We start from the raw sequence: 55,553 nt of genomic DNA, 5'->3' as shown, positions 1-55,553 counted from the left end.
GGTGCTGCAGGTCAGGGACGTCCACGGCAACGTGGTCGTGAATCCTGGTCCCGATCACTTGGCCATCGAAGTCTCGTCTGAGCCTGCGGAGATCGAGTCGATGCCGAGTGCACAGGTCTCGGTCGGTTCGTGGCTGGGTGCAGAACGTGTGCGGCTGCTTGCATGCGCGGAGGCCTACGACTGGTCCCAGAACGAGCGGTTGCCAGGCCTGCTCGACCATCAGCACGAGGTTCGTCCAGGCTACTTTCGTGATCTCCGGACACGTGAAATCTACGAGTCCTATGTGGAGGAGTACCTCAGACAGGCGGAGGAGGTCCTCGAGCAGCGGGCTCTCCTCCTTCTGGAGGAGCACGAAGGTGCCGGCCTGCAACTGGTTGTCAGCAATGTGACGGACCTGCACTTCCGCGGCGTCTAGTTGCGCGTGTGGTTTCGGGGATACGGTCCTCGGAGTGGATGACGCGCTCCGGTACGGGCTCCCGTGGGAGTGGCTTGAGCTCCCACCGGTTCCCACCGGCATCGTCCCGTTCGCCCGACTCGTCGAACGGGTCATGATCACCGAGCCCTACGCCTCGGCCCGGCGAGTGTTCTGGGTCGTGGACCAAGGCGCCTCCCACAAGAACGGGGCCGCCGCGGACCGCATACCAAGGCCTGGCCCAACGCCCACACGGTGCACCTGCCAGTACACGCCTCCTGGCTCAACCAGGTAGAGATCTACTTCTCCGTCGTGCAACGCAAAGCACTCACCCCGGACGACTTCGGCGATCTTGAGAGCGTGACCGAACGACTTCTGTCCTTTCAGGACCGCCACAACCGCACCGCCCAGCCCTTCGACTGGACCTCACCCGCGACGACCTCAACCGGCTACTGACCGGACCCAGCCATCACGACCACCACGCACCCCCACCACTGGCGGTATAACCCCGACGAACTAAGGGGCGCGACCACTAGTCGATCTCGGTGCTGATCTCCGAGACGTGTGCACTGACGATTCGCCAGCCGGCGGCCATCCGTACCCACGTTTGGCTCTGCCGGCCCACGACTGGCCGGCCAGGGTAGCGAAACAGGGTGGTCACCACGGCGGTGTTGGTGCCGAAGGTGGTGATCCGGGTGTTCTGGGTGTCCCGGCCGTCGAGTGGTCCCTGGGTGGCGCGCCACGCGCGCAGTTCGTCGATACCCTGCTGGTGGTCGGCGATGCCGAACCGGACGGTGGTCGGGCTGGCCCAGAACGACTCGTTCAGCACGGCGTGGTCGCCGGCCAACAGTGCGGCTTCGTAGCGTGCGAAAGCCGCTGACACCTCGGCGAGCACGGCTGGGTCGTCGACAACGGGGCCGGTGGTCCCGTTGCCGACGACCCGGTTGGTGGTGTTCATGAGGCGGATGCCGCGGGCTTCGCGTCGATCATGTCCGTGGCGGCTGGGTGCGGCTCGGCGTCGGACGTCGAATCGCGGTGGAACAATGCGAACGCCGCACAGACGACGGCGAAGAACAGGTAGCCCAGCGCGACCTGACCGCCACCCGCGTTCCAGCCGATCTGCTGGGCGTGGATCAACCCGACGAACGACAGCACCGCGCCGGCCGCCGCGTATCCGGCGGCCCACCAGAACTGCTTGTCGATGAGGAACGCGGTGATCGCGCCGAGTACCAGTCCGGCCAGGATTGCGCCGTCGCCGAGCAGGTGCAGGCCCTGGTAGACCACGCCCGCGCTCTCCAGGGCGGGTTCACCGACCTCGGCCGCGCTGGTGCCTGCCGCCGACAGCACGTTGTCCATCTGGCCGGTCGCCCATGCCGCGACGTTGGGGATGATGGCCATGACCACCGCCACCGCGTGCGGCCGCGGCACGACACGGAATGCCTGCGCGCCGATCAGCAGGCCGATGTACAGCAGGATCGGCACGATCGCCGGCACCGGCAGTAGCGCACTGAGCAGACCGAACAGGCCGCCGAAGCACAAGAGCGCGATGACAACGCCGGTCAGCATCGAGTACGCCGTGCGGCCGCCGACCTCCTTCCACCCTGGATGTCCGATGTAGACAGCGGGTGGGAACGGCGAGCCGAGCGCCGAACCGACGATCGCGCCGATGCCGTCGGCCAGCAGCACGCTGCGCAGGTTGAAGTTGTCGCCTGCGGCAGCGGCACTCTCCACATTGGTCATGCCCTCGGTGAAGTTGTAGATGCCCAACGGGATCGCGGTGGCCAGCAGCGGGCCTATCTCGGACAGACCGCGCCACAACAGGTCGAACTGGAACGACGGCAGGCCGATCACGATGTCCCTGGCGGCCGCCGACACGTCCGCGGGGTGCATGTAGCCGCCGATCCAGCCGATGACGGTGCCCACCACCAGCGCGGCCAAGCCGATCGGGATGCCGAACGGCAGCTTCACACCGGCGAAGAAACCGATGAGCAGCAACGCGAACACCGGCAGCGCGATCCACGCGGCCGCCCACATCTGGCCAGCCGGACGCATCGAGATGAATGCGATGGAGATTCCGGCGAGCGTGCCCAGCATCGCCGCCTGCGGGGTGAACTTCCGGATGTAGGGGCCGACGAACGCACCGGCCAGCACGATCAGTCCGATGATGAACGACCACGCGAGGCCCGCCTGCCACGCCTTGATCGGATCGTTCGTGCGCAGGTACACCGGCAGCATGATCACGAACGTCACGATGAACATGTGTGGCACGCTGGGCCCGTAGGGCATGGCGGTGACGTCGGTGCGGTTCTCCTTGTAGGCCAGGCGTCTGCCGAGCCAGGCGTAGTAGACGTTGCCGATCAGCAGTTGGATGCCCAGGGCCGGCAGGATCACCCCGTACACGTCGCCCGACGAGATCTTCGCGACGCCCAGGCACAACCCGGTGAGCACCAGTACGTTCACCAGAACGTTGAAGCCAAGACCGAAGAACGCGTTGAGGTCACCGCTGACCCACAACGGCAGTTTGACATCAGAATCGGAGCGACTGCGGGCGCGCGCGAGGATGGACATGACCGGTTCCTTCCGCGGGTCTCAACGGGCCGGGGTGGCAAGAACGGAAATCGCGGCGATGTAGGCGGACGACGGAGCGACCCAGCCGAAGATGCCGCCCTGCGCGGAGATCATGGCCAGACCGGCGTCCTGGAACTCGGGGAAGTACGACCCGACGCAGTCCGACAGCACCAGGCATTCGTAGCCGCGGTCGTTGGCCTCGCGGACGGTGGTGTGCACGCAGACCTCGGTCGTCACGCCGGTCACCACCAGAGAGGTGATGCCTGCCGCGGACAGCATCGTGCCGAGTTCGGTGCTGTAGAACGCGCCCTTGCCCGGCTTGTCGATCACCAGTTCGCCGTCGACGGGCGCGAGTTCGTCGATGATGCCGTGGCCGTGTTCACCGCGGATGAGGATGCGGCCTCCTGGACCGAGATCGCCGATGCGCATCGACGGGCGACCGCGCTCGAGTTTGGCCGGCGGGCAGTCGGACAGGTCCGGCAGATGGCCCTCGCGGGTGTGGATCACCGTTACGCCGGCGGCACGCGTGGCGGCGAGGGTTCGCTGGAGTGGAGCGATGACCCCGCGCAACTGGCTCACGTCGTTGCCGAGCGTTTCGCCGAACCCGCCCGGTTCGACGAAGTCCCGCTGCATGTCGATCACCAGGAGCGCGGTTGTTGTTGGCTCGAACAGAAACGACGTGGGGTCGGCGTCGACCGCGAGGGGAGTGGTCATCGGCTGTCGGGCCCTTTCGTTTTCGATCAGTCGTCGGTTGTGGTCGCCCCGATCACGGCATCGGAAGTGGCCACGGCCCCGAACACGCCGCCCTGCATGGTCACCATCTTCAGCGCGGCCGCGTGGTTGCCTGGATCGGTCGCGCCGGTGCAGTCGGACAGGATCAGGCATTCCAGACCGCGGTCGTTGGCCTCGCGCATCGTGGTGTGCACACACACGTCGGTCGTGATGCCGGTCAGGATCAGGTGGCTGATCGCGTTGGCGCGCAACACCAAATCCAGGTTGGTGGCGTAGAACGCGCCCTTGCCCGGCTTGTCGATCACGACCTCGCCGGGCGCCGGCGAGACCTCGTCGACGATCTCCCAGCCCGGTTCGCCGCGTACCAGGATGCGCCCAGCCGGCCCCGCACTGCCGATCTCCGCGCCGATCCGGGCCGAACGCCAACGCTTGTTGGGCGGCAGGTCGGTCAGTTCCGGCAGGTGACCTTCCCGGGTGTGAATCACCAGCATGCCGACGTCGCGGGCGTGGGCGAGGAGCTTCTGCGTGCCGGGCAGGCCCGCTCTGGTGAGTTCGAGGTCGTAGCCCATCCGCTCGACATAGCCACCAGGTCCGCAGAAGTCGGTCTGCCAGTCGATGCACAACAGAGCAACCCTGTCGACCGGCACCACCGTGTCGTAGGGCCAGGGGTAGGGATCTGCCTGAACCGGTCCTATCCGCGCGGTCATGGTTGTCGATTGTCGACCGTGTGATTTCCAGGGGGACGGTAGTGAGTTACGTCTCAGTTACCAGTCACACGGCTCGAACAACTCGTCGACCTCGGCCTCGGACACCGTGGCCACGCGCACGCCTTACCCGCGGCGACGATGTCGACGGGCAGGCCCAGTACACCTGTTGAGCACCATGGGGTTGAAGACGTTCAGTCTTGAGAGCGGGCGCCCGCGTCATCCCCACCGCGGCGGATCTGCCTGGCTGACCACGCCTTCGCGTCCTGGCTGTAACGGATGAGGAACTCGGCGAACTGGACGCGTTCGGACGGTTCCCATGCGGCAGTGATGTTTTCAAAGGCTTCGCGCTGCTCGGAGGCGAAGCGGAGGCGCTCGGTTTCGCCGTCGTTCGTGAGTTCGAGGACAGTGCGTCGGCCATCTGCCTGGGATGCGGCTCGCCGCAACAGACCATCAGCGATGCAGGTGGCGATGGCGCGGCTGACGACGGGCTGGGTGACGCCCATCTCGTTGGCGATCTCGCCCACCGTTATCTCGCCAGGGGCGTCCGCGATCACGTTCAGGATGAGGTTGCGAGTCAGATCTCGGCGACCGCCTGAGGTGCGGCGTCGCAGCCTCGAGAACGCAGGTCCGACCTGATCGAGGAGGCCTTTGTTGGTTCCTGGGGACGTTGACGAGCCGCTCATACCGCCATCCTACGGAGTACCGATCGACCGACATATCCATAGCATGACACATACTGATAGCTTGGGCTATGCATTAGTGCAGGAGCCCTACACGAGGATCGGAATGAGCCATGCCCCTGACCGCCATCACCGGTGCCCAGGTCTTCGACGGAGAGAAGACCCTGGGAGCGACGACCGTGCTCGTCGACGGCGAACAGATCGTTCGCGTCGGCGGCGCAGTCCCAGAAACCGCCCAAATCGTCGACGGCAGTGGCGCCACGTTGCTGCCTGGCCTCATCGACGCCCACGTCCACACCGGTAAAGACGCGCTGGCGCTGGCGCTGCGGTTCGGTGTGACGACTGAGCTGGAGATGCAGGGCACCAACACGCGGAACAACCGGGCGGACATCAGCGAGGACGACACCGTTGCCGACGTGCGCTCATCCGGGTTCGCCATCACCCCGCCCGGCGGGCACCCCAGTGAGCTGTTTCCCGACGGCTTCCGTCCCGGCCCACCCGCGGGCGTGGAGCCGATCGGGCCGGCTCCGCTCATGCCGTTCTCCACGACGCCGGAAGAAGCCGTCGCGTTCATCCCGCAGCTGATCGAACGCGGCTCGGACTACATCAAGTTCATGGTCGACGACGGCAGTGTCGAAGGGCGCCCCGGGCTGCCCATGCTCGACCAGGCCACCTTGAACGCCGGGGTGGCCGAGGCCAAGAAGTACGGCATGCTGACCGTCGCCCACGCACTGACCGTGGACGCCACCCGCATGGCCATCGAGGCGGGTATCGACGGTCTGGTGCACCTGTTCATGGACCAGCCCCACACCGACGAAATCATCGACCTGATCAAATACGCGGGGGTGTTCGTCGCTCCCTGCGTCGTCCTGAACGCCTCCATGATGGGCATCACCGGCAGTGACCTCGCCGGCGACCCGCGCGTCGCCTCCCGCCTGGACGCCGAGTGCGACACGGCGCTGCGCTCCAGCTTCGGCCATTACCCCCAGGGCAACATCAAGGACGTCCTCGCCAGCGTCAAAGCCCTCAGTGATGCCGGAGTGGACCTGCTGGTCGGCACCGACGCGTCCCTTCCCCTGCCCTTCCTCGGCGGACTCGCCCACGGCGCCAGCGTTCACCACGAACTGCAGTACCTGACCCAGGCCGGCCTGACGCCTTCTCAGGCTCTGCGCGCGGCCACCGCTACCACCGCCCGCCGCTTCGGCCTCAACGACCGTGGCCGTATCGCTGAAGGTCTGCGTGCAGACCTCCTCCTCGTCGACGGCGACCCCACCATCACGATCTCCGACACCCTCAACACCCGTGCCGTGTGGCGCCGCGGCACCCGGCTGGCAGCTTGACCCGCTCGCTACCCACTTCGCTCGAGCACGAGGAGAGCGTGGGAGCGCTCTCCGACGCAGGCCCAGGTGATCCGCCATGGGAAGGCCGCTGGTGGTCTCGCCACGGCTCGAAAGGCTGATCGCACAGGGCGACCAACCAAGCGGCCGTATGTGTTCCGCAGTCGGCTGCGTCACGTCGAGTGCACACGCAAGATGGAAGGTGCACCGCGCAAAGCCATGTACTACCGGGGGATGTGGAAACCATCTGCTGTCCATTTTGGACGTACGTGGGCGAAGCCGGGACATGTGACGTCGGAACCCGATGAGAATCTATGAGCGCTGACAAGGCATGCATGCCGATGGGGCCGTCTTCGGGAGATGCCCGGAACGGCCCCGTCGCGGCTTGTCAGGCCTGGTCGGTCCACCACTTCTGGCCGGTCTCGCCAAGCGTGGAGATCGGGTGGTAGCAGGGGTGGCGGCGGTGGAGCGCCTTGGGGCCTTCGAGCTCGGTCCCGGTGCGGTGGTTCTTCGTCCAGCAGGCAGGTAGCCCATGATCGCGTGCCGCAGCTCCTGTGCCTGCGGGCATTCGTCGCCGTGGGACGCGGTCATGGACAGACGTTCAGTTGCGATGGGCCAGCCGCAGGTAGGCGGCGTCGAAGGCCTGTTGGTATGGAGCGAAGCACGCGGTGTGCGCGGCGTTCGCCGCCTTTCCCCGCTTCTCGTCGGCCTCGCCGATCAGCCGGTACACGTCGTCGATCCCGCTGACCCCGTAGCCTCTGGCGGACATGCAGCTGAGGTACGTCCGCTCGGCCGCCTGGACGGCGGGGTCGGCGCGCACCTTCGCTGCCGAGGTGTCGCCCTGCTGAGCCTGCCGGTCCAAGCTCTCGCCCCACGCCTGCGCGTAGGTGGTGTAGTAGCAGCCCTCCCAGGTGTCGTCGCCGTAGAGGGCGTCGCCCCACGCCTGCTGCTGCTCCGGCCGCAATGCGCCGACGCGGGACTGGTTGGGATCGGGTGGCGTGGACGCCTGCGCCTGGGCCACCGCGGACTTCGGATCGCGGTGCTGCCGCACGGCCGCGCGACGGGCCTCCTCGATGGCCACATCGCGCGGCACGGCGACCGAGTAGTCGAAACCGCGGCCTCGCATGCATTCCGCGATCAACGATTCGTGGTGCAGTGCGGTCCCGGCGAGCGCCGACGGCCCGTCACCGCGGCCAGGCGTTGTGACGAGGTACGAGGTCACCGCGACGGCCGCCATCGCCACCACGCCGGCGGCGAGCAGAGTGCGGGTACGGGGCAGAGCCATGTCGATGCTCCCGGAGAGATCAGCTGTGCCGCGGGCTGGTCAGGACTGGACGGTCAGGAAGCCTTTGCTTTGGCCGTACGAGGCGGCGAACATGGTGTGCAGGTGCGACCGGTCGGTCTGATTGATCTTGACGCACCCGGCGGAACCGTAGTTGGAGTCGGACCATCCACCCGTGCCCTGGGAGTGGATGAACAGCGCGGTGCGGTACTTGCTGCCGTTGTAACAGGGCTTGTCGCCGAGGTCCCACACCCACCCGGTGACCACCGAGTTGCCCCAGTCCTTGTAGTAGTGCGTGAAGTGGTCGCGGTCGCCGCTGCCGTCGTTGTTGTTGCTGTAGTTCCCGTCCGGCAGCCAGCCCTGGTTCGTCGTGCAGTCGTTCTCGTTGCCGTTGCCGCTCCCGGCGCGCATGGTGATGCGGTGCCGGGCTCCGTTGACGCTGACCCACGCGGTCAGCGTGCTGTTGAGCGGTGAGGACCAGTTCTTCTGATACACGAACCACGGGCTGTCGTCGTAGTTGCCCACGACGTCGTCGGTGTACGCCTGGGCCGGCGCGGCGAGCGCGAGTCCGGCTGCCATCACGCCGACGGCGGCTGTCGCGATCCGGCGCAGCGCATCCTTGTTGCCGATCATTCGATTTCCCCTCTGTTCCCGTTCTTTGCCTGGTTAGACTGCGTCCGGCGCCTTGCCGGGTGCCTTGCCATCCGCCTTGCCGCCGTGGGGGAGGGGGCGACCTCGATGGAGCTGGACCTCCGCGTGCTCGGACCGCTGAGCGTTCTGGTCGACGGTGACCCGGTCGAGTTCGGCCGCCGCCGGGAACGGTGTCTCCTCGGCGTACTGCTGATCCAGCCGGGCCAGCCGGTACAGGTGGAGCGGCTGCTGGACTTGTTGTGGGACGGCCGGCCGCCGGCCACCGGGCGGGCCGCCCTGCACACCCACGTCGCACGGCTGCGCGGCCACCTGTGCCGTAGCGGTGTCGGGCCGGAGGTCCTCCGGCTGTGCAACGGTCCTGACGGGTACCTCGTCGAGGTCGACCCGGCGTTGGTCGACGCGCACCGGTTCCGTGAGCTGGTCGTGCGGGCGCAGCGGCACATCGACCGGGCCGCCGCCGCTGCTCTGTTGCGCGAGGCACTGGCACTGTGGAGCGGCCCGGTGCTCGCCGGTGACGCACCCGATCGACTGCGTGACCGGGTCGGCGGTGACCTGGTCGAGCTGCGGCTGTCCGCGGCCGAGCTGCTCGTCGACGCCGAGCTGGCACAGGGCAGGCATCGCGAGCTCATCGGTGAGCTCACCGCGCTGGCCGCCGAACATCCCTACCACGAGCGGTTCGTGGGACAGCTCATGCTCGCGGTCTACCGGGCGGGCCGGCAGACCGAGGCCCTGGAGATCTACGAACGGTTCCGAGTGCGGCTCGCCACCGCGCTGGGTGTCGACCCCGGGCCGGAGCTCAACCGCCTGCACCTGGCCGTGCTACGTCACGACCAGGACGTGGTCGGTGCGCCCCGTCCGGCGGCCGCTGTTCCGCGGCCTGCCCTGCTGCCTGCTGACGTCGGTGATTTCGTCGGCCGGGAACAGCAGTTGGCCGAAGTGACCGCGGCGCTGACCGACGGCGGCCGGGCCGTCCGGCTGGCCGTGATCACCGGGCAGGGCGGCATCGGCAAGACCACCCTCGCGGTGCGGGCAGGACGCGTTCTGCGGGAGATGTTTCCTGACGGGCAGCTCTACGCCAGTCTGCGCGGTGCGCAGGCGACGCCCACCGGCCCGGCGGATGTCCTCGGCCGGTTCCTGCGCAGGCTGGGCGTCGAGGGCGGCGCGGTACCGGACAACCTGGATGAGCGGATGGACCTCTATCGCAGCCTCCTCGACGAGCGGCGAGTGCTGATCCTGCTCGACGACGCGAGGGACGCGGCGCAGGTGCGGCCACTGCTCCCGCCGTCCGCGTCCTGTGCCGTTCTGGTCACCAGCCGACAGCGACTGTCCGAAGTGGATGGTGCGGTGGTGGTGGCGCTCAACTGCTTCTCGACGGTGGAGGCGACCCGGCTGCTGCGCGCGCTGTGCGGTGCCGACCGGGTGGACGCACAGCCGGAGGACACCGCCGCGATCGTCCGGCTCTGCGGACATCTCCCGCTGGCCATCCGCATCGCCGGTGTTCGGCTGGCAGCTCGCCCGCACTGGCAGCCCGCCCTGCTCGCGGCTCGGCTCTCCGACGCGCGCCGCCGCCTGGACGAACTCGCCACCGGTGATCTGGCGGTCGCCGCCTCGTTCGCGATCAGCTACCGGTTGCTCGACGCGGACGCCCGCCGCGCGCTGCGGCTGCTGGCACTGCTGGAGACGGACGACTTCGCTGCCTGGACGGCCGCCGCGCTGCTGGACACCGGTGTTCGGCGCGCGGAAGACCTGGTGGAGATCCTCGTCGACGCGCATCTGGTGGAGACCGCCGGCGTCGACCCGACCGGCCGGCTGCGCTACCGGTTGCACGACCTGGTCCGTCTCTTCGCCAGAGTCCGCGGCGAGGACGAGGACGCCGCGGCCGACCGGAGTGCGGCCCTTGGCCGGGTGATGGGCTGCTGGCTCGATCTGACCGAGCAGGCCGCCGCCACGTTGCCGTACCGGCTGCTCGCTCCGATCCGGGGTGAGACACCCCGTCACCGACTGGCTGACGTGGACCCGGCGGAGCTGCCCGGCGAGGCGTTCGGCTGGCTCTCAGCCGAGCACAGCGCGCTCCTCGCCATGATCCGTCAAGCGTGCGCGCTCGGGCTGGACGAAGTGGCGTGGGAGCTGACCGCCGCCGTCCGGGACCTGTTCGAACAGCGTGACCACATCGTCGATCTGACGGAGACGCACACCCTCGCGCTCGCCGCCTGCGAGCGCGCCGGAAACCGGCGCGGTGAGGCGGTGATGCTCTACGGCCGCGCCTGCTGGGCCACCCGCACCCCGGAGCTGGAGCTCGGCGACGTGCTCGACCTCATCGAGGGTGCCCGTCTGCGCTTCCGCGAGCTGGGCGAGGTGCACGGCGAGGTGGACTCGCTGGTGCTTGCCGGTGCCGTGCACCGCATGCACGGCGATCACACTCGCTCCGGACAGGTGCTGACCCGCGCCGCCCGGCTGGCGCAGTCCGCGGGCAACGAGACCGCCGAGGCAGCCGCCTGGCGTTCGCTGGGCGTGCTGCACTGGGAACGCAGGCGCATCGCCGACGCGCGTCGCTGCTTCACCCACGCGCTGGTGCTGGCCGGACGCGCCGGCCTGCCCGATGTCGAGGCGTTCGCCTTGCGCGGCCTCGGTGTGCTGCACCGCGAACGGGGGGAGTGGGAACGGGCTCTGGACTTCTTCAGCCGTGCTCTGGAGTGTCAGGAGCGGCTCGGCGGGCACCGCGGTATCGCGGACGCCCTGCTCGATCTCGGTCAGCTCCACACCACGTGCCGGGACCCGCGGGCCAGAGAGACGCTGGAGCGCGCGTCGGAGCTGCACCAGCGGATCGGCGACGTGCACGGATCGGCGGTGGCGCTGCGCGCGCTGGGCGAGCTGAGCCAAGCCGAGGGGGACCTCGCGGATGCCGCCGAGTTCTTGACCCGGTCGCTGGCGCTGTGGCGGGAACTGCAGCAGCCGTACGGTACGGCGCTCGCCCTGCGGGCCCTGGGCGCGCTGCACCGTGCCGCCGGTGATCTCACCAACGCCCAGGACTGCTGGCGCGAGGCGGTGGCCATGTTCGCCGTGATAGGCAGCGACCAGGAAGCGGCGGACGTCGGCCGAGACCTGGCCGTGCTGGACGCCGACCCGCGGAACACGCCGCACCTCCTGGACCGCTGAGCGTGGTGTGGCCGGCGACGCAGGCGACACGGGACCCCTGGTTGTTGTGCCGGTGAGGCGGTGGGTTTACCGTCACCGAAACGGAACGATCGCGTCTAGTAAGTGTCGGGAGAGTGGATGAGACGTTGGTGGAGACCAATGCTCACCGCGGTGGCACTCGTTGCGGCGGGCGCACTGGTGTACCGGTCGCTGCCGAAGATGTCCGACCTGGTGCCGGTCGTCCGGACGGCCGACGTCGGCTGGCTGGTGGTGGCGCTGGTGGCCGAACTGGTCTCGATGAGGATGTTCGCCCGCCAGCAGTGGTGGCTCCTGCGGGGTTTCGGCGTGTCGCTGATGATCTGGCGGTCGATCGCTGTGACGTACGGGCGTTCGGCCATCGCCATCAGCATGCCGGCGGGGTCGGCGGTCTCGGCCGGGTTCGCCTTCAAGGCGTTCCGCAAGGCGGGGGCGAGCACCGAGGTCGCGGCGACCGTGCTCCTGCTGTCCGGGGTGTTGTCGACGGCGGGGCTGGCATTGCTGTGCCTGTTCGGATTCCTCGTCCTGCTGGCGGAGCACCCGCAGGACACCTGGCAGACGCACCCGGTCGCTTCGGTGGTCGCGGTGACGATGCTGGTCGTCCTGCTGCTGTTCGCGGTCTGGGAGGCGATCGGTCGGCGGGGGCCTGACTCACACGGCGTCCCCGGATCCGAGGACGACTGGACGTCGAGCGGCTGGCGGGCGAGCGCGCGGCACGCGGTGACGGCGATGGTGACCTTGCCGACGCGCTACCGGCGCGGCGCTCTCGTCTTCGCGATGGTCAACTGGCTGGCCGACCTGTGCTGCCTGGCCGCTGTCGCGCAGGCGTTCCACCTGCCGCTGACCTTCTTCGAGGTGGGCTCGGCATACGTGGTCGTCCAACTGGTGCGCCAGGTGCCACTGACGCCCGGTGGGATGGGCGTGATCGAGGCGAGCCTGCTCGCCGGACTGATCGCGGCGGGCGCGCATGAGGCGCCCGCCGCGGCCGTCGTCCTCGGCTACCGGCTGTTCTCCTGCTGGCTGATCATCCCGGCGGGGCTGTTCGCCCTCGCCCTGCTGCGCGTTCGGTCCGCTCGGCATGCGCCGGTCGGTTGAGGCGCACGTGTTTCCAGAGACGGAGCAACCGACGCCTCCAGCAGCGCCAGCATTTCCGGCAGGTCGAAGAACCGCGCCACGTCCAACGCCGACCGAGCCCCGAGCGCAGGATCCGCACCCGCGGCCAGCAGCATCCGCACGGACCGCTCGGAACGGCGGAACACCGCCGCCCCGAGCGCCGTCTGCCCGCGGTCGTTGACCCGCCCGGTGTCCGCGCCGCGCTCCAGCAACGCGGCGACGGTGTCCGGGTGGTCGTGGTAGGCCGCGAGGATCAGCACCGTGTCGCCCGCGCTGTTCGTGAGGTTCACCGGGACGCCCGCGTCGACCGCCTCGGCGAGCCGCTCACCATCACCGGCGCGGGCCAGGTCGAACATCCAGCGCAGGAACGTCAGTTCCTCCTCGGTGAGCGCGCTGGTCATGCGATCGTCGCCGGGAAGCGGTCCCACACCCGGTGGGCGCCGAGCAGGGTCATGAGCTCGGTGAACACCTTCGTCGCGTCGTCCCCGGTCACGATCCCCGCAGCGGCGGCGACACCGGCGGTCTCCACCGCCAGCCGGCCGTCGCCCCACGCGCCGATCGCCTTCGCGTGGCGGTAGCACTCCTCGACCATCAGCAGAACGCGCGGGTCGACCGCGTCGCCCGGCGCGCCCGCCTTCGCGTCCCTCGCCGGCGTCGCGTCCGGGCCGGGCGGTGGGGAGCCCGCCAGCAGCAGGGCGTCGAACTCGATCGAGCGCGCTGTCAGGAACGTGCGCTGGGCGACGAGACCGGAGTCGCCGATCGGGCCACCGGTCGGGGCGATCAGCAACGGCACCATGCCACCGGCGAGGATGGCCTCCCGCACGGTCCGCACACCGTCCAGCGAGGCCGGGTCCACCACGATGCCGATCAGTCGGCCGTTGGTCGGCCAGGTCTGTCCGACCTGGGACAGCGCCGGGCTGGGCATGACCTTCTTCGGGCGCACGGTCGAGGTGGGCGCGGGCAGGCCGAGGCCGCGGGCGACCTCCGCGCACAGCACCGGGTCAACGTTGGCGAGAACCCGCAGCTGTCGTTCCTTGATGGCCTGCTCGTAGCACTTGCCGAGTTCGAAGGTGAACGCGCGCACCAGGTGTTCCTTCTCGACCGGCGAGAGGCTCAGCCAGAACAGCCGCGGTTGCGTGTAGTGGTCGGCGAACGACGCGGGCGACTGCCGCACCTTCACCGACTTCGCCACCGGCTGCGCCACCTCGACGAACGGCCGGTCCTGCGCCTTCGCCTCGAACGGGTTGCCGCCGTCCAGCGTGTTCGGCCGGTACGGCGCGACGCCCGCGTGCACCGCGTGCTGGTGGTACCCGTCGCGGAACATGTCGTTGACCGGCAGGTGCGGGCGGTTGATCGGGATCTGGTTGAAGTTCGGGCCGGCGAGCCTGGTCAGCTGGGTGTCCAGGTAGGAGAACAGCCGGGCCTGGAAGAGCGGGTCGTCGGTGACGTCGATGCCGGGCACCAGGTTGCCGAGGTGGAACGCCACCTGCTCGGTCTCGGCGAAGAAGTTCGTGGTGTTGCGGTTCAGCGTCAGCATCCCGACCGGCTGCACCGGCGCGAGCTCCTCCGGCACGATCTTCGTCGGGTCGAGCAGGTCGATGCCCTCGAACGTCTGCCGCGGCACGTCGGGGAAGACCTGCAGGCCGAGCTCCCACTGCGGGTAGGCGCCGGACTCGATGGAGTCGGCGAGGTCGCGGCGGTGGAAGTCCGGGTCGATGCCGTTGATCATCTGCGCCTCCTCCCACACCAGGGAGTGCACGCCGAGCTTGGGCTTCCAGTGGAACTTCGCGAGCGCGGTCTCGCCGTCCGCGTTGACCAGCCGGAAGGTGTGGACGCCGAAGCCCTCCATCGTCCGGTAGGAGCGCGGGATGCCGCGGTCGGACATGTTCCACATGACGTGGTGGGTGGCTTCGGTGTGCGTGGAGACGAAGTCCCAGAACGTGTCATGCGCGCTCTGCGCCTGCGGGATCTCCCGGTCCGGGTGCGGCTTGCCGGCGTGGATGATGTCCGGGAACTTGATGCCGTCCTGGATGAAGAAGACGGGGATGTTGTTGCCGACGAGGTCGAAGTTGCCTTCCTGCGTGTAGAACTTCGTCGCGAACCCGCGGGTGTCGCGCACGGTGTCGGCCGAGCCGCGCGAGCCCAGCACGGTCGAGAACCGCACGAACACCGGCGTCTCGACGCCGTCGCCGAGGAAAGCGGCCTTGCAGACGTTCGCCGCCGTGCCGTAGCCGACGAACACGCCGTGAGCGCCGTAGCCGCGCGCGTGCACCACGCGCTCCGGGATGCGCTCGTGGTCGAAGTGCATGATCTTCTCGCGCAGGTGGTGGTCCTGCAGCAACGTCGGGCCGCGCTCACCGGCCTTCAGCGAGTGGTCGGTGTCGTACAGCCGGGCTCCGGCCGAGGTGGTGAGGAACTCGCCCTGCTGGGCGTTGGTGGTCTGCGGCGCACCGGTCGGCGCGCCCGTGGGCGACACCGTCTCGGGGCCGGTCTGGTCGGGCTTGGGAGGCAACGGGCCGCGCGGCTCGGTCGGCTCCTCGAGCGACGGCGACTCGCTGTTCGGGGCACCCGGCATAGGCGGGTTCACCATCTCGGTGACCTTGTCGACCGCCTTCTCGAGTGCCGCTTTCACGAGCTTGCCGGGCTTGCGGTTGGCCACTGCATCCTCCTCGGAGCGACGACGTCAGTCAGGCAATACCCGCGTTTTCGTCATCTATGCGTCCCGAACCTCGAGGACGAACCAGTGAGCCCCCTGCATGCCGATCCTCCTCCGTGAGGTCGGGACTATCCGAGGCCCTCGGGTCAGGTGCGTTGCGGCAGTTGGGGGCGTGACGGGCGGATGGTTGGTGTGCAGGCGACGGAACGGCTCGAAGAGCGCGGGGATTTCGTCCTGTGGCACAACGGGACCGGTGTTGGTCACCTCTAGTTCGACCGTGCTGCCGTCGCGGGTGCGGCTGGTGATCGTGACGTGGCCGCCGGGTCCGGTGTGGCAGCCGATGTGGATGCTGTGCCGTGATGAGGTCCGCGTCTCACCACGCAGCGATTTCCCTTGGCGTGCTGAGACAAGCCGAAAGTCCACGTGCCTTTGGGTCATGTTGGCGGGTATGACGCGCTTCCTGTGGTCCTGCCTGAGATGCGGCCGCGCCGAGTCGGATCTCACCCGCCTGCGCTGTCGTGACTGCGCGGGCGGGATCGACGCGATGTACGACCTCGACCGGGTTGTCCTGCGAGGCGGCGTGAGTTCGCTGCACCGCTATGGTGACCTGCTTCCGTTGCAGGAGCCCGGGAACGCCGCATGGCTCGGTGAGGGTGACACGCCCTGTGTGCATGCGGAGGCGCTCGGCCGCAGGCTCGGTACGGACGCGCTCTTCCTCAAGGTGGAGGGCGCGAACCCGTCCCGCAGCACCAAGGACCGGATCGCCACTGTGGGGCTGGCCAGGATGGTCGAGCTCGGCATCACCGAGACCGTGATCTCGTCGACCGGCAACAGCTCCACCGCGTACGCGCTCGCGGCCCAGATGATCGACCGCGTGACGGTCCACATCTTCGTGGGGGAGGCGTTTCTGTCCCGGCTCAGCTACCCCGACCACCCGCGGGTGCGCACGTGGGTCGTGCCCGGCGGGTTCGGCGCTGCCGAGCGGGCGGCGCTCGAATTCGCGCGGGACAACGGGGTGGCCGCCGAGGGCGGGTTCTTCAACCCGGCTCGCCGCGACGGGCTGAAGCTCGCGTACCTCGAGGCGTTCGAGCAGATGCCGGTGGCGCCGCGGTTCGTCTTCCAGGCGGTGAGCAGCGGCATGGGGCTTGTCGGTGGCCACAAGGGTGCGCACGAGTTCCGCCGGCTCGGCTTGTTGCCGCGCGTGCCGTCCTTCGTCGCGGTACAACAGAGCACGTGCGCGCCGATGGTGTCCGCTTGGGCCGGCGGTCGTACCGAGATCGTGCAGGAGGACGTCGTGTCCGAGCCGTGCGGCATCGCGGAGGCCATCCTGCGCGGCGACCCGAGCGCCAGCTACCCGTACGTGGCCCAGCTGTGTCAGGACAGCGGCGGCCGGGTCGTCGCTGTGACCGAGGACGAGATCCGGGCCGTGCGCCGAGCCTTGCTGGACGACGAGGGGCTGTCCGTGTGCGCGGCCAGTGCGGCGGCGCTCGCCGGTGCGGCCGGGATGCTGCGTGACGGCCTCATCGCGCCCGGCGACCCGCTTCTCGTGAACCTGACCGGTGCTGATCGTCCTCTGTGGACCGCACCACGCACGGTGTGCCGTTACGGGGAGCTGGTGCCGCGGTGAGGCGGGTCGTGATCATCGGCGCCGGCGTGCTCGGCGCTGCCACGGCACACCACCTGGCCGGACGGGCGGAGGTCGTGCTGATCGACGAACGGGGCGTCGGCGAGGGCACGACGGCGTGCAGCTTTTCGCGGCTCAGCGCCTGGGGAAAGCGGCCGGACTGGTACTTCCGGCTCAACCACCAGGGCATGCGCGCACACGCCGAACTGGCCGGCGCCTGGTACCACCCGTGCGGCACGCTGCTGACCGGGTCCGCGGCCGACCGGGAACAGGCCGCCCGGCTCGGGTACGCCGTGAGCTGGTCCGATCAGGACGCCCTGCTGCTGCCCGAGGAGGGCTGGGTCGACGCACCGCTGTTCGCCCGATCGATGGCTTCAGGCGTTCCCCTGCTGAATCACCGGGTCATCGGGCTGCGTCCCGGTGCCGTCGAACTGGACGACGGTACCGAGGTGGCCGCGGACGTCGTGGTCAACACGGCCGGCAACGGCGCCCCGGAGATCGCCGCGATGGCCAGGCACGAACTCGAACTGGTGGCCAGCCAGGGCATGCTGGTGGAGCTGGACTTCCCGGCACATCCCTTGCGACACATCGTGCACACCGACGACATCACGGTCCGGCCGGTCGACGCTGACCGGTTGCTGCTGCGGGGCCCTCACGGCGACGCGCACCTCGCGGACGGGGCACCGGAGTTGCTGCGGCTCGCGGAGAAGGTGGTGCCGGCCTTGGCTGCGGCGGAGATCAGCGACGTGCGGATCGGGTCGCGGGTCGTGCCGCGCGGAGGACTGCCGTCGATCGGTGCGGTGCCCGGGATCCGGGGCTACCTGCACGCGGTGGCGCACAGCGGCGTGATCCTCGCGCCGGTTATCGGTGCCCGCCTGGCGGCGCTGGCCGTGGAAATCCCGTGCGAAGTAGGCGTGCACGAGTGACGCGACGACGCGTACCGGCTGGAGAACTCCACACCGTCACGGTGTACCGCATCACCATCGGCGCCCGGACCACGGTGTACGACGTCACCGACGAGGTCACCGGGTTCTACCGAGGTCTGGGCGAGGCGGGCATGGCGGTCTCGGTCCCGATCGAGGAGAAGATCGCGGCCGCGGACTGGGGACTGGCCTTCGGGACCCGTTCGATGCAGGTGGTCCCCGGGAACACCCTGGCAGCGCAAGGGTTTCCGGTCGGAGGACTGAATACGTTCTACCGGTTTTCGTTGGTGAGCGCCGGCATCTGGGCCTACGACGAACACGCGCGGTTGATCGGCGAGCACATCTACGTCGACACCGGATCTGCGGGGGTCTATCCGAGTTTCGTTTCCTGGTTCGTGACAGGGCCGGCCAGTTCACGACGTCGTTCGATTCCGTTCTCGCGGACGCCGCCATCGACGTTGTGAAGATCCCACCGCAATGTCCGCGGGCTAACTGCTACGCGGAACGGTTTGTCGGCACCATTAGACGCGAGCTCACGGATCGGCTGCTGATCATCAGCGAGCGGCACCTGAAGTCAGTGCTGAACCGCTACGTCTCCCACTACAACCACCGGCGACCGCACCGAGCGCTGCACCACACTGCGCCACGACCTGATCACCCGACCAGAGAGCCAGGCTGTAGATCCGTACGTCGTCGGCGAGTGCTTGGCGGCTTGATCAACGAGTAGGAACCTGCAGCAGCGTGATCCGCAGGTCAGGCACGTTGAGCCATGTTTTGGCACCCCACAAGGCAACGCTGCCGAAGCCGTCCCACCAGATTCCCAAGATCGCCTTTGCGTCTGCATCCAAGATCGAGAGATCCTGGCACCGTCTCGTAACCGTGAGGTGGAATAGGTTCGGTAGGCGATCTCCGTCTTCCGTCCACTGTGGACGATTGCATCTCCAACTGGAGCAAAACGGGAGCAGGTCCGTGAACGCTGCGAAATAGGGTCACGCGTTTGCTCCAGTGGTTCAACGCTGAAAAGGGCTTCGGCTTCATCGAGCAAGACGGCGGTGGCGCCGACGTGTTCGTGCGTCACTCGAACATCGCGGCTCAGGGCTTCCGTGAGCTCCAGGAGGGGCCAGAGGGTCTCCTTCGAGATCACGCAGGGCCAGAAGGGCCCGCAGGCAGACAACGTCGTTCCCGCCTGGTCCCTGGTCAGCCGCTGATCGACCAGCGGCATGCGCGGACGAACATCAGTGCCTGCCGGTTGAGTCAACCGGCGGGCACTGCTTGTGGGTTCTTGTTCGCGTGGCCGGTGATCCACGCCGGCTCCTGATCGGCATGGCGAACTGCCTCAGCATCTGTCTCCGCTGGTCTGGTTCAGCAGTTGGGGGCAAGCCTCACTGTGCCGGGTGGCGGAGGGGTGAGCCGGCGTCGTGCAGGTGGCGCAGTACCTGGGCGTAGGAGCTGCGCAGCGTGGTTTTGCTGTAGGGGATGCCGTGCCGGATGCAGAAGTTCTCGACGACGGGTTGCGCGTGCCGCAGGTTGGGGCGGGGCATGTGCGGGTAGAGGTGGTGTTCGATCTGGTGGTTGAGGCCGCCGAGCAGGGCGTCGACCCACCGGCCGCCGGTGACGTTGCGGGAGGTGAGCACCTGCTTGTGGAGGTGATCGAGACGCTGGCCCTCGGTGATGATTGGCATTCCCTTGTGGTTGGGGGCGAAGGAGCAGCCCAGGTAGACACCCATGAGGCCTTGGTGCACCGCGACGAACACGACCGCCTTCGCCGGTGACAGCACGAGGAACACCGCCGCCAGGTAAGCGATCATCGGCAGGATCTGGAGCGCGGCTTCGCGCCACGGGTTGCGCAGTTCGTTGCGGCACAACGCGATGAGACCGGAGACGCGCAGCACGGCGGCTTCCGCGAGCAGGAGCGGGAAGAACAGGAACGCCTGGTGTTTGGTGATCCAGCTGTACAGGCCGCGTTTCTGGGTGGCCTGGGCGCGGCTGAACGCGAGGGCGTGGATCTCGATGTCCGGGTCGTGGTCCTCGTGGTTGGGGTTGGCGTGGTGGCGGTTGTGCTTGGCCACCCACCACTGGTAGCTGATGCCGGTGAGGCTGCCGTGCAGGTGCCCCACGACGTTGTTGTGCCGGTGGCTGCGGAAGATCTGCCGATGCCCGGCGTCGTGCCCGATGAACGCCAGTTGCGTTGAGGCCACGGCCAGGACGGCTGCCGTGACCAGTTGCCACCAGGAGTCGCCCAGGATCGCGAACATCACGGCGATCGCGCCGAGCAACAGCGCGTTGACCGTCATCCGCAGCAGGTAGTAGCCGCGTCGCCGATCCAGCAGGCCGGCGGCCTTGAGTTCCTTGGTGAGGCGGGCGAAGTCGCTGCCGCGAGCTCGGTCATCTGTGTTCGTGAGGGCGTCGTGCGTTGAGGTCATGTACCTGCTCCGGGTAGATGGCTGTGTGGAGCCGTGGTGGGTTTCACTTCTGGGCTTCGGTGTCCAGGCCGGGTTCGTCCGGGCCGGATTCTTCGGGTTGACTGGTGTGCACGTCGGCGGGCAGGACGTGTTCGTCTGCTTCGCTGCGCAGGGAGCGGATCGCCGAGTTGAGCGCCGCCAGCAGGGGAACGGCGAGCAGTGCGCCGGCGATGCCTGCGACGAGCAGTCCGGCCGCGATGGCCAGCACCACCGCGAGTGGGTGCAGTTTGACCGCGCGTCCGAGCAGGAACGGTTGCAGGATGTGGCTTTCCAGCTGGTTCACCGCGATCACGATGATCAGGACGATCGCCGCGGTCAGGGGACCGTTGGCGACGAGTGCGATGAGGACGGCGACGGCACCGGCTACCACCGCGCCGAAGATGGGGACGAACGCGCAGATGAACACCAGCGCGGCGAGTGGAACCGCCAGGGGTACGCGCAGCACGGCCAGTCCGATGCCGATGCCGATCGCGTCCACCACGGCGACGGCTCCGGTCGCGCGGACGTAGCTGACCAGTGCGGCGAGGCTGCGCCTGCCCGCGACGTCGACCCGCCTGCGCGGTCCGTCGGGAACGACACGGATGAGGAACTGCCAGATTCGGGGGCCGTCGTAGAGGAGGAACGCGAGCGTGAACAGCACCAGCAGCATTTCGGCGAGGGTTTCGCCGACTGTCGCGGCGGTGGTGATGGCGCCCGTGGTTATGCCGGACTGGTTGTCCTGCAAGGTTTTTACGATCCGGTCGGCGAAGTCGCGCAGCTGCGTTTCGCTCAGCTGCAGCGGTCCGTTGACGAGCCAGCCGGAGATCGTGTCGATGCTGCGGGCCAGTTGTGCCGCCAGGTCTGGCAGGCCGTTGACGAAGGTCATCACGACGAAGGTGAGCATCCCGCCGAGCAGGAGCAGTCCGCCGACCAGCACGAGAGCGGTGGCGAGACCTCTGGGGACCCGGTGCGCCATCAGGAAACCGACGGCCGGTGCGAGCAAGGCGGCCAGCAGCAGCGCGATCGCGAGCGGCACGGCGAGTGCCGCCAGCCTGCTGAAGATGACGCCGACGACGTAGAGCGCCGCGACCACGACGAGAAAGCGCCAGCTCAACGCTGCACTGACCCGCAGCACAGCGGGAATCGGGCTCCGTTGAGGCGGCACGTCACCGCGGCCGGTGCTCACCACGTCCGCACCTCCAGTGTCGATCTCCGACGCCGGGGCCTGGGATCATCGATGAGTTGGCAGGCTGTCGCCTGCCTCTGTTCGGAGTTCCCCGCCACGCCGGTCACTAACCCGGGCTGGGCCGCTGGGCGTTCGAAGGGTGAGGCCCGCCGTGCACGAGGGTGCTCATCGCGGTCAGGCCGTGCCGGCCCACGACGCTCGATCAACGCACTCGCTCGGGGATGTGGTCCGGCGCGCCCAGCACGTGCACGGCGAGAACCCGCGCGGAGGTGGCTTTGAGCCCGGAGTGCTCGGTCAGAGCGTCCTGAACCAGCTTGACCCTGCACTCGTACGGGGACACGAAGGTCGATGCTGTCATCTCTTCTCACTTTTTCGGCTGTGGTATTCGGGACTGGAGGACTCAGGGAGCGCAGGTCCTCGACGGTGTGCGGCGCGCGTCATCGCCTGGTGTACGGAGGGACGAGCAGCAGTGTGAGACGGTGCCGGTCCGCCGCGATCACGTCGACGGTGGGCGGGCCTGGTCCAGAATCCGTCGAGCGGACCCGGATGCCGTCGGCGGCGATGCTTGCGGGGCGTGGCGTCCCAGTCGCTCAGGTGGTAGTTCACTCCGGGGATCTCACCCAACCGAACGGTCAGCACTGCGAGCAGGGCGAGCAGTTCGGTGGCGAGGTCGTGGGAACGTGGCCACCAGGCGCCGTCGACGTACCCGGTGGCAGGCGCTTACGGCCGCAACCGCAGCCGCAGCGGATACCGGGGCTGCTCGCCGGCGTTGGCCGACCGATGGGGCGATGGACTAGTGAGGGACCGGCGTCATGCCGGACTCCGGTCTCGGCCGGAGAGAACGGCCGGTTCAGGTTTCGCCGAGTACGACCTGGAGCTTGACTGCCCAGGTGCGAGATGTTCTCGGCAAAATCAACCCTACACTGTTCCGCTTGTGATCGCTTGAAATGTCTCACGTTGTTTTGTGGGGCACTTGCGAAGTTTCAGGGGCGACGCCCGCCGATCGGTCCGTTTGCCCTGCTAGATGCCCTATATCGCGTCGGATGCGGGACGGCGCCGTGTCATTCGGCGAGAGGGGGTTGCCGTCGCCGGATTCTCACGTGAATTTCAGGTGATGGTGCACGCGGGTGATATAGAGTGTGAAACAGATTTATTTCGACGTTTCGGGTCTACGGCTGAGACCAGCTTCTGCTCGCTCGTCGGGCAGTTGGTTCGTCTTGGTCATGAGGAGAGATTTCAGTGAGCACCGTCAGCGACAACGCATGAACGCAACTCCCGAAGATGCTTCAGTGATCGCACAGCGATTGCATCTTGCCGCCGGCTTCCAGTCGTCCGAACGCGACTGGGTCGTGGATCGGCTGGCCGCGCTCGGTTCCCGTCTGCGGTCTTACCGCGACGACGAGATCGAACTGGAGATCAGCCTCAAGGACCGCAAGGGCGTCGAGCAGCGCGTCATGCTGCAGTGCTGGATCAACCACGGCCATCGCCTGCACCTCGTCGCCACCTCGTCCCAGCGAGAGCTTCCCGCGGCGCTCAACGAGGTCCGCGACGAACTGATCCGTCAGGTCGACGAGACCAAGACCCGCACCGAGCCGCGCAGCAACCGCGCGCTGCGGTCCGTCCCGACGCCGCCCGAACTCGGCTAGCGGCGCGCGCCGGTCGGTCCGGCAACGCCCGGCACCCGGAGCGCGTGATCCGGATGTGCCATCGAGTGCCCGTGAGGCGAGCGGGCCTGGGCGAGGCACCCTCCGCAACACGACAGCTTTGGTGGGCGAACTCGATTCGATCCCTGCTCGCGATCCGGTCGTGCTCGGCTGTTCGGCTTCGCCCGCTAGGTGCCGCCCACCGATGCTCCATAATGGACAGTAAGTAGGAGGCGGGCATGCCAACAGGTTCGTGTCGTCGTCATCACCAATCGGAGGGCTGCCAGCCGATGATCGCGGCCACGGATACCTGGAACGTGCGGGACATGACACACACCAACTGATCCTTTATGGACTCTCGCGTGTTTGGCCGCGCGGCCAGCTGGAATGCGTCCCACGCACGTGTCTCCGTGGCAGTATTGCGGCGATCTTCGGTGTTGGCGGGAGCGCCGAGATGATCTCGGATCTGCTCTGCACCACTGCAGCGCTGACCGTGCAACGCGGTCCGAGATTGCCACTGAGACCGGATGCGATGTCCGACAGGCACTTCACCGGTTGCTGGCGACCGGTGACAACCGACCCGGCCATCGATGTCCCTGCGCTTGTCACTCCGGCCAAGCGACCCTGGTGACACTCGAGTCGGCCTCAAGACCAGCTCCCGGCTTGTAAAGGCGTCCTGGTCTTCCTGGTCGGTGCCGCTCACCCGCTCGAGGTCGTCGGAACCGCGGGCGACGACATAGCCGAGCCGACACGGCGTGGTCCGCGTGACCAGGACGGTCGTCGCCTCGGCGAAGGCGACCTGGGGCGGGGTTGACGTGGGCGGGCAGCCCGGTGACGGATTCCTGGGCGGCTGTCTTCACCGCGTCGAGCCGACTGGGCGCGATGTCGGTCGCATCCATGGACAACCACTCGTCCCAGGCGTGGGCTGCCTGGTGGTCACGAATGGCGGTGACGTGGGAGGACTACGCACAGCGGGTGTTCTGGCGGCCAGCCGCAAAAGTGATCGACGCCGTCGGTGGTACAGGCGATCGGGCCGGCGATTCGCGGGTCCGCGAGTCGCCGGTGGCCTCGTTGTGTTCAACCGATGCGGGTGATGTGGTTACGGTGGCCCCAACTGCTCGGAGGTTGCCGTGGATGGCGATGTGTTGCGACCGGGTGATGTCCTGGCGGCGGCCGAGAGCGCACCGCCGGTGCAGTCGGTTGAGGTCGTTGCGCGGGACCTGGCGAAGCGGTTCGAGGCCGTCGACGTGTCGTTCCTGTTGATCGACGTCGGTGATGAGCGGCTCGTGCGGCTGACCTCGACCACGTGGGACCACGGCGGGGGTGGCGCGGAGAGCGTTGATCTGCGGGACAGTGTCTACGAGGAGGTGCTGCGCACCCAGCGGCCGTGGCACGAGCAGGACGACGGCGGGATGCGGGTGGTGCTGCCGGTGACCAACCGCGGCGACTGCGTGGGCGTGCTGGAGGTGACCGTGCCCTCGCTCGACGAGGAGGTATTGGCGCAGCTGGGCGAAGCAGCGCACGCACTGGCCTATGTCATCGTCACCGATCGGCGCTTCACCGACCTCTACCACTCCGGCAGGCGCACCACGACGATGAGCCTGGCGGCGGAGATCCAGCACCAGCTGCTGCCCACGGCGTCCTGCTGCGAGGCTGCCCAGTTCACCGTCGCCGGCGCCTTGGTGCCGGCTCACGACATCGGCGGCGACACCTATGACTACTCCCTGGACCGCGACGCCCTGCACCTGTCGATCACCGATGCCGTCGGTCATGACGTGGCCTCGGCGTTGACCGCGACTCTGCTGGTCGGTGCGCTGCGCAGAGCCCGGCGGGCCGGCGACGACCTGGCGGAGCAGGCACAGCAAGCCAACCACGCCCTGCTGGACCACCGCCTGGGATCACTGGCGACCGGACTACTGGTGCGCGTGGACCTGCACACCGGAGCGGTCGAGCTGGTCAACGCCGGTCACCCCGTACCGCTGCTGCTGCGCAACGGCGTGGTGGAGCCGCTCGAGCTGAAGATCGATCTGCTCTTCGGAGTCAAGCCGTACCCCTACCGCGTGCAACGACTGGACTTGCGCCCCGGAGATCGACTGGTGCTGCTCACCGACGGCATGTTCGAACGCGACGCCGAAGCCGTCGACCTGCCCGTGCTGCTCCGCAGCACCGAAGCACTGCACCCCAGGGAGGTGGTACGGGCGACGACCAGGGCGGTGAGGCGGGCTTACCGTGATCACCTCCAGGACGACGCCACCGTGCTCTGCCTGGACTGGCATGGAATCGGCCACACCGAACGCCACGCAGACAACGGCGCCGACACGGACGCCGCCTCGCCCTCGCGCCCGACCAGTCCACCTGCTCAACCGGGCGAACATCCTGTCCAGGATCATCAGCGAAGTCGCTGACGACCGGACGAGGATGCGCGAGCCCGTAGCTTCGACTGCTCGCGCATCCGGAACTACCGAGCGCTTGGACGGTGGTCTTGGCGCTCACACGCCTCGCAACGGCGGGTACGGCTCGCCTGGCGGGTGCGGAGGCGCCGCCTGTGTGGTGTGACTTCTGGCTTCGTCGAGCTGGTCTTCCAGGGTGACGATCCGGCAGGCGGCATCCAGGCCGATGCCCTCGTCGAGCAGGGTGCGAACGCGGGCCGCCAGGCGCAGCTGGTAGCGGGAATAGCGGCGATGCCCGCCGGCGGAGCGCTGGGGCTCGATCAGCTTCTGCTCGTCGAGGCTGCGCAGAAAAGCCGCGGTGGTACCGAGCATCTCGGCGGCCCGGCCCATGGTGTAGGCGGGGTAGTGGTCGTCATCGAGGTTCTCGGCCGCGGTCTGCGGTTCGGCGAGTTCCGGTCGGTGTGTCTCTGGGGTCATCGCGCCTCCACATCACGAGGGGCCCCGATGCGTAGTAGCACCGGGGCCCCAAGGGTGTATGGGTTTCACTTCCATCAATCGACCGTGAGGCCGTCTTACCTTTCCGCGTGACCCCGCACCAGAGGCGGGAACTGCGGGGATCGTTGCTCGTGCTTAACCGAAGACCACCCGCCAATCTCGATGGAACCGCGGTACCTGCCCGGCGAACGTAAGCCGGAGACAGGCGATCCGATGGTGTGCAACCCTTCCCTTCTCCTCTGCTACCCGTCTTTCTGCTTCTTACGTGATCGTCGGCACCGGACTTCTTGCACAGACCGGTTCAACCTCGCCGACTGGATTCGGTGTCTGGCGGAGCCCGTTCTACAGATCGGCTCCGCCAAACACCGCCGTGCACTTGCATCTGTATTGCGTGTTGCACTTGCTGCTTCATGCGACTGTCGGCGCCGGGTCGTGCGTACTGCGGTCGTGCTTCCGGCATTGCCTTGCCGACTGTCCTTGGTCGCCCCGCCAGAACCCCTTACCATTGATCGGCTCCGGCGCGCCCAACCGTCCTGCACTGACTCACGGGCAGTTCGTCATCTCCCGTGTCGATATGACGTTCTCTCTGTCGCGACCTGCCGAACAGTACACACAGCCAGAGGCGAATGTCTACCTCAGCCACTACAGATTTACTCGACCTGGTGACACAGGCATGCTGACCTGCGGCGTTCGAGGGGGATCTGACACGACTCGCCCTCTGCCTGGTCAAGGCAGCGAGTTGCTCGACGGCAGCACCGAACGAGTGCCTCACGAGCGGACGATCGCAGTTGCTCGGACAGGCCGCTGCGGCGGGTGGAAGCACGATCGCCCGGCTGTTGGCAAGCAGTTATCTCAATGTCGGGGCCGGTGGATCGAGATCCAGAGCTTTCCGGCCCCCTGGTCGCGACCGGACGTGACGATCGGGCCGACCACGGCCTGACCGATGGCGCCGAGAACGCGTACCTGGTTGCTGTCGCCAGGGGCAACGGCACGGCGATGAACAACTTCGCGTTGTTTCCGGCCGAACAGGCCCGCCTCGATGACGGTGTGGGGATGTTCGAGCGTGCCATCGAGCTGGGCGACACACTGGTGCCCGTCAACCCAGCCCGTACGCATCTGCACGCCAGGCGCGACAGCGCTGCCGCACTCGCCTTGGGTGAGCGGTATCTCGACGAAGCGAGGCCGACGATCTACTTGCGTGCTCGCCGAGGTCCACGCCGAACTCGGGCGCTTGGACGAGGCGGGACAACTGCCGCATGCTCATCGACTCGGACGCCCAGCAGGCGCACATCGATAGCCCACGTTCCTACACCGTCACCGGGAAGGCCCGTGGGCGGCCGAACACGAGTACCGGCTGGCCGAGGAACTCGGCCAGCTGCCGACGTGCTCGAGCGGGCCGCCTCGTTGGGCGATCTCGACGCTTGACACTCGACAACTACTGGACACCGAGTCAAACTCGCTGCGGATTCGTCGGCTCGACTGGGCGCATCTCAGTCGAGGAATTCCCTGCGGCCTGCATCAACTGCGGCGCAGTATCAGCTCCAGGGTGCCCGGCTGTTCGAACCACGGGGTTCAGACCGCGCTCCTGGTGTCCTTCGGTGCGTCAACCGGTTCACGGAACAGGCCGGTGTAGGACCGCTGGTCCTCACCGGGCGGCAGGCCAGACGCCGTGTCGGGGCGATCCGTGTCCGGGTGACTGAAAAGCGAAACGTACTGGGTTTGCATGGGGATCCGACTTTCTTTGCGTCCTGTGCGTGCTCATGGCGAGTGGTGCTGGGGCCGGGGCAGCCGCACGGCGCTTGAGGTCCGGGGAAGGTCTGACGAAATCAGGCCCCGATGACGTCAACGGTACACCGCGTCCGGCGTGAGGGGCCGAGATTGCCTGCAAGGGTCGTCCATGGACCAGATAGTTCGGCGATCGCGCCGGCGGGCAACAACGACGACGTTGCGTGTGGTCTTGGGTCCAGGCGGATCGCTGCCGGAGATCGCAGCGGTACTCGAACGAGCGCCCGTGGGCTTCGCGGCAGTGGACGAACGGTTGCGGTTCCTCTACCCCAACCCGCGTGCGCGTCGGTGCACGGCCTGGCCATACGTGACTGCGTCGCGTGCACGATGAAACAAGTCGGTCCACCGTACCTACGCGGCTACGGTTCAACCCCTCATCGTCGAGGTGCTCAGGACCGGCGCCCAGGTCGAGATCCGTAGTCGTATCGGGGACATTGTCTCAATCTCCGGCTTCTCCCACCGCAGCCGCGCCGCGGACAACGACGCCGCCGGAATCGTGTGTGATCAACTCCAACACCTGCTCGGTCCCACTCATTGCCGCATCCCTGGCAGCCGCATGGGCCATAGATCCCAGAAGATCCGCTGGTGTAGCATGGTGTCATCAGTCATGGCTCCGAGGTACCAGTCGCCCGTGATCCCAGGTCACGGGCGTTTTGCTGTTCGGCATCTCCGTGAGCCACGGCCGATCATTTCCGGCTCCCGCGAGGTGCGGGTGCCACCACATGCTTGGAGAAGACATGGCCACCGGAACCGTCAAGTGGTTCAACGCCGAAAAGGGCTTCGGCTTCATCGAACAGGACGGCGGCGGCGCAGACGTCTTCGCCCACTACTCGAACATCGCCGCCCAGGGCTTCCGCGAGCTCCAGGAAGGCCAGAAGGTCTCCTTCGACATCGCACAGGGCCAGAAGGGCCCGCAGGCGGAGAACATCGTCCCCGCCTAAGTCCCCCTTGCCCGCCGCTGATCCAGCGGCGGGCACACGGACACCAGGCCCGGCCAGATCATCCATCCGGCCGGGCTTTGTCCTGCATGGATGTTCCACAGCGGGCATGCGTGCGCCGTACTCGATGAGCACTTCAGCCGATGAAGCACAGTTTCACGGTTACAACGCCACCAGCCGCGCTGTCGACTACGCCGTCCACATGGCGCCCAACCGTTCTCTCACCTTGTTGCGGACTGTCGCATTCTGCGGTGCGATCACCACACAGACGCCAACAGCCCGGCTGGACCGCAATCTCGGCAACGCGCTGCGCTTCTATCTGATTGCTGTGGCACCCCTCCTCGTCCTGGCGGATCAGTGCGCAACGCCTTGTGATGCACACCGAGTTCGAAGTCAAGAACATCGCCACGGCTACCACTACCGAGGTGGACGGCATCGTGGTCACGCGTGTTGCCGGAGAGGTCGACATGTCCAGCGTCGACGTGGTCGGTACAGAGGTGACCAAACAGCTGGACCTGCGTCCGGCTGCGCTGGTGCTCGATCTCAGCGCGCTGACGTTCCTCGTGTCGTCCGGCCTCACCATGCTGATCGAGAAGCAGCGACACGCGCAGGCGATCGGAGCTGAGTTCATCGTCGTGGCCGGCCAGAACATCGTGCTCAAGCCGCTGGAGATCGCGGGTATCCGCGACTTGCTCACGGTGTGCCGGAGCTGCCGGAAGCGATCCGGTTGCTGCGGAGACATCCGGCGAGCGAGTAGCCGGCCGTCGTGGGAGAAGGCGCCTGCGGTGGGCGGCTGCACGTCATTCTGGCAGGGAAACGTGAGCCCATACGGTCTTGCCGATCGACCGCCTGACCATTCCCCAACTCGTGGCGAAATGCTCTACGAGCCGGAGTCCGTGTCCACGGGTCTCTTCGAGCCGCGATCGCCCCGGCACAGGTGGGTAGGGCGAGACATCATCGACCTCGACGCGAACCAGATTCGCTTGCGGAAACCGCCACAGGCGGATCTGGCAGGGAAACCAGGCGTGCTCGTAGGCGTTGGTCATGAGTTCAGTGGCGATCAGCAGCACTGCGTGCAATTGACGCGATGGCAGGCAGGCCAAGCATTCGGCGATCCGGTGCCGAACCGCTGCCAGCGGTGGCGGACGGGTATCCAGGTCGATCACCACGATCGGTGGGTCAGCGGTGACTTCTTCGCGCTTTGCCATCGGATCGTGTCCTCTCGCCTGAAGACGTTCGTCTAGGGGCGATACCCCCAGCGGGGGACACGAAACAGGTGGTGCTGGTGTGCGGCGACTGCACTGCGCGAACATTACCGCGTCCTCTGCCCACAAGGCGAAGTGCATGTCAGAGACGGTCACCGAGCCGATGCAGCCCCGCCCGCGGGCGGGGAATTGGCGTCGCACGGGCGCGCCTCAACGGATCCGCCATGCTCATGCGGAGGCGCGTCCCTGTGATGTCCACCGCCGACATCGAGGATCCAACCGCGTGGGCGATGAACGAGCAAGTCGACGAGGCAGACATCGTTGGGGACCGGGTGATGTGCCGGCGGCCGAGTGTGCACCGCCTGTGGAGTCGGTCGAGGTCGTCGCGCGTGATCTTGCGAAGCGGTTCGAATCCTTCCATGTGTCGTTCCTGCTGGTCGACCTCGTCGAGAACAGCTGTGGCTGACCTCGTCTGCGCAGGCCCCGGACGGGCGCGGCGCGGACAGGTCAACCAGCACTGCTGGACCACGGCCGGGATCGCTGGCGACCGGGCTGCTGCTGCGCGTGGGCCTGCATGGGGGAGGGGTCGAACTGGTGAACGCCGGACATCCAGCACCGCTGCTGCGCGACGGTGTGGTGGAGCTGGTCGAGCTGCAGGTCGACGTCCTCTTTGGCGTTGTCCCGCACCAGTACCGGGTGCAGCGGCTGGACCTGCGCCTGGGGACCGGCTGGTGTTGTTCACCGACTGCGTGTTCGAACGCGACGCCGCCGTGGACCTGGCCGCTCAAAAAGATGTTTAGCGCGTTCGCGGCCACTGGGCATGCACGGAAGAGGTAACGTCCGAGCTGTGCGCCCCGGAGGCAGCGCATTCTCGGGCGGAGAAGGTGGAGGACCCAGCGTGACCACCACTGACTTCGATGCCTGGAGAGTCCCGCCGGCGGGTCCGTTCGTGCATCCGGCCCTGTTCTACGCGTCGGACGAGGAGTATCTGGCGGCGCTCGTGCCGTTCATCGCTGAGGGCGTGATCCGCGATCAGCCGGTCGCCGTGGCGGTTCCCGCCGCGCGCCTGGAGATGCTGCGCTCCGCCGCGGACGACGTGGCGGACAGGGTGACGTGGGTGGACATGACCCAGGCCGGCCGCAACCCCGGGCGAATCATCCCGTTGGTGCTGCGCCAGTTCGCCGACGCGCACCCGGACCGGCACGCGTACATCGTCGGCGAACCGATCTGGCCCGGCCGTACCGCCACCGAGTACCCGGCCTGCGCGCAACACGAAGCGTTGATCAACCACGCGTTCGCCGGGCGGGATGTCACCATCCTGTGCCCGTACGACACCACCGGTCTGGAAGATCACGTGGTTGCCGATGCGCGTGTTACCCATCCTGTGGTGTGGGAGCCGAACCGCCGGTATTCCAGCGATGTCTACGCGCCTGACGAGGTGGTGGCCCGCTACAACCAGCCCCTGCCAGAGCCGCCGGACGTGGACGAGTTCCCGGTCACCGAGCCGACCCAACTCCATGCCGTCCGCCACTGGGCCGCCGAACGGGGCCGTGGGCACGGACTCGACGCCGACCGGATCGCGGACCTGGAGTACATTGCCACCGAACTGGTCACCAACAGCCTCGTGCACACGCCCGGCGGATGCCGGCTGCGACTGTGGCGCCACGACAACCACGTGGTCTGCGAGGTCCGCGACACCGGACAGCTGACCGACCCCCTCGCCGGACGCAGACCCCGGCCAGCCGGACTGCGCGGCGGACGAGGCGTGCTCCTGGTCAACCAGTTCGCCGACCTCGTCCGCATCCACGCGACCCCGCACGGCACCACCATCTACGCCCTGCTCCGCCCGTCAGCCGGGACCACCTCAGGCGACTAGGCCACCCGCGAAGCCCACGAGTGCTCGTTCGAGTACCGCCGTGATCTCCAGGAGCGATCCGCCGGAACCCGCAAGACCACGCGCAACGTCGATGGTGCCCGCTGGCCCACTGTCGAGGAGCTCCGCGGCTTTCCCTCCACGAACCACACAGCTGGTCGTTCCTCGTGTCTCACCACACAGGCCCGGCTCCGAATCCCTTGTCATGGCACTACTTCCGCCATTCTCAGTTCCGTCTGGGAGTGCGGGTGAACACAGTGTTCCGTCTGACGGCGGATCACCTCAGATCCGCAGAGGACTCTCCCTTGCCCACTCCCAAGGCCGCGGGAGCGGTAGAGCACCGCACGCGCCACAAGATGACGAGTATCATTGACATCATCGGGGCCTGAGTTCGTCAGATGTTCCCCGAACCCCTAGCGCCGTGCGGCTGCTCCGGCTCCACTCGCCGTGAGCACACACAGGACGCAGAGAAAGCACAGGGCCGCCGTGTTGCCTGGGTTGGATGTGCTGCGGTGCAGGTCGGCAGAGCAGGCGTTCCCAGCGTCATATGGCCGGGCCATAGCCGCCCCACTTCATGTTTTCTCGCTCAGTTCTTGTGACGCGCGGGTCGCCTGATTCCGAGACAGCAGCTGGATGATCGCCGACGGCAGCATCAGGTCCCCTTTGGACCCGCGTTGCGCCGGGCATCCCTTCGTCCCGTCGGTTGTTCGAGGTGTAGTTAGGAACGCCGAGTTGTTGCTCTCCAGCTGACGGCACTGGTCGGACAGAGACGGGCCACCGTCGTGAGTGCAGTGCGTGGAGGACTTCGCATCCGATGCTGTCGGCGTGGGCAACAGCCTTACAACAGCGCTCACCGCGTCGTGCAAGCTGACCTGGTGTCCAAGCGCTCGTCGGCGAGCTGGATCGGCGGCGCCGCGACCGTGGCATCGGCGGACACCGTCGCGTACTTCACCTCGACCAGCAACGACGGTGCCGACGCCCACGCCGTGCGGCTGAACCACAGCTGACAGCGTGACGGTCGGGCGGCCGGGCGGTCCGCCCGCACCTGCGCTTCACTCCCTGGGCCCGGTCGCCGAATCACCCAACCGTGCACGGGTTCCCTGGATCTGGAGGCGGGCGAGAGGGCTCCGGTTTCTCGTACCAGAGGATGTAGTCAGCCTTCGCTTTCGTGCCGATCAGAGTGATCAGGCGGACGTGCGACTTCGGCGGAGTGTCCTGGGTGAGGTGCGTCATGGACGCCGCTGACTGCGGGCTTGTTCGGTGGCGAACTCGAACGCGCCAAGGAAGCGGTAGCTGGCTACTCGGAGACCTTCGACAAGGTCTCGAACCGCATGTGGTGAGACTCCTTCGTCGCGGCTCAGCAAGCTCGCGCAGTCGCAAGACGTGAAACGGCACGAAGTGGTCGACGAGGTGGGCCTTCCGTGGGCGGCCTTTGGCACAGCCGATCTCGTAGCTCGTCACCGCGCATCCGACGCCGGCCTGGACTGTGCGGCAGGCGAGGAACCTGGCTGACGAGCTCCGATGGCGTCGACTCGGGGCAGGTGACGATCTCCAGGCGCGCTCGCGTCGAGGAAGGTCTGCACCCCGAGAAGCATCTCGGCTGGCAACTCAGCCGTGTCTCACCACACGACTGAGCTGTCGGCGGTCAGAGCGAGCCCCAGGACTGATCAACATCCCGGGTGTCGGGAACGTGGTGAAACGGCACCCGACGGGTGGATGCCTCCACGTGCGTGCCCGGCTACCCGTGCCGATACCGGGCAAACGGATGCCGTGGCACGCGACCTCGGCGATGTGCTCAGCTGACCGCTGGTCCCGATTCGCTCGATCCCGACAGTTCCTTGATGAATTCGTGGCACTGCTTGGCGCGTGCGGAGTCCTCTTCCATGACGCGGCGGAAGAAGTCGGAGATGTCCTGGCGACCCGCGTTGTCGGCGTCACGGACGTACTGGCCGTAGTCGTGCCCTGCCTTGAGCGCGTGGTACTGCACGGAGATCAGGTCGTAGGTGACGTCGTCGAAGCCGGTCTCACCGGTTGCCATCGCTACCTCCCGTGGTTGTCGGTACGGAGGTGGTACCCGCGCAAATCGAGGGTATTCCGGGCACTCGTGCTCAAGAGAGGCCGGAACATGAACACAGCAGGGAAAGCGCTTCTAGCCGTAGGTGTGGTGACCGCGGCCGCGGTGGTCAGGCGACGTCGGCGTGCTTCGGACGACAAGTCGTCCGACCGTTGGCTGGTTGTGACGGTGGACCGTGCACCGGGGGAGGTTCAGGCCTCACTTCCGGACGACCTGGCTCGGTGGCGGGACCAGGTCGAGATCAGGATCCAGCCGGCGACGGGTGACAAGGGCACCGAGCTCAGGGCGAAGCCGGGCGGCGAGGTTTCGCACCACGAACTGCGGCTCGCGCTGCGCCGCGCGAAGGCGGTGCTGGAAGCCGGTGAGGTCGTCCGGCCCGACACGGCACCAACTCATCCGGGTCCGCTGGGCAAGGCGCTGCAACTGGTGACGAACCGGGCCGGCGGCGGTGGCCGGCTGTGAAGGCGTTGTGCTGGGAGGGGATCAACGACGTCCGCGTGCAGGACGTGCCCGACCCGAAGCTGTTGAACGACCAGGACATGATTCTCAAGGTCCGGCTGAGCACCGTGTGCGGTTCGGATCTGCATCTGCTCACCGGCCACATCCCGTTCATGCAGGCGGGCGACGTGATCGGCCACGAGTTCATGGGCGAAGTGGTCGAGGTCGGGCCCGGTGTCACGAAGCATCGGCCGGGCGACCGCGTTGTGGTGTGCTCGTTCATCGTCTGCGGCCGTTGCTGGTACTGCCGCAACGAGCTGTACTCGTTGTGCGACAACACGAACACCAACCCGGCGATCACCCAGCACCTGTGGGGCTCCGATCCCGGCGGCATCTTCGGCTATTCGCACGCGATGGGCGGCTTCCGCGGCAGCCATGCGGAGTACGTGCGTGTGCCGTTCGCCGACCACACCGCGATCCCGATTCCCGAGGCCGTGGACGACATGAGTGCTCTGTTCGCGTCGGACTCGGTGCCGACCGGCTGGATGGGCGCGGACCTGGGTGGTGTGAAGCAGGGCGACGTCGTGGCCGTGTGGGGTTGTGGTGCGGTGGGGCAGATGGCCGCTCGTGCGGCCCAGTTGCTCGGTGCCGAGCGTGTGCTCGTGATCGACCGCTTCGACTACCGGCTGCGGCAGGCCGAGTCGGCGTTCGGCGTGGAGACGATCAACTACGCCGAGACGTCGGTCGGCGATGCCCTGCTGGAGGCCACGGGTGGGCGCGGCCCGGACGTGTGCATCGAGGCGGTCGGCTGCGAGGCGCACTCCACCGGCCCGCAGTACGTGTACGACCAGGTGAAAAGCAAGCTGAAGCTGGAGACGGACCGCCCGATCGCGGTGCGTGAGGCGATCTACAACTGCCGCAAGGGCGGATCGGTGTTCGTCCTGGGTGTGTTCACGGGCCTGGTCGACAAGTTCCCGTTGGGTGCCTTGATGAACAAGGGTCTGACGGTCCGCGGCGCACAGCAGCACGGGCAGCGTTATATCCCGATGCTGCTGGACCGCATCGCGTCCGGCGAGCTCGTCACCAACCACCTGGCGACGCACGTCATGCCGCTGAGCGAAGGCGCACGCGGCTACGAGTTGTTCAAGAAGAAGGAGGACGACTGCGTCCGCTCGGTCTTCCGCCTTTGATCCTCGGCGGAGACACGTTCATCAGAGCGGAACGCGGGTAGCCGACCGGCATGGGCACTGAACAGCAGAACCCGGAGCAGGAGTACGACGACGCGAGCCGCACCTCGCTGGAGGAGGCGGGTGCCGACGAGGCGGACACCGTTCCCGGACGGAGCGGTTCCGGTTCCGTGCATCCCGAACCCAACCCGACCGGCAACGTCGGCATCTCGGACTACTCCGCCGCCGACGACCCGGACAAGGGCTGATCAGGCATGACCGGCTCGCTCCACTTCGTGGGCAACGCCACCACGGTGCTCCGGCTCGGGCCGTTCACGCTGCTGACCGATCCCAACTTCCTCCACAAAGGACAGTGGACGCACATCGGCCAGGGAGTCGTGTCGCGCCGGCTCACCGATCCGGCGATCGAGATCGCCGAACTGCCCGAGCTGGACGCCGTGGTGCTCTCCCACCTGCACGGCGACCACTTCGACCGGGTGGCGAGCCGGGAACTCGCGCGCGACCTGCCCGTGCTCACCACCCCGCACGCGGCGAAACGCCTGTCCCGGCGCGGATTCCGCGAAACCGCACCGTTGCGCACCTGGGAGACCGTCACGCTGTCCCGCGGTGCGGCGAAGCTGACGGTCACCTCGCTGCCGGGCAGACACGCGCTGGGACCTCTGGGACGCCTGCTACCTCCCGTCATGGGCACCATGCTCGAGTACCGGGAGGCGGCGGGCGTCCTGCCATTCCGCATCTACCTCAGCGGCGACACCCTGGTGCATCCGGCATTGCGTCAGATCCGCGAGCGCTTCGGTGATATCGACCTCGCGGTCATGCACCTCGGCGGCACCAAGGTGCTCGGTGTGCTGCTCACCATGGACGGCAAGCAGGGCGCCGACCTGATGGAGTTGCTCGCCCCGCGCACCACCGTGCCCGTGCACTACGAGGAGTACGGGGTCATGAAGTCACCGCTGTCCGACTTCACCGCGGAGATCTCGCGGCGCCGCGCCGGGTTCGACGTTCAGCTGGTGGCGCGCGGAGACACCTTCACACTGCCGATGCGAACCATCGCCGAAGGAAGGAGTGCACTGTGACCGGCACCGAGAGGAGAGGCCATGCCCGTTCCCGTTGACTGCTTGAAACAGCTGCTCCAGTCCGACCGGTCTGAGGCGACGCTGGTGCTGGTGGAAGGCCGTTACGTGGTGGCGGCCAACGAGGAGCTCGCGACGGATGCGCTGCGTGGCGCATTGCCCGTGGTCACAAGAGATGAACTGCTGGAGCGTGCGGGAGGGCGGCCGGTCGCCGATCGCGAACTCGACGAGATCGCCGCGACGTTGAGTTCCGCGGTGGACAACCGAGGAGGGTGACGTCGTCCGGTGTTTGATCCTGACGTCGGCGGGTACGGCTGACGTATGACCCGAACTCGCTGCCACGCAGAAGGCGCCGAAGTGACGCTGCGGTCCAAGACGATGGTCCTGGACTTCACCGGGGAGTGCGACGGCGCGGCGGCCGCTGAGATCCGGTTGGTCGCTGAGCTGCCGGACGCGGGTGGTGCCGAGGACGGCGGGACCGTCGTGCTGGAGCAGGACGCGGCGACCGTCACCCAGCCGGGCGGTGAGATCCGTCTGGTCGCACGAGAACCGCTGCGCTACGACGGCGAACCAGCCGACGTCGAGTTCGTGTTGCCGGAGAGTCCTGAGTCGACGGTGCTCACGGTCCGCGCTCTCGTCGTTCGGCTGGAGTCTGCCGGCGACTGAGCGACGGTGCGCCGGCTCATCGGTCCTGACGGATCGGTCGCCGCGCCTCGAACGGGTAGACGTTGCCGTCCTCCGCTGGGCGTTGCCAGCGGAACACGCCGGCACCCTGGGCGTAGGCGAGGTGACCGCCGAGTGCGCCACCAACGCCCAGCGCCGCCAGGCCGAGCAGGCTCAACAGCTTCCCCTCGCTGTGGGCCTCCTTCAGTCGTGCGGCGTAAGAGGCGGTGAAGCAGGCCAGCGCAGTGGTGTTCGCGATCGCGTGCACCACGCCGACCCGCTGCTGTCGCCGCTCCAGCCGGTCGTAGTCGGCCAGTCCCAAGAGCACGGTCGGTGGCGCAGCCGCCAGGCCGATGCCGGTGAGGCGACGCGCCGCCTCCTCGTTGCCTGCCCGGGCGTCCAGCACCGACGCGCACACCCACGCTCCGATGGGCACGGTTATCACCAGGGGGTGGAGGGGATGGCCGAGCCACGATCCGCGCAGCACCTCGCGGAGGCGCGGCGGCCGCAGCAGCCGCCGGGTGACCGCCGCCACCGCGGCCGCAGGCCGGTCGGCGGCCCGGAGGTTCTCCACAGCTCGTAACGCCTCATGAAGGTTCATGGCTGCGGGTACCCCGGCGTGGACCGCCCATCCCGGTGGTTTGGACGCGCGCGCTGTGGCAACACCTTCGCCATGTCGATCGCGGAGCCCTTCGAACGTGTCCAGCACGCCTACGCAAATGGTGAGCGACGTCCTCTGGCCGGGTATCTGGCGTCATTGTGCTCGTACGGCGCTCTGGTGGGTGTCGCCACGGCTGTCGGCCGGCGCCGGGGGACTCGGCTGCCGGATCGGCTCACCCCCGCCGACACCGTTCTGCTGGGACTGGCCACCCACAAGGCGAGCAGGCTGGTCACCAAATCCTCGATCACGAGCGTGCTGCGGGCGCCGTTCACCCGTTACGAGAAGCCCGCCGGTGAGGCCGAGGTCAAGGAGACCGTACGCGGCCACGGCGTGCGGCACGCCGTGGGTGAGCTCGTGACCTGTCCGTTCTGCACCGGTGTCTGGATCGCGGGTGCTCTCACTGCGGGTCTGGTGCTCGCGCCGAAGGCCACCCGCCTGGTCACGACCGCCCTGTCCGCCGTCGCGATCTCGGACTGGCTGCACCTCGGTTACGACGCCGCGAAGGAATAGTCCGGGTGGTCAGGTCGTGGGAAGTGGTGGGAGCGGTCGAGCAGCTCGCGCACGGAGTCGAAGACCGCGCCTCGGCATACCCCGAGCGTCGCCGGGCGTGACCGGCAGAAGGCGAACAGCCCTCCGGAACACGCGGCCAGCACTGCGTCGTTCGCAGCCCGACAGCGTCTGGGCTCGGTCATTGGGAACACCACTGCTCTGGCGTCCTCTGAGGACGGTGTCGCCGTCAGTTCCGTGAGCGTGGCGGAAAGCCGCTGGGATCGTGCGTCCCCCACATGGGTGTGGAGGTCGAACAGCGGCACTTCGACGCGAAGCGCATCCCGCCACGGCCGCACCAGGTCATCCGCGTACATGCCAACGCCCGTTCGGTCGTCACGGCTTCCGAGCCACGACCCGGAAGCTCTTCAACTCCGAGTCGGCCGGATCGGGCAGCTCCATTCCGGCGTTCAAGCCGCTGCGCACGTAGTCGACGACCTCTTTGGTGATCACCTCACCGGGCAGGATCGCAGGAGCACCAGGTGGGTAGGGCGTGACCATCTCGGCACAGATCCGCCCCACAGCCTGGTCTGCGCCGACCTGCTCGACCTCGGCGAAGAACGCGTCGCGGTGCAGCATCGCCGTCTCGAGCTGCAGCTCTTCCGGCGACGGCAGGTCGACCGGTGGTGGTGCCGGGAACTCGTCGGCGGCTTTGCTCAGCGTGCCGAGTGCGTCGAGCAGGATGGCGGCGGTGCGGTGGTCGTCGGCGTGGGTGAACTGGGCGACGACGCGCCGGTGGTCGGACAGTCCGAGGGTGACGCACTGCTGTTCACGCAGTCAGTCGGTGGCCTGGTAGCCGCTGATGCAAAGTGCGGACACGTCGATGACCATCTTGAGGGGGTCGAGCGAGTGGGCCAGGTCCTTCCCGACGAACTCGCTCTCGCCCATCACGTGCAGGCCAGGCAGGTCGTTGATCGCGGCGCGGGTGGAGTGGGCCAGCGCCAGGGTCGCGGTGAGCAGTTCCTCTCCGTGCTGGACCATGTGCCGCCGCCAGCCGTCGAGGGTCGCGTACACCAGCGAGGTGGGGCTGGTGGTGGCCAGCAGGGTCCTCGCGGGCGCTGAGCACGCTCGGGTCCACGAGGTCGCCCTGCAGGTGGAACACCGAGCTCTGCTCCACCGCGGCGCCGGACTTGTGCACGCTGGTGACGACCACGTCGGCGCCGGCGTCCATGCCCCACGGCGGCAGGTCCGGGTGGAAAGGCAGGTGCGCGCCCCAGGCCTCGTCGACGATCAGCGGTTTGCCGAACTCGTGGCAGACCGCGGCGATCGCGGCGATGTCGCCACAGGTGCCGTAGTCGTTGGGAGTCACCAGCAGCATGCCCTTGGCCTCGGGCTCGGCCTGGAACAGCTCGCGCACCTCGTCCGGGCCGGGCGGGTGGGACAGGTGGCGCTCGGCGTCCCGGTGCGGGGGCAGCCACACCGGCGAGACCCCGCTGAGGACGAGGGCCGAGGTGACCGACTTGTGGGCGTGGCGGGGGACGATGAGCTTCTCGTGCGGCCCGGCGACCGAGAGGATGGCGCTCTTGACCGACAGCGAGCTGCCGCAGGTGGAGAAGAAGGCTTGGTCGGCGCCGACCACCTCGGCCATCAGCTGCTGAGCCTCCTCGATGACGCCCTTCCTGTTGAGACGATCGTCCAGGCCGTTCACCGAGATGACCTCGGCGGCGAACACCGCTTCGCCGAGGATTTCCCGCACGCGGGGGTCCACGTCCCGGTCTTGGCGGTGGCCAGGCGGGTGGAAAGGCGTGTAACCGCGCGCGGAACGCCTGCAACGCCTCCAACACCGCCACCGGTCGGTGGACCGTCAGGTGAGCAGCTGGCCGCCGGTGACGCCCAGAACCTCGCCGGTGATGTAGCTGGACTCCTGCGACGCGAAGAACACGAAGACGGGTGCCAGCTCAGCGGGTTGCGCCGCGCGTCCCATCGGTGTCTGTGCACCGAAGTCGTCGACCTTCTCGGCGGGCATCGTCGCCGGGATCAGTGGTGTCCACACTGGACCGGGGGCCACCGAGTTGACCCTGATGCCCTTGCCGATGAGGTCGGCCGAGAGCGACTTGGTGAAGTTGACGATGGCGGCCTTGGTGGCCGCGTAGTCCATGAGCGGGGGAGAGGGCATGAACGCCTGGATCGACGAGGTGTTGATGATGGTGGCGCCGGGGCGCATCAGCGGCACCGCGGCCTTGCACAGCCAGAACATCGCGTAGATGTTGGTCTTGAACACCCGGTCGAACTGCTCGCTGCTGATGCCGAGCAGGCCTTCGTCCTGCGCCATCTGGTAGGCCGCGTTGTTGACCAGCACGTCGATGCGGCCGAATTCCTCCTCGGCGCGCTTGACCACCTCGTGGCACGCTTCCTCGGTGCGCAGGTCGCCGGGCACCAGGACGGCTTGCCTGCCGGCGTCGCGCACGAGCTCGGCGGTGCGCTCGGCGTCGGCCTGTTCCTCCTCGAGGTAGGAGAGCAGCACGTCCGCTCCTTCTCGGGCGTACGCGATCGCCGCGGCGCGGCCGATGCCGGAGTCTCCGCCGGTGATCACGGCCTTGGCGTCGAGCAGCCGGTTGCTGCCCCGGTAGGTGCGCTCGCCGTGGTCGGGCTCCGGCCCCATCCGCCGGTCAGTGCCGGGATGGGGCTGTTCCTGGCCCTCCTGGTGAACGGGGCGCGGGTACTGCTCCCGCGGGTCCTGACGGGTGTACTGGTCTTCGGACATGTGCGGCCACCTCGCGATGATGAGACTCAGGAACCGCAGGTGTTCCCGTGTCAGCGGTGTTCAATCACGACGACTCCGACCGTCAGACGGCACGAGCACTCCGGTGTCGCCGATGGAGGCGAGCGAGAGCGTCTTGTAGCCGACGTCGTCGAACAACACCATCACCCGGCCGGCTTCTCGGCGCACGACCGTGCCCCGGCCCCACTCTTCGTGGCGTACAACGGAGTTCGGCGGGTACTGGCCAGGCCCTGAGTCCCCGGCGGTCACGCCCTCGTCGCAGATGTCGCAGTTCCCGCAAGGCTGGTCGAGTTCCTGACCGAAGTAGCCGAGCAGGAACCGCCTGCGGCAGCCGCGTGTCTCGGCGTACTCGCGCATGACCTCTACGCGTGACTGGTCCCGCTTCGCTCGCCGGTCGACCTCCTTGGCGACGGCTCCGACGGCTTTCGCCGGTGGGGGAGCGTCGTCCTCGTACCGCACCCGGTCGTGGTCGGTCCGTACGATTTCCGCGCCCTCCAACAGGTTCACGACGCTGGTGACCTTTCAGCGGGAGTGGTCGAGCCGCTGCGCCAGTTCGGTGATCTCGATACCCAGGCGACGGCGGCGAACCGCGGCGGCGACCTCGCGAACGCACTCGCGGTCGAGCTTGCGCGCGGTCAGGAATCGTTGCAGGCCTTGGTCTTCCGGGCGGTGGAAGAGGATCACCTCAGCGGGCTCGCCGTCGCGTCCCGCTCGGCCGATCTCCTGGTAGTACGCATCCAGCGAGCCGGGTGTCGCGGCGTGAGCGACGAATCGCACGTCCGGCTTGTCGACGCCCATGCCGAACGCGGACGTGGCCGCCACGACGTCCAGATCGCCGCGCATGAAGCCGTCCTGCACCCGCCTACGGTCAGCGGCCTTCATACCGGCGTGGAAGGCGGCAGCGGCCAAGCCTCGCGCGACCAGGTCCGCGGCGTACCGTTCGGCGTCCTTGCGGGTGGGCACGTACAGCAGGCCGGGCCCGGCCTGCTCCGACACCCATTCCGTCACCGTCCGTCTTCGCTCTTCGTCGCCGGTGCAGAACCGGGCGGTCAGGTGCAGGTTGGGCCGGTCGAACCCGGCGACGATCACCGCCGGGTCGCGCAGGCCGAGGTGCTCGGCGATGTCGGCGCGGACCGGGCCGCTCGCGGTGGCGGTCAGCGCGAGCACCGGCGGGTGGCCCAGCCGTTCGACCACGTGCCGCAGCCGCAGGTAGTCGGGCCTGAAGTCGTGGCCCCACGAGGACACGCAGTGGGCTTCGTCCACGACGAACAACGACGGCTTCGCCTGGTGCAGTCGCTGGAGCGTGCCGGCGTTCGCGAGTTGTTCGGGCGAGAGGAAGAGGTACTCGGTTCGGGACTCGGTGAACGCCTGCCAGGCCTGCTCGTTGGCTGCCGCGGGCTGGGCCGAGTTCACGGCAGTTGCATGAGGCGCGTCGCTCGCCCGCAGCGCGGTGACCTGGTCGCGTTGCAACGCGACCAGCGGGGACACCACCACGGTCGGGCCGTCGAGCAGGATCGCCGGGACCTGGTAGATGGCCGACTTTCCGGCGCCGGTCGGCATGACGACCAGCACGTCGCGCCCGTCGAGCAAATGCCGCATGCCGAGCAGTTGCTCCTGGCGCAACTCGGTCCAGCCGAACACCTCTTCCGCCGTCCGCAGAAGGTCGTTGTTATCCGGCATCGCGCAGGTCGTACTGCTGGGCGGCCCATGTGGCCAGGCGCGGGCGCAACGTGAGGTACACGTCCGGGTCGAGGCCCATGCCGGTGTGGGTGCTGTGCACCTCGACGCAGTCGGCAGACGGGTCGAGGCACAGCCGCCACGGGACGATGCCGTCGGACTTGGAATAGATCGACACTGCCGGCATGTCGGACGGCAGTGGTGCGGCGGCGGCCTTGATGTTGTCCTCGAAGCAGGTGCCGGAGAGGCAGTCGGTGTTCATGAGTCCGGGCACGCCGATCGCGGACAGCCGGGCCAGGGCCCTGGCGGCGAGCAGGACGTGGGGGTGGGCGCCCATCGGGTCGAGCACCGGGCTGCCCAGCATCACCAGGCCGCACACCAGGTCCGGGCGGCGGACGGCGGCCAGGCGGGCGAGTCCGCCGCCGCGGCTCTGTCCCAGCAGCACCACCGGGCCGCCGGTGGCTTCCGCGTGCTCTTCCAGGCGTTGTTCGACGCGCTCCACCAGCTCAGAGGTGCAGCCCACGTTGAACCCGACGCCCGCACCGGTCGGCTGGTAGCCGCGGTCACGCAGCCAGGTGGTGGCGAAGGTGAGGCTGAAGTCGCTCGCCCCGAAACCGGGCACGAGCACCACCCCGAGACCTGCGCCCTCGTGGGGATTCGCGTCACGCCACACCGAATGGCGCAGCAGCCGGGGAATCGTGAGTGCGGCGACGGCGACGTGTTCACGCGCCAGCGATTGCAGTTGTCGAGCAGCACTCATTTGTCGTGTCCTCGCTCAAGTTTGTCGGGTGCAGAGGAATTAGCCCGGTAGAGCGCGGGCAAACCCGGAGCCACGTCACGTTTCCGGCCCCGCGAAGCGGCGGTCCAGCGGAGGTCCTGGTGAAGGGAACCGTCATGCTCGACCGTCCGGCCGCTCAGCTCATCGCCCAGGTCGCCTCGGGCTGAGTACGAACCCACTTCGGACGCGTGCGGGGATCCGGCTCAGCGAGATGGTGAGGTCCTGCTCGGGCACGTCGTAGTCCAGGTTGGCCAGCCGGGTGCACAGCTCGGCGAGCAGTGCGACGGTGAACGGCTCGCCGGGGCAGCGGTGGCCGGTGTGCGGATCACCGGCGCCCTGGGGCACGAGGTCCCACGCGCCGATCTCCCGGCCGACGAACCGCTGCGGGTCGAACCGGTACGGCTCGGTCCACAAGCGACTGTCGTGGTTCTGACCGTAGAGGTCCAGCAGGACAAGGGATCCGGCTGGAACGTGCTCGCCCTGGAACGTGAGGTCCTGCGCGGCGCGGCCACCGAGGAACGGCGCGAACGGGTAGAACCGGCGCAGCTCGTGCGCGAACGCGACGGCGAAGTCGCCGCCTTCCCGCAGTGATTCCCGGTGTTGCGGCCAGCGGTGCAGGGCGTGTCCGGCGTAGGCGACGAACCAGCACACCGCCACCGTCGGCCGGATCACGTTCAGCAGTTCCACCGCCGCGGTGTGCGGGTCGAGCAGCTCGCCGTCCGCGTCACGGTGCTGTGCGACGACCTCGAGTGCTGATCCTTTTGGTGCGTCGAGCTCATTGTCGCGCACCTGCTGGACCAGCGATCCGAGCCAGGCCTCACGACGTTTGCGCGCCTTGCGGGCCTGCCAGTGCCGGGGTCCGGCCGTGGCGAACCCGTCGACCATCGCCACCAGGTCGGCTGCCAGCTCCGCCACGTCGCGGGTGTCCACCGGAACACCGGCCCAGCGGCGCACACCCGCGGTCAGCGCCCGGCTCGCCTCGTCGAACAGCACGACCTCCCGGTCCGCCCGCCACCCGACGACGGTGTCCTCCCACGCGGCCGCCACACAGGCCACCAGTGAGGCGACCGAGTCCGGAGTCACCAGAGCCAGGAAGAAGCTCTTGCGCTGCCGATGGGCGTCGGCGTCCAGGGTGTGCACCGCGCCGTGACCGAACAGCGTGCTGAGCACGGGACTGGGGATCGCGTTGTGCCGTTGCACGTGCTTCTCGTCGTAGAAGAACTGCGCGGCGTCCGGCCCGCACAACCCGAGAGCGGGTTGACCCATGACACGTGTGCGCACCACGTCGCTGCCGGTGCTGCGCCGCAGTCCCGGCAGCCAGGCGTAGCCCTCGAGGAGGAGCCGCAGCGACTGGTCCCCATGGCGATCTCGAATTCCCATACGAAGCCTGTGCCCACTTCATGGGGCTTCAAACGCCGATTCAGCGCCGGCAGGTCGTGTGCAGGCAGGCGCCGGCCATGAGTACCAGCATTCCGACGAAGATCAGCGTGAGTACACCGGTGAGCACGCCCGTCAGCACGCACACCACCCCCAGGAGGTCGATGGTGAGCCGGATCGATCGGCGGTTCGCCTGCCGCGGCCCCGCGCCTGGCGCGCTGAGAGCCGCGGCCAGGCCAGGGTCGTTGACGGCGAGCCAGCGCTCGATCCGGCGGAGCTCCTGGCGTTCGTGCGCAGGGTCCACGGCTCAGTGCTTCGTTTCGCGGTCAGTCGGCGCGAGCACCTTCTCGGTGGTCTTGTCGATGCCGGCGGGGCCGGGTTTGGTGATGGAGACGTGCGACTCGGCGCGCATGCGTTCGACCATGTGCGGGTAGTGCAGCTCGAACGCCGGACGCTCCGACCGGATCCGCGGCAACTCGTGGAAGTTGTGCCGCGGCGGGGGCGAGGTCGTCGCCCACTCCAGCGAGTTGCCGAAGCCCCAGGGATCGTCTGCTCCGGCGGGTTCGCCGTAGAGGTGGCTGTGGGCGATGTTGTAGAGGAACGGCAGCACGGACAGGCCCAGCACGAAAGAACCGATCGTGGAGAACGTGTTGAGGAACGTGAAGTTGTCGGAGGCGAGGTAATCGGCGTAGCGGCGGGGCATGCCCTGGTTGCCGAGCCAGTGGTGGACCAGGAACGTGCCGTGGAAGCCGATGAACGTGGTCCAGAAGTGCAGCTTGCCCAGCGGTTCGTTGAGCATTCGCCCGGTCATCTTGGGGAACCAGAAGTAGATGCCGGCGTAGGTGGCGAACACGATCGTGCCGAACAGGACGTAGTGGAAGTGGGCGACGACGAAGTACGTGTCGGTGACGTGGAAGTCGAGCGGCGGCGAGGCGAGCAGGATTCCGGACAGGCCGCCGAACAGGAACGTGACGATGAACCCGAGGCTGAACAGCATCGGGGTCTCGAACGTGAGCTGGCCTTTCCACATCGTGCCGATCCAGTTGAAGAACTTGATGCCGGTGGGCACGGCGATGATGAACGTGGTGGCGGAGAAGAACAGCAGCAGCACCGCGCCGGTGGCGAACATGTGGTGCGCCCACACCACCACTGAGTACAACGCGATCGCCACCGTCGCGTACACCAGTCCCTTGTACCCGAACAGCGGTTTGCGGCTGAACACCGGGAAGACCTCGGACACGATGCCGAAGAACGGCAGCGCCACGATGTAGACCTCGGGATGCCCGAAGAACCAGAACAGGTGCTGCCACAGGATCGCGCCACCGTTGGCCGGGTCGAACACGTGCGCACCGAAGTGCCGGTCGGCGAGCAGCCCGAGCAGCGCCGCGGTCAGGATCGGGAACGCCAGCAGTACCAGGATCGACGTCACCAGGATGTTCCAGGTGAAGATCGGCATCCGGAACGCGGTCATGCCGGGCGCGCGCAGGCACACGATGGTGGTGATCATGTTGACCGCGCCCAGGATCGTGCCGAGACCGCCTACCACGAGCCCGGAGATCCACAGATCGCCGCCGATGCCGGGGGAGTGCGTCGCGCTCGACAACGGCGTGTAGGCGGTCCAGCCGAAGTCGGCCGCACCCGCCGGCGTCATGAACGAACTGACCACGATCAACCCGCCGAACAGAAACAGCCAGTAGGAGAAGGCGTTCAGGCGCGGGAACGCCACGTCGGGCGACCCGATCTGCAGCGGCACCACGAAGTTCGCGAACCCGAACACGATCGGCGTCGCGTACAGCAGCAGCATGATCGTGCCGTGCATGGTGAACAGCTGGTTGTACTGCTCGTTGGACAGGAACTGCAGGCCCGGTCGTGCCAGCTCGCCGCGCATGAGCAGCGCCATCACGCCGCCGACCATGAAGAAGCCGAACGACGTGATCATGTACATGACCCCGATCAGCTTGTGGTCGGTGGTGCTCAGCAGCTTCAGGAACGCGGCGCCCCTGCGGCCCCGAGCGGCCCTCGTCGGGTGCGGAATGACCGGTGTGGGCTTCAGCGTGGTCATGATTCCCCTTCGGCACCGCACGGCAGGTGCCGCACAGGGCCCGGGCTACCCCGCGGAATCCCCGCGACACCTGCCAAACCGCGCCCGTACGGTGGAATCCCCTTGTCCAGCAGAGCTTTCCCGGCCTCGCGGCCAGCCGGTGCGTTGAGCCGTTCGTCGCTGCGGTGGCTCGCTCGGGCAGGCTAGGCCGGATCTGCGGCAATGGTCCGGAGAGCGGTCGCACCCGCCTGGGCGTAAACACGGGGAACGTCTTCGGTAACGCGACTCCTGGAACACCGCGCGGCGACGCGGTCCGGGGCCGCCACCGCGAACTCGTTGCGCAGCGTGCCGTCCAGCACGAGCGAGTGCAACGCCCGTGACAGGCACTCCGGCTCTCCTAGCGGTACGAGCAGGCCGGTCACACCGTTCCTGACGACGTCGGCCAGCGCGCCGACCTCGGTGGCGGCGACCGGCACACCGCACGCCATCGCCTCTGTCGCGACCGCACCGGACGGCTCGTAGCGCGGTGCGCAGACGACCGCGTCGGCCGATCGCAACAGTGCGGGCATTGCCGAGTGCGCGACCGCCCTGGCGAACACGACCCTGTCTCCGACGCCGAGACGGTCGGTGTGGTTCCGTAGCATCACGACCTCGGGAGATCTTCCGCCGGTCCACTCGTGCCTTGATCAATTCGGCCATCTCGTCCGAGCTGCCCGCTGACTCTTGCTGCCGGTTTGCCACTCCGCCTACGGGGAAGCCGGGTGGATGAACCACGAACTGCCGCTGGCCGACGAACTGGCGGCCGTGTCCGCGCGGATGTCGGGTTTGCTGCTGTCGCGGGAGACGGTCCACACGGCGTTGAGCCTCGTGACATCGCTGGCAGGGGAGGTGCTCCCCGGTACCGCCGGAGCGGGCGTGACCCTGCTGGACGAGCACGGCCGCAGGGTGACGGCGGCGGCCACCGATCCGGTCGTGGAACACCTGGACGGGCTTCAATACGAATTGGGGGAGGGCCCGTGTCTGAGTGCGTGGGAACAGCGTCGCGTGATCCGCATCGACGACATCGCCGGAGAGGATCGCTGGCCGCGCTGGATCTCAGCGGTCAAAGGATCGGTGATGGGGGCGGCGTTGAGTGCGCCGTTGGTCGCCGGAGGTGACGCGTTCGGTGCGATCAAGGTGTACGGCCGCGATCGGGGTACCTTCGGGGACCGGGACGAGTACCTGCTCACAATGTTCGCCGCGCAGGCGGCGATCCTGGTGGCCAACGTGAGCTCGTTCGACGAAGCGCGGAAACTCAGTGACGCGCTTGTCGACCAGTTGCGTGGCCGAGATGTGATCAGCATGGCCAAAGGCATCGTCATGGCGCGTGAGCAGGTCGAGGAGGGAATCGCCTTCGGCATGCTCGCGCGCGCCTCCCACGAGGAGAACAAGAAGCTACGAGACCTGGCCGGCGCCCTGGTTCGCTCCACCGTCCGGCGTGACCGCTGATCATCATGTCCTCAGAACAGGATCCCCCACAGCAGGACGAGCAGCGCCGTGCGTTGTCACTCGCCTTCATCCGATCCGAACTGACGCTGCAGCAGTTGTGGACGCGGTACTTCGCCCTCGGCGGAGACACGGGCCTGATCGAGGTTGAGGCCTACCTGCACGGGCTGATGCCGTTGCCCGCGTTGCAGCGGGACATGCTGGCGCACGCGGTCAACGAGCGTCTCGACGAACTCACCTGGCCGCATCGGGTGCCCTACACGTTCCGCCCACAGGGGAACAGCCCACGCACCGGCCCGCTGGCCGGAATCGTGGAGCTGCTCGACGGCATGCACGCCGCGCCGCCGGAACGCCTCCCCGTCGTCGCGGCGCGCGCCGGTCAGGCGTTGGGACTGCACATCGCCATCTACCTCGTCGACTACGAACAGCGCGTGCTGCACCCGTTGCATGATCACGAAAGTCCTGATCTCACACCGTTCGGAGTGGACTCGACCCTCGCCGGACGGGCATTCCGCACGGTCGAGACCGTTCCCGCCACCAACGGCGGACGCCCGCGACTGTGGGTGCCTCTGCTCGACGGGGTGGAACGCCTCGGCGTCCTCGATGTGACACCGCCGGAAGGCGCGGACCTGCACGATCCCGATCTGCACATGCGGTGCCGATGGCTGTCCGCTCTGATCGGTCATCTGGTCACCATCACCACGCACTACGGCGACGGGTTGGACGCCGTGCGTCTCCAACGGCCGCGGTCTCCGGCAGCTGACCTGATCTGGCAGTTGTTGCCACCGCTCACAGCTGCCACGGACAGCCTCGCCGTGGCGGGCGTGCTGGAGCCGTGCTACGAGGTCGGTGGTGACGCCTTCGACTACTCGTTGTCGGCCGACACGGCGTTGCTGGCGATCTTCGACGCCGTCGGGCACACCATGCGCAGCGGGTTCGTGACCGCCGCCGCGCTGGCCGCCTACCGCAGCACCCGCCGGCTGGGACACGGTCTGTTCGAACAGGCTCGGGCGATGGACGAGACCATCGGCAGCCAGTTCCCCCACGGCGCGTTCGCGACCGGTGTCCTGGCAGAACTGGACCTGACCAGCGGGCGGCTGCGGTACGTCAACGCCGGGCACCCACCACCGCTGCTGATGCGGTCCGGCAAGGTCGTCAAACGTCTCACCGGCGGGCACCGGCTACCTTTCGGACTGGGAACCGGCGAACTCACCATCGCCGAGGAGACGCTGCAGTCCGACGACTGGCTCGTCATGCACACCGACGGCGTCACCGAAGCCCGTGACCACAATGGAGAGTTCTTCGGTGAGACGAGGCTGACGGACTTCCTCGAGCGTGAAGCCGCTGCGGCGCACCCGCCACCGGAGACAGTGCGCCGACTGGTCAAGGCCGTGCTGGCGCACCAGAAGGACGTCCTGCAGGACGACGCATCCGTCCTGCTCGCTCGATGGATCAAGCCCGACGAGCTGAGGTTGTGAGCGGTAACCGCGGCTATCTGCCGCCCTGGCTCTGCCCCGCAACACAACCGACCCGCCAGTGGCCTCGGCCTGTTCACCCATGCGTTGTTCCACGCGATCCACCAGGTGGCCGTGAACGTGAGGCTGAAGTCGCTCGCCCCGAATCCCGACATCAGCGTCAGCCGATGTACTGTTCGCTCTCGAGATCAGCCGCGACACGAGCGATTCGCGCGTACAGGGCTACGGCTTCCTTTGCCAGCCTGTCTCGCGAGTATCGCGCCATGACGCGGTCACGCCCGGCGATGCCGAACTCTTCCCGCAGGGTGTCGTCAGCGAGCAGCTGCCGCAGCGCCCGCGCCAGCACGCGCGGCTCACGCGGCGGGACGTGCAGACCAGTGATGTTGTGCACCACGATGTCGTCCAGCGCGTCCACTGCGCTGGCCACTACCGGAACACCGCACGCCATCGCCTGCAGTGCCGTCAACCCGAACGGCTCGAACCAGGGCACGCACGCCACAACGTCCGCTGAACGCAGTAACGCGGGCATTTGAGCGAGCGGCACCGCACCTGCGAACACCACGCGGTCCAAAACCCCGAGTTCACGCGCCGATTCCCGTAGTTGAGCAGCGAAGGTGTTGGCTCGGGCGTTCTCGCCGACGATCACCAGCTCAGCGTTCTCCAATGTGGACAGCGCACTGATGACGTCCATGAAACCGTTGTGTTCGAGGAACTTGCCGACCGCAACGATGCGCCTTGCCGTGCCGCGGCTGGCCGCGGGGCCGTCAGGCTGGAAAAGCTTTACGTCCACACTGGACGGCATCGCAGAAATGCTGGTCCGCCGCACGCCCAGTCGCTGCAACTTCGAAGCCCGCGATGAACTGGAGGCCACGATCCACGAGGCTCTGCGCGCGACGAGAACATCGGCATCGGCATGCTGCTCGGTGACTTGTGTGCCCGTCTCGTAGTACGAGTGCACGACCGGCACCTGGACGCGACTCGCTCCGAACACGGCCGCCAAACCCGAAGTCCAGTTGTGCGCATGCACGACGGCCGGCGCACACAGCCTCCACCGTTCCACCAAGAACTCAGCGAACTCGCCGAGATGAGGCACGACCTCGTCCTCGGAAAGCCTCTCGACGGGCCCGGCCGGCACGTGGACCACGACGTACCCGTCGCAGGTGTCAACCCGTTCAGCGACCGCCGGGTCGACTCTCCGGGTGTACACGACCACCTCGTGCCCGAGGCCGTGCAGTGCCGCCGCGAGCTGGGCGACGTGCGCGCCCTGTCCGAGGTCTTCCGTGAGTGGGCTCACCTGCTCGGAGATCATGGCGATCCGCATCCGTCCACACCCCGGGCGGCGAATGGCGCGGATTGCATCCGGCAGCGTCACATGCTGCGGAAAGATGTCGGAGAGTCCAGCGATCTGAAGGGGTCTCACGACACGTTGCTGTGGCGCGACCAGGTGCAGTGGTATGCCACGGCTCGTTGTCCGCTCGTAGGCGTCGAGGAGCGCGTTGATACCCGACGAACAGAAGAAGGACACCGCGCCCAGGTCGACAACAACTGCGGCGGGATACTTGTCCACCTGATTGGTCAGTTCCGCGATCAGCGCTGGAGCAGTACTCATGTCCACGTCGCCCGCGACGGCGACCACAGCGATTCTTCCATCCCGCGTCGTGTGCACCGACCAGTCATCGGGCACGCCAGAAGTTGAGCGGTCCATCTCGGGTACTCCCTCGCAACGAGGACGTTCACCGAGCTGCTGCTCAACCCGACAAGCGAATTCACCAACCTGCTGACCGTAGGCCCCGATCACGCTGTCCACAACTCAGGGGAGCGCGGCTCGGTCAGCCTTGCCGCGAAGCTGAGCAGGTTGTTCGCTGTCTAACGAAGGTGGCGGTTCTCCACGAGCCAGGTCGCGGCCCGGTGCAGTTTGACGTTGGTTGTCTGGGAGGCCTCGACCAGCATCCGGAAGGCTGAGGCGGCGTCGACGCCATGCCGTTCCATCAGGATGCCCTTGGCTGTGGAGATGACGTCGCGGTTCTGGATGGCGATGCCGAGTTGCACTTCCCGCTGCACGCCGATCAACGCGATCGCGGCGTGGGTGGCGAACAACTCACCGTCGCCTTCGGTGCGCTGGTCGAAGGCATCGACGCGGCTGGAGTACAGGTTGAGCGCACCGAGGGTCCTGTCCGTCACGAACAGCCGGTAGGACAGCAGTGAGTGGATGTTGTTCTCAGCTGCTGCCGGGCCGAAGACGGGCCACTGAGGCGCCTCGCCGACGTTGCCGACACGGTAGGTGTGGTGCTCGGCGATGGTGTCGATGCACGGCCCTTCGCGGAAGACGTATTGCAGCCGGTCAATGGTCTCGACGATGCTGCTGGTCGGAGCAACGGTGCTGATCTTGCCGTGCTCGACCAGCGAGATGCCGGCGTGTTCGGCACCGGCGACGTAGTCGACGGCAGCCTTGACGATCGCCCGCAACGTGGTTTCCACATCGGGTTCCGCTTGCAGAGTTCGCGCGAGGCCGCTGAGCGTCTCCGCGAGTCCTCTGAGGTCACCGTCATCAGTCGCGTTCACGATGCCTCCACCATCAAGTCCGGCGCACCTGTAGTTCTACCCGGCAAGATTTCTAGATCAAACGTCGCGTCGTCCGCGCAGCTCATCGCTCGAAGGCACCGTTGCGTCAGGTGTCGTCCGGGGTGCGGCGCGCGCCTCTGGCAGGCGGCAGCTGTGGACCTCGTACCAGGTGACCGGGAGTGGCGACGGTCGGCTCGTCCCAGCCACGAGGCGCCGGGTTCGAGGCGTTCTCGCGCGAGCAGCTCACGCGGACGCAGGCGTGAACTACATCAGGGGAGCAGACATTGAGGTCTTGCTCTCGGGTGCAGGCCGAGTGTGACCGCCGCGGTGGGCTCACCGAGCACTTCCTGCGCGGCGAGATCATGACCGCACACCACCCGGATGCGCACCTCACGCCCGCGCCGGTTCACCGCGACCAGCTTGACCTCTTCCAGTGCACCAGCGAGTACAAGATCACTCACTTGGAGGGGTCGTTCATGTTGTGAACTAATTCCACGTGCGGCGCTGTATTAGGCTCAAATTCTGCAACCGGTGAGGTCTACGGTATGACTGGTTGATCTTCGCGCGTTCCTGGCTACGGCGTGATGCCTGCCGACTGTCCGGCCCATGAGGAGCTTGCTGCGGAGAACGTGCAGCGGAAAAGCTCCTCAGTTGATCACTAGATTCTTCCGGCTTCCGGGCGGTCTCCTGCCGACCCGATCAGCTGAAGTGCCTGGTCGACGGTCGGGTCGCTGGTCGGACATCGGCGCCCCACCCGTGGGAAGCCTCAACCGGTTGCTTTCTTGCAGGTGCTCACCGCGAGTGAAATGTCGATCTTGTGAGACCTGCGGCTCTCCTGGTGTCTCACGGCGATGCACCATGATCAGTCTCATTGGTCGTGACATTTCCTCAGGTGCCGTTGACAGCTTCTAGAGCGGCAGCGCTCGAGGAGACATCTGCTTTGGCGAGCGGGATCACGCTCGCCGCGCTGGCGGCGCTCGGGGTGTTGTGCCTACGACGTAAAGGCGTGACCGTCCCGAATTCGTGCCACGTCCCCCTAGCGCCGCGCGCAGGAACAGTTTCGCTCGATCCGCCGCTCGCGGCCGCGATTGAAGATATGACCTGTTGATCAAGCATCGGCTACCGGTGCGACGTGAAGTGATCCTGCAACTCAGCGTGCCGGAACTGGTTGCACCGCGCCGACAGTTCGCAGCAAGCCGAGACGCCGTGCGTCCTCGAGCAACGCCATCAGCCGCAGTGGCAGCTCGCCACGTGCTGCCAGCACAGTCACCGTGTGCAGCTCCGGGTAGTCCCGGCGGAGCAGGTCGGCGATCCAGTTCCGCAGAAGCTGCTCGGAGCTCGGGTCCTAGCCGGTGAGGCACCTTCGCCGTGTTCATCGGGGCCCGGTTTAGCCGCGCCTCGACTGCTGGTGAGCAGCAACAAACTTACCGAAGTGTCGACAGTTGAGGAAAATGCCACCTCGGACTGTCGGCGCGCGGTCGCGTCAAATGACCTAGGCCGATCGAGTCATCGGACAGGTGCCGTGCCGCTGTCCCCAGGCGTTCACTGACTTGGGGGAGGTGGCCGGATCCGACACGACCTCCCCCCGACGGGTTGGGGGAGGTCGTGGTGGCGCGCACCGGTGGTCCGGGCGCCGTTCGTGTGCTTGTCGCCGAGCGCGACACGAAGGTTCGCGCGGCGTTGCACGCGTTGTTGTGCGCCGCGAGGGGGATCGAGGTCGTCGACGGCAGACCGCGCCACCGAGGCCCTGGCCGACCGGCTTGCCCGCCCTCACCGTCACCGGCCGTCTGAGCACACCGGACCCGTTGCTGGCGGCCGAGCAGTTCGTCGCCCTTCTGGCCTGGCCCATCGACAAGCAGGCCCGCCTAGGCACCCGCCGCGTCCCACCGCCGAGCTACGCGCTGTGACGTCCGCCGCCGTCCACACCTTCCTGCAGGCCTTCGCTCCGAAGACGAGGCATGACAACAGTGATCATCGCCACGACCGGCACCACAAACCTCGGATTCTGCTCGACGGCGGTAAGACGGTGTTCGTTTCGGTGGGATGCACCGGCGACGCGAGTGCGGCTGGCTGACGTGTTTTTCTGCTTGCCGGACAGGGGTATCCGGCGACTCCCCGGCAGCGCGTGCCGGTGCCATGAGCGGGACGGTGAAACGTGGAGAAGGCGTCAGCGAACGGCGTGTGGTGCCCAACGGTCGGTGTGGAGGAGGAATTCCTCCTGGTGGATGCGGTGACCGGGGTCCCGGTGAACCGGGCGGACGAAGTTGTCGCCGTTGCGCGGGAGCAGTTCGGCCTCGAGGTGGACCACGAACTCACCGGGGCGCAGGTGGAGATCAACACGTCGGTGTGCAGTGATGTGGCGCAAGTCCGTCGTGAGCTCGTCGAGACGCGTCGTGCGGTCGCGCAGGCCGCACGATCGGCTGGATGCAGGGCCATTGCGGTGGGGGCACCTCCGCTGGGCGATGCCACCGGGGAGATAACGGACAGCTTGCGGTATCGCCGAATCGCCCGCGAGTTCGGTGCGCTGGCCGAGCAGCAGCTGATCTGCGGATGCCACGTCCACGTCGCTGTGCCTGATCGCGAGATCGCGGTGCAGGTGTGCAACCACGTGCGGCCGTGGTTGCCCGTACTGAGCGCGGTGACCGCGAACTCGCCCCTCTCCGGCGGAGAGGACACGGGTTTCGCGAGTTGGCGCTCGACGGTGTGGTCGCGTTGGCCGGTGTCCGGTCCGCCGCCGTTCTTCACCTCGTGGCAGCACTACGAGGAAGTCTGCGACACCATGATCGCCGCCAGGACAGCGCTGGACCGGGCGATGGTCTACTGGGACGTGCGACCCGCCACCGAACTGCCGACCGTAGAGGTGCGGATCGCGGATGTCGCCGTGAGTGTGGACGACGCGGTCTTGTTCGCGGCGCTCGTGCGCGCACTCGTCGCGCAAGCAGTCGTCGACGTCGAACGCGGCGTACAGGCGGAGCCGATTCC

At 67.6% G+C, this 55,553-nt stretch carries 56 protein-coding genes and 4 pseudogenes (2 of these 60 cut by a window edge); 28 read left to right on the top strand and 32 right to left on the bottom strand.

Annotated features, from left to right (window positions below; all coding sequences use genetic code 11):
* A protein-coding gene (locus tag ABZ345_RS36635) for a hypothetical protein (RefSeq protein ID WP_359859133.1) crosses the window boundary here: on the top strand, positions 1–415 show its 3' portion. It extends 71 nt beyond the left edge of the window; only the last 415 of its 486 coding nucleotides appear in the window; its start codon lies off the left edge, out of view; it ends in the stop codon at positions 413–415.
* Between the two features lie 252 nt (positions 416–667).
* Positions 668–868 (top strand): hypothetical protein, encoded by a 201-nt coding sequence (locus ABZ345_RS36630; RefSeq protein WP_359859131.1) that lies wholly within the window; start codon positions 668–670, stop codon positions 866–868.
* A gap of 76 nt (positions 869–944) precedes the next feature.
* Here ABZ345_RS36630 and hpxZ read toward each other — a convergent pair whose 3' ends face one another.
* The 5 genes from hpxZ to ABZ345_RS36605 all read right to left on the bottom strand — a co-directional run bounded on the left by hpxZ (position 945) and on the right by ABZ345_RS36605 (position 5,102).
* Positions 945–1,370, bottom strand: a complete 426-nt coding sequence (gene hpxZ / locus ABZ345_RS36625) for an oxalurate catabolism protein HpxZ (RefSeq protein ID WP_359859128.1) — start codon at positions 1,368–1,370, stop codon at positions 945–947.
* Positions 1,367–2,980, bottom strand: coding sequence for a regulator (locus ABZ345_RS36620; RefSeq protein ID WP_359859126.1), 1,614 nt, complete (start codon positions 2,978–2,980; stop codon positions 1,367–1,369). The genes hpxZ and ABZ345_RS36620 overlap by 4 nt, the downstream gene beginning before the upstream one ends.
* A 21-nt stretch (positions 2,981–3,001) precedes the next feature.
* Positions 3,002–3,694 carry an isochorismatase family cysteine hydrolase gene (locus ABZ345_RS36615; protein WP_359859124.1) on the bottom strand — a complete coding sequence of 231 codons (693 nt, stop codon included), beginning with the start codon at positions 3,692–3,694 and terminating at the stop codon, positions 3,002–3,004.
* Positions 3,695–3,720: 26 nt separating this feature from the next.
* Entirely contained in the window at positions 3,721–4,419 is a 699-nt protein-coding gene (locus ABZ345_RS36610; RefSeq protein ID WP_359859123.1) for an isochorismatase family cysteine hydrolase, read from the bottom strand.
* A gap of 191 nt (positions 4,420–4,610) precedes the next feature.
* The gene (locus ABZ345_RS36605; protein ID WP_359859121.1) at positions 4,611–5,102 is read right to left on the bottom strand and encodes a MarR family winged helix-turn-helix transcriptional regulator; all 492 of its coding nucleotides are present in this window, start codon (positions 5,100–5,102) and stop codon (positions 4,611–4,613) included.
* Between the two features lie 110 nt (positions 5,103–5,212).
* Between ABZ345_RS36605 and ABZ345_RS36600 the strand changes: the two genes are divergently transcribed.
* A complete protein-coding gene (locus ABZ345_RS36600; RefSeq protein WP_359859119.1) occupies positions 5,213–6,439 on the top strand; it encodes an amidohydrolase family protein in 1,227 nt (408 codons plus the stop codon).
* A 598-nt stretch (positions 6,440–7,037) separates the two neighbouring features.
* Here ABZ345_RS36600 and ABZ345_RS36595 read toward each other — a convergent pair.
* Complete coding sequence (locus tag ABZ345_RS36595; protein WP_359859117.1) at positions 7,038–7,721, bottom strand: hypothetical protein; 684 nt, start codon at positions 7,719–7,721, stop codon at positions 7,038–7,040.
* Between the two features lie 39 nt (positions 7,722–7,760).
* The gene (locus ABZ345_RS36590) at positions 7,761–8,351 is read right to left on the bottom strand and encodes a hypothetical protein (protein WP_359859115.1); all 591 of its coding nucleotides are present in this window, start codon (positions 8,349–8,351) and stop codon (positions 7,761–7,763) included.
* Positions 8,352–8,456: 105 nt separating this feature from the next.
* Between ABZ345_RS36590 and ABZ345_RS36585 the strand changes: the two genes are divergently transcribed.
* Together ABZ345_RS36585 and ABZ345_RS36580 are read left to right on the top strand one after the other, a co-directional pair.
* The gene (locus tag ABZ345_RS36585) at positions 8,457–11,525 is read left to right on the top strand and encodes a BTAD domain-containing putative transcriptional regulator (RefSeq protein WP_359859113.1); all 3,069 of its coding nucleotides are present in this window, start codon (positions 8,457–8,459) and stop codon (positions 11,523–11,525) included.
* A 138-nt stretch (positions 11,526–11,663) separates the two neighbouring features.
* The gene (locus ABZ345_RS36580; RefSeq protein WP_359859111.1) at positions 11,664–12,635 is read left to right on the top strand and encodes a lysylphosphatidylglycerol synthase transmembrane domain-containing protein; all 972 of its coding nucleotides are present in this window, start codon (positions 11,664–11,666) and stop codon (positions 12,633–12,635) included.
* Here ABZ345_RS36580 and ABZ345_RS36575 read toward each other — a convergent pair.
* From ABZ345_RS36575 to ABZ345_RS36565, 3 genes are read right to left on the bottom strand one after another with little or no spacing between them, the layout of a single operon-like run.
* On the bottom strand, positions 12,539–13,054 hold the full coding sequence (locus ABZ345_RS36575; RefSeq protein ID WP_359859110.1) for an ankyrin repeat domain-containing protein: 516 nt from the start codon (positions 13,052–13,054) through the stop codon (positions 12,539–12,541). The two genes, ABZ345_RS36580 and ABZ345_RS36575, sit on opposite strands and share 97 nt — an antisense overlap.
* On the bottom strand, positions 13,051–15,312 hold the full coding sequence (locus tag ABZ345_RS36570) for a catalase (RefSeq protein WP_359859108.1): 2,262 nt from the start codon (positions 15,310–15,312) through the stop codon (positions 13,051–13,053). The genes ABZ345_RS36575 and ABZ345_RS36570 overlap by 4 nt, the downstream gene beginning before the upstream one ends.
* A 54-nt stretch (positions 15,313–15,366) precedes the next feature.
* Positions 15,367–15,747 (bottom strand): ATP-binding protein, encoded by a 381-nt coding sequence (locus ABZ345_RS36565; protein ID WP_359859106.1) that lies wholly within the window; start codon positions 15,745–15,747, stop codon positions 15,367–15,369.
* Between the two features lie 10 nt (positions 15,748–15,757).
* Here ABZ345_RS36565 and ABZ345_RS36560 point away from each other — a divergent pair, with 10 nt between their 5' ends.
* From ABZ345_RS36560 to ABZ345_RS36540, 5 genes and pseudogenes are all read left to right on the top strand, one after another.
* Positions 15,758–16,936, top strand: coding sequence for a pyridoxal-phosphate dependent enzyme (locus ABZ345_RS36560; protein ID WP_359859104.1), 1,179 nt, complete (start codon positions 15,758–15,760; stop codon positions 16,934–16,936).
* The gene (locus ABZ345_RS36555; protein WP_359859102.1) at positions 16,933–17,859 is read left to right on the top strand and encodes an FAD-dependent oxidoreductase; all 927 of its coding nucleotides are present in this window, start codon (positions 16,933–16,935) and stop codon (positions 17,857–17,859) included. Before ABZ345_RS36560 ends, ABZ345_RS36555 begins: the two co-directional genes overlap by 4 nt.
* Before the next feature lie 74 nt (positions 17,860–17,933).
* Positions 17,934–18,320: a hypothetical protein gene (locus ABZ345_RS36550; RefSeq protein ID WP_359859100.1), complete on the top strand. Its 387-nt coding sequence runs from the start codon at positions 17,934–17,936 to the stop codon at positions 18,318–18,320.
* A complete protein-coding gene (locus ABZ345_RS36545; RefSeq protein ID WP_359859098.1) occupies positions 18,317–18,583 on the top strand; it encodes an integrase core domain-containing protein in 267 nt (88 codons plus the stop codon). The genes ABZ345_RS36550 and ABZ345_RS36545 overlap by 4 nt, the downstream gene beginning before the upstream one ends.
* A gap of 270 nt (positions 18,584–18,853) precedes the next feature.
* A pseudogene (locus ABZ345_RS36540) lies at positions 18,854–19,064 on the top strand (cold-shock protein).
* 174 nt (positions 19,065–19,238) lie between these two features.
* On the opposite strand, the gene ABZ345_RS36535 reads toward ABZ345_RS36540, so the two are convergent.
* From ABZ345_RS36535 to ABZ345_RS36520, 4 genes and pseudogenes are all read right to left on the bottom strand, one after another.
* Positions 19,239–20,279, bottom strand: a complete 1,041-nt coding sequence (locus ABZ345_RS36535) for an acyl-CoA desaturase (RefSeq protein WP_359859096.1) — start codon at positions 20,277–20,279, stop codon at positions 19,239–19,241.
* A 43-nt stretch (positions 20,280–20,322) separates the two neighbouring features.
* On the bottom strand, positions 20,323–21,486 hold the full coding sequence (locus ABZ345_RS36530) for an AI-2E family transporter (RefSeq protein WP_359859094.1): 1,164 nt from the start codon (positions 21,484–21,486) through the stop codon (positions 20,323–20,325).
* 199 nt (positions 21,487–21,685) lie between these two features.
* The gene (locus tag ABZ345_RS36525; RefSeq protein WP_359859092.1) at positions 21,686–21,841 is read right to left on the bottom strand and encodes a DUF6307 family protein; all 156 of its coding nucleotides are present in this window, start codon (positions 21,839–21,841) and stop codon (positions 21,686–21,688) included.
* Positions 21,838–22,185 (bottom strand): annotated as a pseudogene (locus ABZ345_RS36520) (DUF5994 family protein); the annotation flags it as partial. The gene ABZ345_RS36525 and the pseudogene ABZ345_RS36520, both read right to left, overlap by 4 nt.
* Before the next feature lie 587 nt (positions 22,186–22,772).
* Here ABZ345_RS36520 and ABZ345_RS36515 point away from each other — a divergent pair.
* Both ABZ345_RS36515 and ABZ345_RS36510 read left to right on the top strand, forming a co-directional pair.
* On the top strand, positions 22,773–23,129 hold the full coding sequence (locus ABZ345_RS36515) for an HPF/RaiA family ribosome-associated protein (RefSeq protein WP_359859090.1): 357 nt from the start codon (positions 22,773–22,775) through the stop codon (positions 23,127–23,129).
* 1,127 nt (positions 23,130–24,256) lie between these two features.
* The gene (locus ABZ345_RS36510; RefSeq protein ID WP_359859088.1) at positions 24,257–25,531 is read left to right on the top strand and encodes a PP2C family protein-serine/threonine phosphatase; all 1,275 of its coding nucleotides are present in this window, start codon (positions 24,257–24,259) and stop codon (positions 25,529–25,531) included.
* Positions 25,532–25,615: 84 nt separating this feature from the next.
* On the opposite strand, the gene ABZ345_RS36505 is transcribed toward ABZ345_RS36510, so the two are convergent.
* Together ABZ345_RS36505 and ABZ345_RS36500 are read right to left on the bottom strand one after the other, a co-directional pair.
* Positions 25,616–25,993, bottom strand: coding sequence for a MerR family transcriptional regulator (locus tag ABZ345_RS36505; RefSeq protein WP_359859086.1), 378 nt, complete (start codon positions 25,991–25,993; stop codon positions 25,616–25,618).
* Positions 25,994–26,863: 870 nt separating this feature from the next.
* Positions 26,864–27,133: a hypothetical protein gene (locus tag ABZ345_RS36500; RefSeq protein WP_359859084.1), complete on the bottom strand. Its 270-nt coding sequence runs from the start codon at positions 27,131–27,133 to the stop codon at positions 26,864–26,866.
* 1,400 nt (positions 27,134–28,533) lie between these two features.
* Here ABZ345_RS36500 and ABZ345_RS36495 point away from each other — a divergent pair.
* Together ABZ345_RS36495 and ABZ345_RS36490 are read left to right on the top strand one after the other, a co-directional pair.
* Entirely contained in the window at positions 28,534–28,737 is a 204-nt protein-coding gene (locus ABZ345_RS36495; protein WP_359859082.1) for a cold-shock protein, read from the top strand.
* Positions 28,738–29,108: 371 nt separating this feature from the next.
* Positions 29,109–29,432, top strand: a pseudogene (locus ABZ345_RS36490) (STAS domain-containing protein); the annotation flags it as partial.
* A 102-nt stretch (positions 29,433–29,534) separates the two neighbouring features.
* On the opposite strand, the gene ABZ345_RS36485 reads toward ABZ345_RS36490, so the two are convergent.
* Positions 29,535–29,942 (bottom strand): ATP-binding protein, encoded by a 408-nt coding sequence (locus ABZ345_RS36485; protein WP_359859150.1) that lies wholly within the window; start codon positions 29,940–29,942, stop codon positions 29,535–29,537.
* Positions 29,943–30,503: 561 nt separating this feature from the next.
* Between ABZ345_RS36485 and ABZ345_RS36480 the strand changes: the two genes are divergently transcribed.
* From ABZ345_RS36480 to ABZ345_RS36470, 3 genes are all read left to right on the top strand, one after another.
* On the top strand, positions 30,504–30,776 hold the full coding sequence (locus ABZ345_RS36480; protein ID WP_359859080.1) for a hypothetical protein: 273 nt from the start codon (positions 30,504–30,506) through the stop codon (positions 30,774–30,776).
* 61 nt (positions 30,777–30,837) lie between these two features.
* Entirely contained in the window at positions 30,838–31,815 is a 978-nt protein-coding gene (locus tag ABZ345_RS36475; protein ID WP_359859078.1) for a sensor histidine kinase, read from the top strand.
* Between the two features lie 872 nt (positions 31,816–32,687).
* Positions 32,688–32,819, top strand: a complete 132-nt coding sequence (locus ABZ345_RS36470; RefSeq protein ID WP_359859076.1) for a hypothetical protein — start codon at positions 32,688–32,690, stop codon at positions 32,817–32,819.
* A gap of 788 nt (positions 32,820–33,607) precedes the next feature.
* On the opposite strand, the gene ABZ345_RS36465 is transcribed toward ABZ345_RS36470, so the two are convergent.
* Positions 33,608–33,850, bottom strand: coding sequence for an acyl carrier protein (locus ABZ345_RS36465; RefSeq protein WP_359859074.1), 243 nt, complete (start codon positions 33,848–33,850; stop codon positions 33,608–33,610).
* Between the two features lie 204 nt (positions 33,851–34,054).
* On the opposite strand from ABZ345_RS36465, the gene ABZ345_RS36460 reads away from it, so the two are divergent.
* From ABZ345_RS36460 to ABZ345_RS36435, 6 genes are all read left to right on the top strand, one after another.
* On the top strand, positions 34,055–34,348 hold the full coding sequence (locus ABZ345_RS36460; RefSeq protein WP_359859072.1) for a hypothetical protein: 294 nt from the start codon (positions 34,055–34,057) through the stop codon (positions 34,346–34,348).
* Positions 34,345–35,514: a zinc-dependent alcohol dehydrogenase gene (locus ABZ345_RS36455; RefSeq protein ID WP_359859070.1), complete on the top strand. Its 1,170-nt coding sequence runs from the start codon at positions 34,345–34,347 to the stop codon at positions 35,512–35,514. The genes ABZ345_RS36460 and ABZ345_RS36455 overlap by 4 nt, the downstream gene beginning before the upstream one ends.
* Before the next feature lie 50 nt (positions 35,515–35,564).
* On the top strand, positions 35,565–35,759 hold the full coding sequence (locus tag ABZ345_RS36450) for a hypothetical protein (protein WP_359859068.1): 195 nt from the start codon (positions 35,565–35,567) through the stop codon (positions 35,757–35,759).
* A gap of 6 nt (positions 35,760–35,765) precedes the next feature.
* Positions 35,766–36,587, top strand: coding sequence for an MBL fold metallo-hydrolase (locus ABZ345_RS36445; protein WP_359859066.1), 822 nt, complete (start codon positions 35,766–35,768; stop codon positions 36,585–36,587).
* A gap of 21 nt (positions 36,588–36,608) precedes the next feature.
* Positions 36,609–36,860, top strand: coding sequence for a hypothetical protein (locus tag ABZ345_RS36440; RefSeq protein WP_359859065.1), 252 nt, complete (start codon positions 36,609–36,611; stop codon positions 36,858–36,860).
* 81 nt (positions 36,861–36,941) lie between these two features.
* Positions 36,942–37,250, top strand: a complete 309-nt coding sequence (locus tag ABZ345_RS36435) for a hypothetical protein (protein WP_359859063.1) — start codon at positions 36,942–36,944, stop codon at positions 37,248–37,250.
* 16 nt (positions 37,251–37,266) lie between these two features.
* On the opposite strand, the gene ABZ345_RS36430 is transcribed toward ABZ345_RS36435, so the two are convergent.
* On the bottom strand, positions 37,267–37,848 hold the full coding sequence (locus ABZ345_RS36430; RefSeq protein WP_359859061.1) for a DUF2231 domain-containing protein: 582 nt from the start codon (positions 37,846–37,848) through the stop codon (positions 37,267–37,269).
* A gap of 72 nt (positions 37,849–37,920) precedes the next feature.
* Here ABZ345_RS36430 and ABZ345_RS36425 point away from each other — a divergent pair, with 72 nt between their 5' ends.
* Complete coding sequence (locus ABZ345_RS36425; protein WP_359859059.1) at positions 37,921–38,418, top strand: DUF1360 domain-containing protein; 498 nt, start codon at positions 37,921–37,923, stop codon at positions 38,416–38,418.
* A gap of 372 nt (positions 38,419–38,790) precedes the next feature.
* On the opposite strand, the gene ABZ345_RS36420 is transcribed toward ABZ345_RS36425, so the two are convergent.
* The 10 genes and pseudogenes from ABZ345_RS36420 to ABZ345_RS36375 all read right to left on the bottom strand — a co-directional run.
* Entirely contained in the window at positions 38,791–39,033 is a 243-nt protein-coding gene (locus ABZ345_RS36420; RefSeq protein WP_359859058.1) for a hypothetical protein, read from the bottom strand.
* Between the two features lie 190 nt (positions 39,034–39,223).
* Positions 39,224–40,150 carry a hypothetical protein gene (locus ABZ345_RS36415; protein WP_359859056.1) on the bottom strand — a complete coding sequence of 309 codons (927 nt, stop codon included), beginning with the start codon at positions 40,148–40,150 and terminating at the stop codon, positions 39,224–39,226.
* A 108-nt stretch (positions 40,151–40,258) separates the two neighbouring features.
* Positions 40,259–41,158: an SDR family oxidoreductase gene (locus tag ABZ345_RS36410; RefSeq protein WP_359859055.1), complete on the bottom strand. Its 900-nt coding sequence runs from the start codon at positions 41,156–41,158 to the stop codon at positions 40,259–40,261.
* A 60-nt stretch (positions 41,159–41,218) separates the two neighbouring features.
* Positions 41,219–41,683, bottom strand: a complete 465-nt coding sequence (locus tag ABZ345_RS36405) for a RecQ family zinc-binding domain-containing protein (protein ID WP_359859053.1) — start codon at positions 41,681–41,683, stop codon at positions 41,219–41,221.
* A gap of 15 nt (positions 41,684–41,698) precedes the next feature.
* Positions 41,699–42,856, bottom strand: a complete 1,158-nt coding sequence (locus tag ABZ345_RS36400) for a RecQ family ATP-dependent DNA helicase (RefSeq protein ID WP_359859051.1) — start codon at positions 42,854–42,856, stop codon at positions 41,699–41,701.
* A complete protein-coding gene (locus ABZ345_RS36395) occupies positions 42,846–43,613 on the bottom strand; it encodes an alpha/beta hydrolase (RefSeq protein WP_359859049.1) in 768 nt (255 codons plus the stop codon). The genes ABZ345_RS36400 and ABZ345_RS36395 overlap by 11 nt, the downstream gene beginning before the upstream one ends.
* A gap of 159 nt (positions 43,614–43,772) precedes the next feature.
* Positions 43,773–45,011 carry a cytochrome P450 gene (locus tag ABZ345_RS36390; protein WP_359859047.1) on the bottom strand — a complete coding sequence of 413 codons (1,239 nt, stop codon included), beginning with the start codon at positions 45,009–45,011 and terminating at the stop codon, positions 43,773–43,775.
* Positions 45,012–45,051: 40 nt separating this feature from the next.
* Complete coding sequence (locus tag ABZ345_RS36385) at positions 45,052–45,312, bottom strand: DUF3040 domain-containing protein (RefSeq protein WP_359859045.1); 261 nt, start codon at positions 45,310–45,312, stop codon at positions 45,052–45,054.
* Positions 45,313–45,315: 3 nt separating this feature from the next.
* The gene (gene ctaD, locus ABZ345_RS36380; protein WP_359859043.1) at positions 45,316–47,070 is read right to left on the bottom strand and encodes a cytochrome c oxidase subunit I; all 1,755 of its coding nucleotides are present in this window, start codon (positions 47,068–47,070) and stop codon (positions 45,316–45,318) included.
* A gap of 182 nt (positions 47,071–47,252) precedes the next feature.
* Positions 47,253–47,702: pseudogene (locus ABZ345_RS36375) on the bottom strand (glycosyltransferase); the annotation flags it as partial.
* 112 nt (positions 47,703–47,814) lie between these two features.
* On the opposite strand from ABZ345_RS36375, the gene ABZ345_RS36370 reads away from it, so the two are divergent.
* Complete coding sequence (locus tag ABZ345_RS36370; protein WP_359859041.1) at positions 47,815–48,537, top strand: GAF and ANTAR domain-containing protein; 723 nt, start codon at positions 47,815–47,817, stop codon at positions 48,535–48,537.
* Between the two features lie 5 nt (positions 48,538–48,542).
* Positions 48,543–50,012, top strand: coding sequence for a PP2C family protein-serine/threonine phosphatase (locus ABZ345_RS36365; RefSeq protein ID WP_359859039.1), 1,470 nt, complete (start codon positions 48,543–48,545; stop codon positions 50,010–50,012).
* Between the two features lie 157 nt (positions 50,013–50,169).
* On the opposite strand, the gene ABZ345_RS36360 is transcribed toward ABZ345_RS36365, so the two are convergent.
* The 3 genes from ABZ345_RS36360 to ABZ345_RS36350 form a co-directional block, all read right to left on the bottom strand.
* Positions 50,170–51,714, bottom strand: coding sequence for an anti-sigma factor antagonist (locus ABZ345_RS36360; protein WP_359859148.1), 1,545 nt, complete (start codon positions 51,712–51,714; stop codon positions 50,170–50,172).
* A gap of 161 nt (positions 51,715–51,875) precedes the next feature.
* Positions 51,876–52,487, bottom strand: coding sequence for a GAF and ANTAR domain-containing protein (locus ABZ345_RS36355; RefSeq protein WP_359859146.1), 612 nt, complete (start codon positions 52,485–52,487; stop codon positions 51,876–51,878).
* 353 nt (positions 52,488–52,840) lie between these two features.
* Entirely contained in the window at positions 52,841–53,032 is a 192-nt protein-coding gene (locus tag ABZ345_RS36350) for a hypothetical protein (protein WP_359859038.1), read from the bottom strand.
* 1,299 nt (positions 53,033–54,331) lie between these two features.
* Here ABZ345_RS36350 and ABZ345_RS36345 point away from each other — a divergent pair.
* Positions 54,332–54,478, top strand: a complete 147-nt coding sequence (locus ABZ345_RS36345; RefSeq protein WP_359859036.1) for a TetR/AcrR family transcriptional regulator C-terminal domain-containing protein — start codon at positions 54,332–54,334, stop codon at positions 54,476–54,478.
* Between the two features lie 248 nt (positions 54,479–54,726).
* A protein-coding gene (locus ABZ345_RS36340; protein WP_359859034.1) for a glutamate--cysteine ligase crosses the window boundary here: on the top strand, positions 54,727–55,553 show its 5' portion. Its footprint extends 316 nt past the window's final position; the window shows 827 of its 1,143 coding nt (coding positions 1–827); it begins with the start codon at positions 54,727–54,729; its stop codon lies beyond the right edge, outside the window.

This window comes from Lentzea sp. NPDC005914, assembly GCF_040629405.1.
In the GTDB taxonomy this organism is placed as follows: domain Bacteria; phylum Actinomycetota; class Actinomycetes; order Mycobacteriales; family Pseudonocardiaceae; genus Lentzea.
Note: the sequence above shows the minus strand (reverse complement) of the source record. Positions and strands in the feature narration are given on the sequence as shown.

What these genes read in the sequence shown, in the direction of transcription:
- hpxZ (WP_359859128.1), bottom strand. Translation starts at nt 1,370, where the DNA reads ATGAACACCACCAACCGGGTCGTCGGCAACGGGACCACCGGCCCCGTT.
- ABZ345_RS36620 (WP_359859126.1), bottom strand. Translation starts at nt 2,980, where the DNA reads ATGTCCATCCTCGCGCGCGCCCGCAGTCGCTCCGATTCTGATGTCAAA.
- ABZ345_RS36615 (WP_359859124.1), bottom strand. Translation starts at nt 3,694, where the DNA reads ATGACCACTCCCCTCGCGGTCGACGCCGACCCCACGTCGTTTCTGTTC.
- ABZ345_RS36610 (WP_359859123.1), bottom strand. Translation starts at nt 4,419, where the DNA reads ATGACCGCGCGGATAGGACCGGTTCAGGCAGATCCCTACCCCTGGCCC.
- ABZ345_RS36605 (WP_359859121.1), bottom strand. Translation starts at nt 5,102, where the DNA reads ATGAGCGGCTCGTCAACGTCCCCAGGAACCAACAAAGGCCTCCTCGAT.
- ABZ345_RS36600 (WP_359859119.1), top strand. Translation starts at nt 5,213, where the DNA reads ATGCCCCTGACCGCCATCACCGGTGCCCAGGTCTTCGACGGAGAGAAG.
- ABZ345_RS36595 (WP_359859117.1), bottom strand. Translation starts at nt 7,721, where the DNA reads ATGGCTCTGCCCCGTACCCGCACTCTGCTCGCCGCCGGCGTGGTGGCG.
- ABZ345_RS36590 (WP_359859115.1), bottom strand. Translation starts at nt 8,351, where the DNA reads ATGATCGGCAACAAGGATGCGCTGCGCCGGATCGCGACAGCCGCCGTC.
- ABZ345_RS36585 (WP_359859113.1), top strand. Translation starts at nt 8,457, where the DNA reads ATGGAGCTGGACCTCCGCGTGCTCGGACCGCTGAGCGTTCTGGTCGAC.
- ABZ345_RS36580 (WP_359859111.1), top strand. Translation starts at nt 11,664, where the DNA reads ATGCTCACCGCGGTGGCACTCGTTGCGGCGGGCGCACTGGTGTACCGG.
- ABZ345_RS36575 (WP_359859110.1), bottom strand. Translation starts at nt 13,054, where the DNA reads ATGACCAGCGCGCTCACCGAGGAGGAACTGACGTTCCTGCGCTGGATG.
- ABZ345_RS36565 (WP_359859106.1), bottom strand. Translation starts at nt 15,747, where the DNA reads ATGACCCAAAGGCACGTGGACTTTCGGCTTGTCTCAGCACGCCAAGGG.
- ABZ345_RS36560 (WP_359859104.1), top strand. Translation starts at nt 15,758, where the DNA reads ATGACGCGCTTCCTGTGGTCCTGCCTGAGATGCGGCCGCGCCGAGTCG.
- ABZ345_RS36535 (WP_359859096.1), bottom strand. Translation starts at nt 20,279, where the DNA reads ATGACCTCAACGCACGACGCCCTCACGAACACAGATGACCGAGCTCGC.
- ABZ345_RS36525 (WP_359859092.1), bottom strand. Translation starts at nt 21,841, where the DNA reads ATGACAGCATCGACCTTCGTGTCCCCGTACGAGTGCAGGGTCAAGCTG.
- ABZ345_RS36505 (WP_359859086.1), bottom strand. Translation starts at nt 25,993, where the DNA reads ATGACCCCAGAGACACACCGACCGGAACTCGCCGAACCGCAGACCGCG.
- ABZ345_RS36495 (WP_359859082.1), top strand. Translation starts at nt 28,534, where the DNA reads ATGGCCACCGGAACCGTCAAGTGGTTCAACGCCGAAAAGGGCTTCGGC.
- ABZ345_RS36485 (WP_359859150.1), bottom strand. Translation starts at nt 29,942, where the DNA reads ATGGCAAAGCGCGAAGAAGTCACCGCTGACCCACCGATCGTGGTGATC.
- ABZ345_RS36465 (WP_359859074.1), bottom strand. Translation starts at nt 33,850, where the DNA reads ATGGCAACCGGTGAGACCGGCTTCGACGACGTCACCTACGACCTGATC.
- ABZ345_RS36450 (WP_359859068.1), top strand. Translation starts at nt 35,565, where the DNA reads ATGGGCACTGAACAGCAGAACCCGGAGCAGGAGTACGACGACGCGAGC.
- ABZ345_RS36445 (WP_359859066.1), top strand. Translation starts at nt 35,766, where the DNA reads ATGACCGGCTCGCTCCACTTCGTGGGCAACGCCACCACGGTGCTCCGG.
- ABZ345_RS36440 (WP_359859065.1), top strand. Translation starts at nt 36,609, where the DNA reads ATGCCCGTTCCCGTTGACTGCTTGAAACAGCTGCTCCAGTCCGACCGG.
- ABZ345_RS36430 (WP_359859061.1), bottom strand. Translation starts at nt 37,848, where the DNA reads ATGAACCTTCATGAGGCGTTACGAGCTGTGGAGAACCTCCGGGCCGCC.
- ABZ345_RS36425 (WP_359859059.1), top strand. Translation starts at nt 37,921, where the DNA reads ATGTCGATCGCGGAGCCCTTCGAACGTGTCCAGCACGCCTACGCAAAT.
- ABZ345_RS36420 (WP_359859058.1), bottom strand. Translation starts at nt 39,033, where the DNA reads ATGCTGCACCGCGACGCGTTCTTCGCCGAGGTCGAGCAGGTCGGCGCA.
- ABZ345_RS36410 (WP_359859055.1), bottom strand. Translation starts at nt 41,158, where the DNA reads ATGTCCGAAGACCAGTACACCCGTCAGGACCCGCGGGAGCAGTACCCG.
- ABZ345_RS36400 (WP_359859051.1), bottom strand. Translation starts at nt 42,856, where the DNA reads ATGCCGGATAACAACGACCTTCTGCGGACGGCGGAAGAGGTGTTCGGC.
- ABZ345_RS36395 (WP_359859049.1), bottom strand. Translation starts at nt 43,613, where the DNA reads ATGAGTGCTGCTCGACAACTGCAATCGCTGGCGCGTGAACACGTCGCC.
- ABZ345_RS36390 (WP_359859047.1), bottom strand. Translation starts at nt 45,011, where the DNA reads ATGGGAATTCGAGATCGCCATGGGGACCAGTCGCTGCGGCTCCTCCTC.
- ctaD (WP_359859043.1), bottom strand. Translation starts at nt 47,070, where the DNA reads ATGACCACGCTGAAGCCCACACCGGTCATTCCGCACCCGACGAGGGCC.
- ABZ345_RS36370 (WP_359859041.1), top strand. Translation starts at nt 47,815, where the DNA reads ATGAACCACGAACTGCCGCTGGCCGACGAACTGGCGGCCGTGTCCGCG.
- ABZ345_RS36365 (WP_359859039.1), top strand. Translation starts at nt 48,543, where the DNA reads ATGTCCTCAGAACAGGATCCCCCACAGCAGGACGAGCAGCGCCGTGCG.
- ABZ345_RS36360 (WP_359859148.1), bottom strand. Translation starts at nt 51,714, where the DNA reads ATGGACCGCTCAACTTCTGGCGTGCCCGATGACTGGTCGGTGCACACG.